Origin of the sequence: Methanobrevibacter sp. AbM4 (assembly GCF_000404165.1) — an archaeon.
Lineage (GTDB): Archaea > Methanobacteriota > Methanobacteria > Methanobacteriales > Methanobacteriaceae > Methanarmilla > Methanarmilla boviskoreani.
In genome coordinates, this window is sequence record NC_021355.1 from 1522229 (window position 1) to 1579899 (window position 57671).

A 57671-nucleotide genomic window follows, 5' to 3' on the forward strand; every position below is an offset into this window, starting at 1 on the left:
AGAACACTTGCTAAAAACGGTCTTGGAAGTTTATATGCAGAAGAAATCATGCTAAGGGCCAATAATATAAGGAAAGATATGAAAATTGAGGGAATCGATAAACAATCAAGCACCAATTCCCTTAGCAATGAGGACATCCATCATATCTATCAAGGCTTAAAATCAATCTTTGAACCTTTAAGTAAAGGTGAAATAAAACCAGAGATAATATCAGAAGGTAAAGATGATGTTGTACCAATAAAACTTGAAAAATATAATGATTTTAAACATGAATACTTCGAAACCTTCAATGAGGCATGTGATGAATTCTATTCAAAAGAAGTTAAAACCAGCATTACCTCAGAGCAAGAGAAAATCTGGAATAAGAAAGTCGGAAAATATTCAAAAAGACTTGAACTTCAAGAAGAAACACTTAAGGGATTCCATGACACTATAGAAAAATCCCATAAAAAAGGGGAATTAATCTATTCACATTATCAGGAAATTGAATCAGTTATTGGTGTAATCAATAATGCAAGAGACAAGGATTATTCCTATCAGGAAATAAATAAAATACTAAAAAAAGCAAGAAAAGAGGGAATGAAAGAGGCGCAGATAATTAAATCTATTGATAAGATGGGAAACATTACCCTAGATTTAGAAGGCATCTCAATTAACATCGATTCTAGAAAATCAATTCCTGAAAATGCTGATGTTTATTATGAAAAGGCTAAAAAAGCAAAACGTAAGATTTCCGGAGCCAATATTGCTATTGAAAATACTAAAAAACAACTAGAGGAAATGGAAAGGAAAAAGGATAAAGCAATGGCAAATATAATGGTTCCTAAAAAACGTGAAAAGAAGGAACTTAAATGGTTCGAGAAATTCAGATGGTTTGTAAGCTCCACAGGCAAACTTGTAATTGGTGGACGTGATGCGAATAGTAACGAGAATATTGTAAAGAAATATTTGGATAATAATGATATTTATATGCATGCGGATATACATGGTGCACCATCAATAGCCATTAAATTAAATGGTGAGGAATTTGATGATGACACCGTTAGGGAATCTGCAATATTTGCCGCATCATTTTCATCAGCATGGAGCGACGGTTATTCTACACAGGATGTTTACTGGGTCAATCCAGAACAAGTTTCAAAAACACCGGAATCCGGAGAATATGTGGCGAAAGGATCATTTATTATTAGGGGTCATAGGAATTATATTCGAAGTGCAAAACTAAGAATTGCAGTAGGAATTGTTGACTATGAAGGTAAAAGAGTTATGGCTGGTCCGGAATCTGCAGTTAAAAAATTAACAGATAACTATGTAGTTATTAAACCAGGATATACTAAAAAAGAGGCAATGGCTAAAAGTATATTATCAAAGATTAATCAAGATAACCTACTTGAGCTAGATGACATAGTAAGGATTTTGCCTACAGGCAAATGTGACTATGATAATAAAAGATAAACATAGTTTTATTAAGTTTATTAAGTTAAACTATTAAAAAAATAAAAGAACTTTTAAAATAAATAAAAAAATATTTTAAAATATTTAGATTTTTTAATTAAAATCTAAAAATTTTATTTTATATGAATCTAATTTTAAAAAACCTAAATTTTTAAATTAAAATCTAAAAACTCTACTCTTATATTAAAAACTAATTTTAAATTTTATTTTATATGAATCTAATTTTAAAAAACCTAAATTTTTAAATTAAAATCTAAAAACTCTACTCTTATATTAAAAGCTAATTTTAAATTTCATTAAATATGAATCTAATTTTAAAAAACCTAAATTTTTAAATTAAAATCTAAAAACTCTACTCTTATATTAAAAGCTAATTTTAAATTTTATTTTATATAAAATCTCTATAAAGATCAATCTTCTTCTTGATTGAATATTTCAGGCTTGTAAATTTCACCTGGATTCATTATTACCACATCAATTGAGGGATCCAATTGTTTTACAAAATTAGAAAACACGACCGGGTCCTGTCCAATAGCAGGAAATGTATTATAATGCATTGGAATAACAGCTTTTGGAGAAATCCAACGGGTTGCAAGTGCTCCCTCAAAAGGACCCATGGTGAATTTATCTCCAATTGGTACCATAAGAATATCTGGTTTATAGATATGTCCAATAATATTTTCCATATCACCATATAATGCAGTATCTCCAGCATGGTATATCTTCTTACCGTCAGGTAAAGTAAATAGGAAACCTGCCGCACTGCCTCCTGGAACTGCACCCTCTTCAACAAAGTCAATATCGGAAGAGTGTATAGCATCTAACATGGTAATCTTGATGTCATGAACAAAAACAGAACCACCGATATTCATACTTACAGCTTCAATACCCTGTCTTTGTAGGAATAAGGCAATCTCAGCATTAGAAATTACAATAGAATTATTCCTCATAGCAATCTCATATGCATCACCGAAATGATCTGAGTGACCATGGGTTATACAGATTATATCAGGTTCTAATTCCTCAACAGGTATGTTACATGCAGGATTATTACTGATAAATGGATCAATCAATATCTTTATCTCCTCATCAGTAGTAATCTCAAATGCAGAATGTCCTAACCATCTTATTTCCATAATTAACCTCCCTAAAAATATTAATTGTTAATAGATAATTTGTTTATAAAAAAATAAATATTTTTTCAAAATTTAAAAATAAATAGAATTAGATAAATGATCTTAAAAATCAATAGAAAAAAAGAAAAGCTAGAAGATGCTTTCAAATGAGAGCCTAGTAAAAATTGTTAAATGGATAATTAAAAAATCATGCATGAGCCAATACCTGGCTATTAACTGCCTGTGCAATATTCCAAGTTGAATCAAACATGTTTCTAATATCATCAATAGATGTTTTATCGGTATAAACCGCACCATATTGGAATCGTTTATCCTCCTCGGAATCAGAAACAATTAATGCATAATCATCGTCTATTATTAAATTGATAGTATCTAATTTCGGCATTGTTCTAATTTCCACATTCTTTTTAACAATTGAATTTAGAATCAAAGCCTCGGATAAATCAGCAGTATCAATATCTTCAATAATAATTTTAGTTGGAATATTTGAAATATTCTCTAAAAATTCATGGGACAAATCTTTAAGTGAACTTGTAATCAGACAGATTTCATTAACTGCATTTGCAGACAATTTATCAAATGCCTCCTGAGTAGAAATTCTTCCATTAGAACTAATTACATAACTTCTTAAAAGCTTTGGAATAGGAAGTGACTCGGGATTATTAGGATCTATTTCAATTTCATCTTCCTTAATAGGGGTAATCGTATCAGGAATAGTATTTGGACTAACAACCTTATCCTGATTTTCAGGTAAATCTGTAAGATTACTTAATTCAAATGGACTACCATAGATATTAGCCTCATTTAAAGGATTATCATTATAGAAACCATAATCCTCATCATTATTTGGCAACTCCCTAGAATGGTCTTCATTAACAAAATCCTCAAAATCAGTGTTATAAACTACAGAATTGGAATTGTGACCGTTTTCAGCTAAAACTTCTTCTATTTTTTCAGATTTTTTAGATTTAGGAATATTGGAAATATTCAATAATCCATTTGAACGACCTTCTTTTTTAGTAGGTTTACGAGTAATTTTTAAAGGTCTTTCATAGTTAGGTGTAAATTGATAAGTTTTATCTGTGAATTTAGATGTAGGATTTTGTACTTTTAAGACAAGTTTTGAATCATCTTCATCATCAGAATCTTCATAATCATCATAAGACCTGTAAGATCCGCTGTTTTCCAAATCTTCAAAATTAAGTGAGTCCATGTCTTCAATCTTAGTTTTTTCAAATTTAGGTCGTTTAAGATTAATGTTAATATTATCACTTAAACCTTCAACATCTAGATTTTTAATTCTATCTTTGGTGGAAGTTGTTTTACCTAATACCTGGTTTTCATTGCCAAAGGTAATAATTTGATTAGAGGTTGAAGTAATTATTAAATATAAACCGCATACACCTACAATTAGGCCTAAGATAACAATAAATTCCCTTAAATTATAAAACATATTTAATATTAATACTGCTATTGCCATAGCTAGCAATAGAAATCCTGAAAAAACTTTTACTAAATCCGCCAATCTTTACACCTACTAAAACTCAAATTAATTACTGAATTAACACAATTTAAATATTAAATATATGTTTAAATTTAAAAACATTTAAAGTTTATTATATTTTGTATAAAAATTAAAAAAGATTAATAGAAAGCTATTAGAAAAAATAAACAATTTAGAAAATAAATAAAAATAAAACCACATATTTTCCCAATTATTAAATAATTTTTTCCATATGAAAAAAATCAACTTTATTGAAAATTTTAAACACCATATAAATTTTTAAAAAAAAATAATCTGAAAAATTCCGATAAATATTAAAGATAAAGCAATAAATTCTTTTTAAAATCTAATTAAACTAAAGAATAATTTATATATTCCAAATATTATTAAGATTCTTATATATTTTAAGAAAAAAATAAGAAAAGATAATTATTAAACAAATTAAAAGGATATTCTGGTGATTAGATGAATCAGATAACATATAAAATAGATAGATTGTTTAAAGATGATGGTGGACAAGGTGCAGCGGAATATATCCTTTTATTGGGAGGAGTAGTAATAATTGCAATTATTGCACTTTTAATATATAGGTCATATATAAGCTCATCATCAAATCTTACAGCAGAATCCGATACCAATTCAATAAGACAGACTTTGAATAGCTCAATATAAGATGAAGATTCTAAGGGAAAATAATAGTCAGATAAGTGCCGAATTAATACTGCTTCTAGGTTCAACAATCATTATTGTAATTATTGTTGGAGAAATGGTTTTTAGAATAAATGAGGATATAAATTCATCACTTAAAAGACTAATTGAAACTGGAAGGAATAGTAGCTTGAACAATTTATAATTTTTTAGTTTAAAGGTTAATCTGGTTGATTAAACTGGATTAACCTATTAAATAACTAATAATTTAAATTATGATTGATTAAACTAAATAAATATTTTTAATAATTAGAATGTAACTACTAATTTTTTTAATTTAAACTTAAATAAAAAAGAGATATTGTTTTAAGGAGAATAACCAATTCAATGAAAATTTAAAATGATTTAATTAAAAATTAGAATCTATAGATAGACTAAAATTAAAAATCCAAAAAAAGTATAAAAAAAGAAAATTAATAATATCTACTCTACTAATTTACCAAGAATATCTTGCCAGGAAGTAGATTTAATATTATCAAGTTCCATACTTTCTCTTTTAATAGTAAGCAAGTTTTGTGGACAAGCTTTTGCACATGAACCACATAAATTACAGTGTTCAGGATCCATATGAGATTCATTATCAATGATCTCTACAGCATTACAAGGACATACATCTTTACATGCATGACATGTTTCACCCTTACATACTAATTCTGGATCTCTTAAGATTTCACCAATAAACGGTTTATTTACTTCAATAGCGTCTGCTGGACAGACGGATTTACACCATCCACAATCAATACATTTTCCTTCAATGAAGACAGTACCAGTAATTTGAGGTTTTTCAATTTCTTCATTGTGCATACAAGTACTACAAATAGCAGTAATTGCATTCTCAGGACAAGCTGCTTTACATACCTTACAATAAACACATTTGGAATCATCTACCTCAATAGTATCCGGAATTCCAAATTCATTATTTGATGTAACAGTAATTGCACTTGCTGGACACAATTCTGAACATATTCTACAATAGATACAATCCTCATCATTAATACTGATTTCACCTACAAGCAAATCATTACGGTCAGGTAAATCCCTTTTAAAGAAAATTGTATCTCTAGGACATGCCTCAACACATCTACCACAGAAGAGACAGTCTTCTTCATTGATTTTTGCATCATTATGCCAATTTGGATAGTCTTTTAATTGTGAGATTTCTTCCCCATCAATTTTAAGAGTTAAAGCACCGAAAGGACAAGAAGATGCACATAAACCACATAAAACACATTCATTTTTATTACATGAGATATAATCCATTTTTAAAAGTCCTCTTGCAATAGGTACAATTGGACCTAATCTTAATGCTTCAGTTGGACAAGTATCTGCACAAATTCCACAACCTACACATTTATCATTATCATGAATTAATTCCCTATTTTCTAAGCCTTCTCTTGCAAAAAGTGACATAGGAAATACCCCATTTATACTTTAGATATTGCTTGGTTAGGACAATTTTGAAGACATAAATCACAATCATCACAGTTTTCAGGAATGATTTTTACATCCCCATTATCCTCAACTAAAGCGCCTTGTTCACATAATTTTATACATAAACCTTCGCCTGGACAATTTTCAATATGTCCACACTTATCTACGTCTATTTGAATAGCCATTAAATCACCTATAAATTTTATATATACTATTTATCTCGATATGTATATATAAACATATCGTTTTGATTCTATTAATGAAAAGTTTTAAAAAGTAATTAAATCAATTTTCCTTTTTTATCAATTTCTCCTTTACGTATTCTAGTAGAAGAAATAGGAATACCATCATCTGCCAAAACAAAGCTTACCACTACAATATCAATAGGATGCATACCTTTATCCACCCTTATTTGATTTATTTCAAGGGCTGTAGGTTCTGTCTCCTCACTAACCACTATAGCGTCATAATCCTCTTCAAAAATTGTAGGTCCATATTTATCATCTAAACGGATCAAATGAAAGTTATCAAAATCCTTAAAAAAATTATTTAAGTTAGACATTCTAACTTCACAGGAATCAATATCCCCTTTTAATCCACCAAAAGCATCAGAAGTTACACCAATCTCAACAAACTCCCCTAATTGAAATGCAGTTTCCAATAATTTCCTATGCCCATAATGAAACTTATCAAAAGTTCCACCAACAACTACCTTTTTGTATTTTTTCTCACTCATAAAATCAATTGAAATATTTTTAATAGATAATATATCTATTAATTTATTTATACTTATCTTTATATTTTTAATATAAAAAATCATAAATAGAAATAAAGGCATAAAAGGACCTGAATTAAAAAATAAAAAATAAATAAACAATATTTAAAGGATATTAACTGATAAAATATCTAATAACAAATGAGATATTCAATAAAAATTATAAAAAAATTATAATTAGATTAAAATATAAATTAGGTATTAATAATAAACTAGTTATAATCAAACTAACTTTAAGGTAAAATTATGATTTATGAGGAAAACATAGTTCAAAAAAAGATTCAAAACATAGACATTAGGTTTGGATTAGTTTATCCGAATGTTTATAAAATAGCTATGTCTTCATTAGGTTATCAGATAATATATAATTTATTAAATGATAGAGACGACTGTTTCTGTGAGAGGATAATATTCCCGAATACAAGAAGCATTGAAACAAACAGTCCCTCATCCGACTTCAATATACTCAGTTTCACAATACAATTTGAGGAGGATTATTTTAATCTTGTAAAGATATTGAAAGAATCAAATATCCCCTTAAGAAGAGAGGATAGGACAGACAAAGATCCATTAATAATAGCTGGAGGACCTACGGTTACCGCTAATCCGATGCCTATTGCCGATTTTGTGGATATTTTTATTATTGGTGAAGGTGAAAATGTTTTAAGTGAATTTTTAGATCTTTACAGGGAAATTCCTAACCCCCATGAAAATCTTGATAAGTTTTTGGATATCGAAAGTCTATATATTCCAAAATTTAATAATAAAACCGAAATATCCCTTATTGAAGATATGGATAATGGATACCATATAACCTACCCAATAATTATTCATACAGACGATAAAGAATACACTCCTGTTTTTCAAAACGCCATAATGCTAAATGTTTCAAGAGGTTGTAGTAGAGGATGTAGATTCTGTATGTCCGGATATCTGTACAGACCTACAAGAGAAACCTCACTTGAAAAACTTATTGAAATAGCTGAGACCTCAAGAAAAAATAGTGGACTTAACAGAATCGCTTTAATTGGACCTGCGGTATCTGATTACTCAAGAATAGATGAATTAATAGAATCCCTTGAAGAAAGAGGTTTTGAAATATCAACACCCTCCATGAGAATTGAGACCATTACAAACAAATCCTTAGAATATCTTAAAAAGAGTGGCCTTAAAACTTTAACGATAGCTCCGGAATCCATATATCATCTTAGAAAACGTATCAACAAGGATATTCCAGACGAACTAATAGACAACCTAATCGACTCTGCATTAAACATTGGTTTTAATCTAAAATTTTACTTCATAATTGGTTTTCCAAATGAAACCAAAGAGGATATTATAGAACTTAAGGATTATATAAAAGATATTGATTCAAGAAAGGATAAAATAGACCATTCCCTATCAGTTAAGTTCAGCATAAATCCTTTAATTCCCAAGGCTCAAACACCCCTCCAATGGGATACCTATAATATGGCTTCAATTAAAAAAAAGATAAAGTATCTTAAGAAAGAACTTAATGGAATAAATCTTAAATTTGACAGTCCCAAACTAGGATTAAAACAATATATATTATCATGTGGCGGTAAAGACATCTCCAAGTTAATTGAAAAATCTGCAGATGAGAATATTGGTATTAAAGAATGGGAAAAACATGTCCCACAGTATAATACTGATGATAAACTACCATGGGACAATATAGATTTAGGATATAGGAAAGATTTTCTAAAAGAAGAAAGAGAAAAAATGGATTTGAATATTACAACCGAGTGGTGCCAGGAGAGCAAATGTTATAATTGTAAATATAATTGTTACTATTAATGATTTAATTAATTAGAATTATAACATTATTTTAATTTTTAGAATAAAACCGCATAATCGTTATAGTTAGTTTACAACATTATAAAAAAAGTCCCTTATTCGAAATTATAACGAATTATTGATTTAAAAAAAATCACATAAATCTTAAATTTAAAAAAAAAATTATTAAATTAAATAGGATTAACCTTTAAAATATTAAATAAAATTAACCACAGATATTATTATATCATATAAAAAAAGACAAATATATTTAATTTATTTTAAAAAATTCAAATTAATCATTTAAGAGGTTACAAGAATGGTTAAATCAACATATAGAACAAGTTTAATTGAATTATCACAGATTAGGAAAATGTTCGAGAATACGAATCCGGATGCTATTAACTTAGCTATTGGAGAACCTGATTTTGATGTTCCGGAAAACATTAAAAATGCGATGAAAAAAGGAATTGATGATAATTTTTCTCATTACACCCCCAACAGAGGTTATGAAGAGTTAAGGGAAGAAATTGTTAAAAAACTATCAAAAGACAACCACATTAAAACCAACGCTAACGACATAATTGTAACTTGTGGAGCTAGTGAGGCATTAAGTGATTGCTGTCAAGCATTATTTGAAAAGGGGGACGAGGTTTTAATTCCAAATCCCGGATTTTTATCTTATGAGGCAACTGTAAAATTAGCCGAGGCAAAGCCAGTGGGATATGAAACACCAATGGAGAGAGGATTCAAAGTTAAAACCGAGGATATTCAAGAAAAAATCACTGAAAATACAAAAGGAATTATCTTAAACAGTCCTTCAAACCCTACAGGAGCAGTGATAGATAAAGAGGACATCAAAGGTATTGCAGATCTTGCAACCGATAATGACATAATGATCATCTCAGACGAGATATATGAAAAGATCATTTACGACAATAAAAAACATTACTCCCCTGGAGCATACAGTGATAATGTTATTACAATTAACGGATTCTCAAAAGCATATGCAATGACAGGTTTAAGACTTGCATATATGAGTTCACCATCCTACTTTACAGAGGAGCTTCTTAAAGTTCACCAATATACTACTGCCTGTGCAAGTTCAATATCCCAAATAGGTGGAATTGAAGCATTAAGGGGGCCTCAGGAATCAGTAAGTAAAATGGCAAAAGAATTCGAGAAAAGAAGAGATTTAATTACAGATAGCTTAAACGATATGGGATATGAATGTGTTAAAGGTGAAGGTGCCTTTTATGTATTTCCAAAAGTACCTAATCCTGAGGAATTCGTTAGAAAAGCCATGGATGCAGGTGTACTCTGTGTACAAGGAATTGCATTTGGATCTGAAGGTAAAAACAATGTAAGAATGTCTTATGCAAATTCATATGAAAATATTGAAAAGGCCATGGACATTTTAAGAAAAATATAATTAAATATTTTAAATTTCTTAATATTTTTCCCGTATTACTTACATTTTATTTTAATAAAACTCCAATCTATAAACTTATTTTTTTAATATTAACTTTAATATATAAATTGATAATATGAAACTTCAATACAGACTTATTTTAATAGAAATAGCTAATCAATTGATTAACACTAAAAATTTTAAATAAATATGAAATAAAATTTCATTTAAATAAACATTATAAAATGAATAAATAAGATTAATCCCATTAAATTAAATATCCTTAATAATTAATACTTCAAACAATTTTATTTTTAAATTAAATAATGATTTATAGGACATCCTAATTTTAAAAATTAGATATTTGCCAATGATAAAAATAAATTAATAATTTTACAGTTACCTAAAAAGCATATTCTTTAAATAGGTATTAAAATAAATTAAAAGTTAATCGATAATTTTTAGTGAAAAAATATGAATGCTGATGACAGACATAAAGCTGGAAGAAATGCTGCTTTAACTGGTATAATTGGAAATACATTCCTTACAATATTCAACATTGTTGTTGGAATGATATCCGGAAGTTATGCACTTGTAGCTGAAGGTGCACATACATTCTCGGATGTTGCAACCTCAATAATTGCATATATAGGTTTTAGATTTGCAAATAAACCTGCAGATGAGGAACACCCATTAGGACATGGAAGGGCTGAGGCAATAAGCGGGCTTACAATAGTTGTTTTCCTTGCAATAATTGCATATGAAATTATAAGGGGAGCTGTTGACAAATTATTCTTCGCACAAGCCGTTACCGCTCCTTCAGAACTTGCAGGAGTAATGGCAATAATCGGAATGATAATTAATATAATCATGAGTCAGAATATCATTAGAATCGGCCAGAATATCCGCAGCCCTGCAATTGTGGCAGATGGAAAACATCAAAGGGTGGACCTATTATCATCACTTGCAATATTGATTGGGGTAATCATATCAAGATTAGGATATACAAAAGTAGACCCAGTTATTGGTCTTTTCATTGGTTTGATGATAGTTAAAATAGCTTTAGAAGTTGCAAAAGATAATATCGACAATATTATGGGAAAGGTTCCCTCAAAGGAGTTAATCGAGGATATCGAAAAAGAGGCACTTTCTATTGATGGAGTTTATGGAATTCATGATATCAGAATCAATTATTTAGGTTCATATGCAACTGTAACCTTCCATATTGAATTAGACCCTAAATTAAGCTTAATTGAATCACATGAGATTACCCATAAGGTACAAAATAAGGTAGAAAATAAAATTGACATTATCCATGGTGTTACTGCTCATGCTTGTCCTTATGGTGTAAAATATAATCATGAACAACAAATTGATGAAGAATACTGATTCTTCTTTTACTATTTTTTAAACTATAAAATAATTACCATTTCGAACTTGAAATCTAAATCAGTTAAAAAGAGCATTAAAAAATTATAGACCATAAATCCATTATAATAACAAATAACTTTAATGGATTTAAAGGAGATATAATAAAAAATTAATGAAAATCAATTTTTTAAAGTTTATGTGTAATAAAATATTAAACTAAAAAATCTATTCAAAAGATTCCTCATAGATTTTTACAACATCTTCTACAGTAAATTCATAACGGTCTACTGTAAATAGTATACCCATACTATCAAATGCAGTATGAGCCATATCCTCAAATTCATCAGGACTTACACCATAATCAGACATTTTATATCCGTCAACTTTAATATCTTTATGGAATTTGTCTAACGCAGTGATGAAATCCATAGGATCTTCAGCATCTTCAATACCCATTACTTTTGCTAATTTAATAAATCTATCATCACAGACATGTTTATTGATTAAAAATTTAAAGTATGCTTTACTAAGTAGAATTAAACCTAAACCATGTGGAAGATCATGGTGGTATGCAGATAATGCATGTTCAAGAGAGTGTAAACTACTGGTATTTCCAACACTCATTACAAGACCAGATAAATAACTTCCAAATGCTACCTTTTCCCTAGCCTCAAGATCATTTCCATTATTTACCGCTTTAGGCAAATAGTCATGAACATTACGTACAGCTTCTAAAGCATACATGTCAGAGTACATATTAACAATGCTATTAATATAACCTTCAAGACTGTGGGATATTGCATCGAATCCTTGGAAGGCAGTGTATTTTTCAGGAACAGATACCATTAATTCAGGATCTATAATTGAAAGAACAGGGAATAAATCTTGTCCGAAAATTGCAGTTTTTTCTTTAGTTTCATTGTTACTTACAACAGCACCCATATCTGCTTCTGAACCAGTTCCTGCAGTAGTTGGAATAGCAACTAAAGGCAATGCCTTATTTTGAGGAGTCTTTTTACCTCCCTTACCAAATTGAACATAATCCCATAGTTTTCCAGGATTATTTGCAACTAATGCAATTGCTTTAGAGGCATCCATTGCACTTCCACCACCAATTGCAATAATTATATCACATTTTTCTTCCTTAGCAACGTCTGCACCTTTATCAATTGTAGTGTTTAAAGGATTCGGTTCAATCTCATCAAATACCACATATTCGATACCTTTTTTATTTAAGTTTTCTATTAAAGTATCCAAGTAACCATTTCCTTTAACTGATTTTCCGTTAGTTGTAACAATTAAAGCTTTTTTAGCATCAGGTAAAAATTCATAAATTTGATTTAGTTTACCACTACCAAATTCAACATGAGTTGATACAGTATCAAAAAAACTATTATTAGTTTCTAAAAATTCATTTGACATAAATAATAACTCCCAAACTATTAAATTCTAATTTTATATTAAATTAAAAAAATGAGTGATTACTCATTTCTCACATATTATAATAATAAATTCACATATTTAAATCTATTGTTTTTAATAATTTTTTATAAATAAAATTTTTATAAAAATAATAAAGTCTAGGATTATATGGAAGAAGATATAATTGAATCTATAAAAACAAGGGATTACCATAAGATATAAAACATTCAGTTTTAAAAGGGAAATTAACCGGAATATTTACCTTGAAGTGCAATGGGAACATATTTTTTAAATCTTTCATCCTGTAATATATCGGTATTTCTAATAATGTACTCACTTGTCTTCTTATTATTCATGGATAAATTGATTTGACTTTCTATAAATCCATCTTTTTTAATTAACTTAAGAAGACGCTTACCATATGTTAATGAAGGATTAGAAAATCTCCTTTTAAGTGAGGTTAAAATAGGTTTAAAATAATCCATATTAAAAGTTTCTACAAGGTTTTCCATATCCTCAAAAATCTTTAATCCCCAATCCTGAAAACTTATTTCCTTTCCATCCTTTAGTAGTTTTAAGTCCGGAAGATAGCCATATTGTGCAACCTTCTCCTCATTTAAAATAGCCTCGTTTTGCCAATCCCCATAGTCAGACTCATCCATAATAAGCATATATATTAAAAATAGATGTAAAAAATCCATATCCTTCTGGATCAAACCACATTTATAGAAAGGATTAATATCCAATGATCTAATTTCAATATATTGAATACCATCTTCATTTAATGATTCAAGCATTTTACTTGGATTTTTAGGCTTTAATCTAATCTGTGTATATAATTCCTTAGCCTCTGATAATTTACCTTCATCTATATATCCTTGAACATCAGATGTGAACTCAGCCACATTGTTATAGCTAGGCCTTAACGGATCTAAATTTTTATAACCGCAGGAGGAATTTCTTAAGGATGGTCCTGATTCTGTATAGAAACTTCCTTTATTATCACTATACTGCATTAGATTAGTACATTCATCTGTAAAGGTTCTATGAGCCGCAACGGAACATCCCGTAAGATATATGATTAACCAGGAATGCCTAATATAATTTCTTGCAATCTTCAGATATAGTTTATCTTTAAAATCCCTATAACTAATATCAATAAATGTATCCTCAATAATATGTTTATAAAGCTCTTGAACCATCTCATCTTTAAATGAAAAATTAAAATGAATACCTGAGATTAATTGTTTTTGAAGACCATATTTTTTTGCAAGACCTTTTCTATAATCTGAAAATCTTTTAGCCAAATCCCCATCACCGGAAAATTTCGCAATGGGTATCTTATCTGGTTCTGGAAGTATACAAGGTAAAGATTGAAACCACATGAATTCCTCCTCACCTAAAGAAACATTAACTAAATCAGAAATAAATGAAAAGAATTGGAATGCCTTTTCAACACTGTCAAATGCAGGAGTGATGATTTCAAATTGACTCTCAGAAAAATCAGTAGTAATATAAGGATTATCCAACTTGTTTCCAAAAACTGTAGGATGTGGTTTTAAAGATAAATGACCATTTTTTAAGGTTCTTAGACCTTCCCACTCTATTCCAAATAAACCTTCCAATAACTGTTCACCAGTAAAATATTTTTCTATATTTGATAAACTAAAAATATCTTCCATAATAACCCCTACTTAGCTAAATTAACACGCTCGTTAAAATTTCTTTTATACAGATGTTCATTAGTTTAGATAATAATTTTTTAGAGATCAGTTTTCATATTTAATATTTTCATGTATTAGTTTAAAAGAGAATTCCTTTATCCTGTTCAATTAATATACTAAATCCGATGTTTACTACCATAAAAAATCTCCCTCAGATACTTTATCTAATGAATTTAAAAATTTTTTAATAAAGATTAACTGTTCAGGAGTTTCAATGTATTCATTATTATGAGTGTTGGATTTAAATATTAATTTACCGTTTTTAAAGCATAATAAAGTGTTTAATGGCACATCTTCCCAATGACCATCATTTAATGGGACTGTTGAAAACATGACACCATGATTAAATTTAAAGTAGTGTAAAGAGTCTCTACAATTCATATGAACATAAATATATTCACCATCATGAAGCAAGAAGTCTAATTTGTTATTAAAAGATAAGTTTGAAACTAGATTGCTTAATAAATCAAAACGTTCTTTAACATCCAAGCTTCTATTTTTTTGAGATTCGAGTTTATTAATGTTATCAATAATATAAAGTAAAACCCTCTCAGAATCGGTACCTCCCTCTTGAATCATGGAATATCTACATAAATCTGAACTATCAAATATTGTTCCATTATGAATTAATGTCCACATTCTGTTAGAATCATCTTTTTTATAGAAAGGATGACAGTTAGAGGGAATTAATTTACCTATTGTAGCTAGTCTAATATGTGCAAAAACATTTTTATTGATTATAGGCTTTTCTAAAAGATTTTTCAAATTTAAACTCATTCTTGCACAAACAGGCTCTTTATAAACAGAATAATTTGAAGAATCTAATAAAGCTAAACCCCATCCATGTGGATGACAATTACAATGAGAATAAAAGTCTTTTAAATATTCATTTATTTCTAAGGGATTATCTGAAGAATAAGCAAATAATTCACACATGTTTTACCTCACATTAATTTATATTAAAACAATAATTAAACTTATTTAATTTATTAACAAATAGAAAATAATTAAATTAAAAGAGAATAATTCTAATACAAAAATTATTAACCAATATTTAAACTAATTTATTAAAAATCTAAACATAACTATTGTTATATTTCTTATTATATATAAACTTTAATAAAAAACCATGATTTAAAATATAAAAAAATAAGCTAAATAAAAAATAAACGCCGGGAACGGGATTTGAACCCGTGTTATCCAAGGGATAATCGGATTAGCAGTCCGACGCCGTACCAGGCTGGGCCATCCCGACATTTGAAAAAAATTAAAAATTGCAGTTAAATAATCAACTAACTATTATTATTTTATTAACTATAATATAAAAGTTTTTCTATTTTACTAATAAAAAATCAGGAAGATAAGAAAACCTAAAATTTTAATAAAAAAATGGCACATCCGAAAGTGGACTAAATTCAACAATAAAGGTTATCTCAAAAACCGACTCCACTCCGCTACTCTACAAGCATTAATTGTTCATAGTAGAGCTGCTCCCTTCCGGGCCTAACACATTCCCACAATAAAGGTAATTAATTCCTACCCTCCAGTAAAAATCATACCACCATTAATCCTGCAGGACGAAGTTTCCATATCACTTTTTAAGGCCTTTATTATATCCAAAAGCCGCCTTTCGGATTTCGACCGCACCAAAGGGGATCTGTGCTTACAGAGGACCCCTAACCCTCCAGTCTAGCCATAAATATATATTATATTAATATTATATAAATGTTATGAAAAAAGTTAGATTAAAATATAAAATCGAAAAATAGATAAAAAAAATAGAATAGGTTAAAATGAAATAGGATTAACTAAACTCCTTTTTTAAAGCGGAAATAATATCCCCATCAGAAATAATTCCCACCAATTTACCATGGTCTAAAACAGGTAATTGATTAACTATTTCATTTCCTGGAGCATTATTGTCCATTTCAGAAACTGCTTCCATTACACTATCGTCAGGTCTGACAAAAGCAACTTGTTTAACCATAACATCCACTACTTTAGTACCTAATGTATATTTATCTAAAATGAGATTATGACCTAAATCAGTAGCAGTTACAATACCTACCATTTTATTATTATCTATTACCGGCATAGCACTAATTTTATGTTTCATTAATCTTTCGAAAGCAAAAACGACCTCCTCATCAGGGTCAACAGTAACCACATTAGTTGTCATTAAATCCCGTACTTTAATGTTCTCCATCATTGGCAATTCCTCCATAAGTTTTTGTAATAGATTTTATCATGAAATCTATAGTACCTGGAATTGTTACATTCTCTATAACAGGTACATTATATTTTTCAGATTGTGTGACAATATATCTTTGAATCTTTCTAATTGAGCCAAAATTCTCCAAATATTTTTTAAGTGGTCTTCTAGCCCACATTTGACTACTTCTTGAGTAAAACCTACTTTTATGCACCTCTTCATCACTTACTTGTAAAGTGAATAATATTACATTATCTTTATCCAATAATTCTTGTTTAATAAAACCTGGAACAATATGTACTCCTTCAATTACAATACTTATCCCTTCATCAATAGCCCTTTCGATTACTGCATCTACACCTACAGCTACAGTATCAACATGATCTTTATATCCAGCAATAACTTCATCAAATTCCGGAGGTGACGGAATCCTCATAGCTTTATATGCAGTATAACTAGATTCATGAATAACTGGAGATAAATCCTTTGAAACGATTTTACGCATTACCTCACGGATCATATCCGTACTAATCATATTACGGATACCTAATCTGTTAGCTATTTCAAAAGCAATAGACGAAGTTCCAACACCAGATGCCCCTGCAATTAAAATAATTAAAGGTTCTTGACATTTAGTGATTTTCCTCCAATTAATATACTTTTCGGCAATATCAGGATCAGTTTCTTCAAGCTGTTCAACTATCATTTCAGCCAATTGATCACTCGTTACAATATCTAGACCCAAATCGTTTATTTTAGTTTCAATACATGCGGCAACTTCATAAGCTTTGGTTAAATCCATTTCAGCCCTAGTTAAAGAACGTGACAAAACGCCTTTAGAAAAAGGTTCTGTATATTTCTTACCACTAACTTCTCCTTGTACCATAATCATTTTATCACAACATTCTAATTCTTTAACAAAAAATAAAATTATCAAACAATAATCAATAATATTTTTAATACAATCATTAATAAAATTTACTAAATAATTCTAAATTGATAAATCCAAATAAGAAATAAAATAAAAATAAATAGTACTTTGTTTAAAATAAATGAAAAAAATATACAGTAAATGATAAAAATACTTTTTTTAAATAAAAATAATAAAAAAATAAAAAATTAAAGAATAATTAAAAAACACAAGGTTAGAGAAAATAAGAAAAATAAAATTAGTAAATAATTAAAAAATACTGGATAAAAGAAAATAAGCAGGATAAGAGAAAATAAGAAAAAATAAAAAATTAATGAACAATTAAAAAATATGGGATAAAAGAAAATAAGCAGGATAAGAGAAAATAAGAAAAAAATAAAAAATTAATGAACAATTAAAAAATCATTCCAAAATAAATAAAAAATGCATTGTTGAAAATAAAGAAAAATAAAAATTAAAAAATAATTTTTATTCTTTAAATGAGATTAAATCTACATCATAGTTTAAAGTATCATCATCAATATTAATTAAACATCCATAGTTTTCTTTAAGCATACCTGGATTTACAACAATGGTATCTCCAATTTTATCTTTTGATCTTGCTTCATGTATATGTCCACATAAATTAATATCTGGTTTAAACTCTTCAATAACATCCCTTAATGCTTTACTTCCAACATGAGTTCCATCAGGTATTTTATCTGCCTCAGTGTTTAAAGGAGGTGCATGGGTAAGTAATATTTTTACTTTAGGTACTTTGTCATTTGCCATAAAATCATATTCAGCAAACAACTCTTTAACATTGTCATATAGATGCTGATCGTGGAATTCTCCAGGAGTGTCAAATGGTGTTTTATTAGAACCTCCAAATCCGAAGATGATTACATCACCATATGCAATAATCTGATTGTGAAGACATACAGCATCGGTATCCGTGATTGCATTACAGATTCCATTAGGATCACAATTTCCAGGAACTGCAAAAACATCAAAACCTAAATCTGAAATACTGCTTATAAATTCGTCTACAAAATCCAAAGGACCGAAATTAGTTATATCCCCATTAATTAAAACCAAATCTATATCCTGATTATTTTTCAAATAATTAATGAAATCATCATTTTTTTCACCATGAATATCACTAATTGATAAAATCTTCATCTAATTACCTCTTGATCTTTTAAGTATATGTAGGTATATTCAAAATATATAATATATTTATCTATATGAAAATAATTATAAAAATAGATTATAGTATTTTACCAAATGTTTATACCTAAATATTCGTTGACCCAATTTGTGTAGAATGAGGTTAAATCAACTATTTTATAGAATTCATCTTCAAATATTTTAATTAATTCGTTTAAATTTTTATACATTGATTTATACACTTTGGATTTAATTTTACGCCATACATCTTCGATTGGGTTTAAATCTGGGCAATATGGTTTTAGAAAAATTAAGTTTATGTTCAATATTTCACAGGCTTTTTCAACAATTTTGGCATGATGTATTCTTGCGTTATCTAAAATAATGTTTATTTTTTTTTCTTTTGAGTTTATTTCGGTTATTTTTGGATTTAATAGGTTATTTATTAATCTTAATCTTTTTTCATACCAGATTTTTCTTGAATTATTGTTGTCTTCTTTCCTGCAAATCTTTTGAATTTTTTCTATTGACTTCTGTTTGGAATTGTCATTATATAGTTCATTATTGATTTTATTTATCAGATCCATTTCGTTTAATGATTTGGAGGATAAATATTTTTTTATTTTTTCATCAGACAGGTTTTCATTCTTTATTGCTTCCTCGATTAATTGTTTACCTAATTTATTGGTCATGTTTTCAATACGGTAATGACATAATGTAATTACAAATTGAAATGCATTGTTTTTTGTATTTGCTTCCATGTAGGAGTTGCAATTGATTCCTTGAAATCCTGTTACGTTTATTCCAAATTTTACTGGATATTTTACTTGTATATTTTTTTCTCCAGGAGTATATAATATTCTTCTAACATTTGGAACATTTTGGCAAGACGTTTCGTCTAAAAAAGCAAAATATTCTGTTTTTATGTCTGTTGTTTTTAGTTTTTTTTAAGATCTTCTTCCGGATTCTCAGGACGGGTGTTGTATTTAATGAATGGTTTTCCATAGTTTAAATTTAGTTTTTGTCTTGTAATGACCCATACTTGCTTTTCACTATATGTTATACCGTATTTTTCTTTAATTAAGTTTTGTACATCTTTTAAATTATATTTTTCTTCGTTTCCAGTTATTATTTCTTTTAATTCTTTTAGTTGTTGATTATTTAAGTAAGATTTCCTTCCACAGTTAGAATAATTTGAAAATAAACCATCAACACCTTTTTCATTATATTGTTTGACCCAACGTTCGCCTGTTTTTCTTGAAATATTAATGTTTTTTGAGGCTTTAGCAATACTTTCACCGTTTGCAACCATGTGAATTAACAAAAGACGTCTGTAAACATTGTAATATTCCTTGTACTCTTTCAGCATATCTGCAATTTCTGAAAGTTCCAAATGTTTTTCAATTTTATTATTAAATTTTTCCATGAACATATCTTTATAATTCATTAGGTATAAACTTTTGGTAAAGAACTATAAATTACTTGAAAGGATATTTTAAGGAAAAACCAGTTAAATTTGAGGTATTATAAAAAAAGATAATAAAAAAATAGTAATTAAACTGAAATAAAATTAAAAATAATAAAAATAAGGATTAAACAGGATTTATTCTAAAAAGAAAGCACCCATCTCTTTAATTCCATCTTTAACATCATCCTTATCACCATATAATGTTAAAGTGAAATCATCCTCAAACTCAATGATTAAACCATGAGTTTCTGCAATAAACTGAATTCTTTCTTCACCCATCGGTTTTTTAAAAGTTATACGGCTTGTTGAGAAACCTGGTGGTGGATTTAAATTGAATTTAGAGTGAATATCTGGAACATCATATAGTTTTTCCCCTTTATTAACTCTTTTTATTTTATCCATCCATTTCTCAGTATATCTTTCAGAAACCTTATCATTCGCCAAATCGATAAGTTGATTTTGAATTTCTGATAAAGTTACACTAGCCTTTGCAACTTCATTAATCATATCTGGATGAGAGGTATCTTTCTTATAAAAATTAATCTGTGTTTTAGTAAAACCCATATTTTTATTAATTTCTGTTGGTATTTCAACATTTTGTTTCTTTAAATCAGTTAATAAATCTAAAAGAACTAACCATAATTGTTCAATAGGTAAAGAACTCATAAATGACCTTCTAATATTTTTAAAGTAGTAATGTTGACTTTAGCATCAGCTTCTTTTAACTCATCCCTGATTTGATCAACATTATCATATGAATCTAAGAATAAAACATGATGACTAGTGGTTCCAGTAATATCCAAGATTGCAATTTCATCATCATCTTTAACTTCTCTTTTTTCAATAGTTGCCTTAAATTGTACATAAGGTCCCATTTCTTCAGGAAGATCTTTATATTTAAATATTCCACCTAATGTAGCCATAAACATTAAAATCACCTACGCTATTTTATAAAAGAAATATGTTTTAATAACATATAAAACTTGTTCGTATATATTCATACTAAATATTATTTAAATAAAGTAGTATAAAAAATTTTTGTAAAATAAAAAAAAATGTTTTGAAACATTTTAACTAATCTTAATTTTTATTTAGTATTGAAGTTTATAAACTTATTGTTTAAAGAGAAAAATATTTAAAAAAATAAGACAATTAAAAATTCAAAAATAATATAATCATTAATAAAATAAAGAGGACCTGTTAGAAAACAAGTAAAAATTAAAAAAAGAAAAAATAGAGAAAAATCTCTAAATTTACATACCTAATTTTTTAAGAATAGGTTCAGCGCTTTGTTGTTGAGCAGAGAAAGTTAATTCGTCTGCATTTAATCCCATAGCTAAACCGTATAATTGAGCTAAGTGTAAAACAGGTATATGATAATCGGTACCATATTGTTCATTTACTTCATTTTGACCTACATCAAATTGTAAGTGACAGAATGGGCAAACATCCACAATACAGTCAACACCTGCTTTAGTCATATTATCAAGTTTTTCTTTAGTGAAACTGGTAGCTACAGATTTATCTCTAGCTCTTAATCCTCCACCAGCACCACAGCACATTTGTTTATCTTGATAATCAACAGATTTTGCACCGGTAATTTCAACTAATTCATCTAAAATACTAGGATTTTCAGAATCGTCAATTTGTTTTTCTGCAGATGGTTTTAAGAAGTGGCAACCGTAATGTACAGCAACATTTAAATCCAAAGGTTTTTCAAATAATTCTGCAATTTTATCTAAACCAACATCATTGTATAATACTTCTGCAAAGTGTCTTACATTTACTGAACCTTGGAATTGGTGGTCTCCGGTTTGTGCTAAGATAGCGTTAACTTCATCTTTTTTATCAGCATTATCTTTTAACATTTCATTTGCTTCAAATAAAGAACCGAAACATCCATTACATTCAGTTACAATGTCGTCTCCCATTTCCTCAGCAATAGCAATGTTACGTGCTGCAATAGTCATCCAAGTTTTTTGATCAAAAGAACCAAATACACCAGGAGCAGGACAACAGGAAGCACCTTCCATATCTTTAAGTTCAACACCTAATTTATCGAATAAAATTCTGGTAGCTTTTTCAACACCAGGGTAACGATTGTTTACAATACAACCTAAAAAGTATGCTATTTCCATTAAAATTCCTCCTATTCTTCATATCCTACTAATTTATCAAATTCACAAATTTTACAAATGTCTTGAATTTCTTTTAAAGCTTCAGGATATTTGTGAGTAGTTGGAGGTACTTCAGGAAGACCTATTTTTACTCTTAAAGCTTTAATTTTATCGTTAATAGGTACACCGTGACCAGATTGAATTACGAATTTACCAGTAGCTTTGTGAGCATCAGCCATGTAACCAGCATGAGCAGCTTCGTTACGTGCTAATTTAATAACTTCTACAATTTCTACTTTTCTAGGACATCTTTCTTGACAAGTGTAACAAGTAGTACACATCCATAAAGCAGGATCAGAAATTACTTCATCTCTTAATCCTAATAAACATTTTCTTACAATCCTTCTTACTCTGTATGGAGTTCTCCTACCAGAAGGACAACCTCCACCACAAGTACCACATTGGAAACAGTGGTTTACAGTTTCAAGACCTGCATCAATGAATTTTTGTTTAAAATCTTCATCAATATCAGCATTGGTATAAACATCGTTATCTTGTAATAAAGTCATATTATCTCTCTCATTATCAGTTTCGTTTTCATCTTCAGATTTTTCTTCAGATTCAACTGAAATTTTAACTTCATCAATTTCTTCAGAAGAGTCTTTAATATCTTCAGAAATTTCCTCATCATCAGAAGCTACAATGTCTTCAGATACTTCTTCAACAGCCTCTTCCACATCAGAAGATTCATCAGTAATTTGTTCTGTTTCTAAAGTATCATTTGATACATCATCAGAAACTTCCTCAGTTAAAGTATCTTCATCAGAAACGGTAGCTTCTTCGACAGAAGAATGAATATTTTCTTTAGGAGGTTCAACTTCTTCAGAATTCTTAATAGGTTCAGAAGATTCAATTCCAGAAACGCCATTTTCTTTAAATTTAATGTCGTTAGAAGATGTCTGTTCTTGTTTTGAGGTAACAGGTACTTTTACACTATTACTCTCAGTTTTTTCCTCTTGTTTATCGTCTTCTTTTTTTCCAGTGAAAAAAGATTTAAGACGTTTGAATACAGACATTGAAAAACACATCCTAGAATATCATCGGTACATTACCTCAATCCTTATACTAACATTTAACATGAAGAGTATATAAAGATTACTAAAAAAATCAAAAGTGTAACCTAAAAGGTGACACAAATTACCTATCAACAATTAAAAAAATTGACCATTATAAATAACATGATTATAATATAATATATTAATATAATAATAGAATTCAATTGTGATTTAAGAGATATTAATCTTTAAAATACAATAATAAATGTTAATAAATAATTCATAGAGGAATACAATGCCAATAAAGTTTGAAATAAAATCCCATGATGGACCTGGGAGATTTGGAAAATTAAATGGTGAAAAAACACCACTTCTAATTGACAGTGAAAAGTATCCTATTGCAGAAGATCAATCATGTCCATATAATGTTGATAGAGAACTTGCAGAGTGGAGTGTAAGAGAGACGATTAAAAAATCATCACAAAAAGAGATGACTGATAATTGTCCCATAGCAGTTATCCAAGGATCAAAATATTTGGATTTAAGATTGGAATGTTCCAAAAAATTAGAGGAATTAGGTTATAATGGATTTTTAATAGCAAATGGAGACGAATTATTACTCCATCCACAGGATTTAGTAGAGCTTATAGTTAATCTAAGAGAAAACTTAAACCCAAATAGTTATTTAATATTCCCATTTGCAGAATGTTCCTTTATGCCATTGTTATCCTATATGGGAATTGATGGATATTTAATCGATTCAAGTAAATATTATAGTTATTTAAATGTTTTGATGACTCCAACTAAAAATTATGATTTAAATACCTATAAAATTTATGAGGATATGGAACAGGATGAAATTGAAAAATATAACAAGAATACATTGGATTTAGTCATTAGAGAAATAAGATGGCACATGAAGAATAGAAGTTTAAGAAATTTAGTAGAGGAAAGGGCAAACACCAGTCCACAAAACAAATCAGCCCTTAAAATTCTAGACAAGAACTATATGGATTATTTACTTAAATACAGCCAACTATTCTAGATGGTATAATTTTTAAAAAATTTTAAATAGTTATAAATAAAATTTATAATATTCATATTTATAGGAATAAACATTTTATCAGATATTTCCAAAAATATCTTTATATTTATAAATGAAAAAATATATATGAATTTATAAATGAGACATAATTCAATAAAATAGAAACCTAATAATTTATATAATGAAGTGATTAAATGAAAATTACATTTATCAATCCCCCACAAACAGCATCAAAGTATAAATTCTTAGGAGTTATTGCTCCACCTTTAGGAATGTCATATATTGCTGCTGTTCTTGAAGAAAATGGATATGATGTGAGCATTATTGATGCAACAGCATTAGACTACGATTTTGACCAACTTGCAAATAGAGTTAAAAAAGAAAATCCTGATATCGTATCCATTACTGCGCTTACACCGACTATCGGTAGAGCACTTGAAAGTGCACAGGTTGTAAAAGAAGTACTTCCAGACACCATGGTAATTTTAGGTGGATACCATCCAACATTTAATGTTAAGGAAACTTTAAACGATGAGAATGTTGATTTAGTAATACGTGGTGAAGGAGAGTACACCATGCTAGAACTTGTTCAAACATTAGAAAAAGGGGAAAATATTTCCAATGTTAAAGGAATTGCATATGAAGAGAATAATGAAAATGGTGAAAAACTGTTAGTGTTAACTCCTGAAAGGGAACCAATCTGCAATCTAGACGAACTTCCTTTCCCAGCATTACACCTACTTCCAATGGATCATTACAAATTATTAAATATGGACACCCATATGTCCACAATGATTACCAGTAGAGGCTGCCCTATACAATGTTCCTTCTGTTCATCTGCAGCAATGCACGGTAGAAAAATCAGAAGACGAAGTATTGAAAATATTGTAGATGAAATGGAACACCTGGTATATGACTATGGAATTGAAACCATCGCATTTATGGATGACACATTTACAGTAAATAAGAAAAGAGTCAGAGATTTATGTGATGAAATTATGAGAAGAAACCTCAAAGTATTTTGGGGTTGTACTTCCAGAGTGGATACTTTAAATGAAGAGTTATTACAGAAGATGAAAGATTCCGGATGTATCGCTATATTTATGGGTGTTGAATCTGCAGATCAGCAACAATTAGACAGGATGGGTAAGAACACAAACATTACAAAAATCGAAAATGCATTTAGAATGGCTAGAGAGAAAAAGATCAGAACCATTGCATCTGTAGCGCTTGGAATGCCTCATGACACAAGAGAAACCATGGAAAAAACAATTAAGTTTGTTCGTCAATTGAAACCTAATTATGCTGTATTTAACCTAGCAACACCTTATCCAGGTACAAGATTCTACAAAGAAGCATTTGAGAAAAATTTAATACAGGTAAAAGACTGGTCCAAATATACATTAATCTCTCCAATATTAGAAACAATCGATTGTTCCAAGGAGGATTTAAGAAAAATACAGGCAAAAGCTTTTATTAGATTCTACTTGAGACCGACTTATTTAATTAGACAGTTTTTAATGGATGGTCCTATGTTAGTTAAAACCTTCTGGGGTGTAATTAAACAAGCATTCAGTAAAAGTGGAAATTCTAATTATAATAAAAGAAATCTTGATGAAGTTAGATTACAAAACTAAAACTTCATCTGCCTATTTTTATAAAATATATACTTTTTACTATTTTTATAACAATAAAACAATCCAATAGCTTTTTTTAACATTAAAATTTTAATTAAAGATCAACCAAATACATTAGTATCTTTATAAAAAAAAGATTTTAACCAATATTTACCAATTTACCATTATTTCTTATAAAAAAAAAATAAATATTTTAATTAAATATCAATCAACTCAGTATAATATGTACTTGAAACAATTAAAGATTCCCTAATAATTCAATAATATCAAACGTAAGATAAATCATCAAAAAAGTAATCAAGGATTTTGCTTAGTAAATACATATTACAAATTAAAAATAGTTTACTAATTAAAATTATTTAATAAGTTAATAGAAATTACTTAGTAAAAATATGTGAAGATAGTGAATTTCATAATTAAAATAAAAAATGAGATTATTAAAATATCTAAAAAAGAGTTATTTTAAAAAACAATAATAAATCCTTTAAAAAAAATCAAATCAAAAAAAGTAAAAAAAATAGAGTAGAAAATAAAGAATTACCTTTCTTTTTTAATTTCTTGTTTTATTCTCTCCCACATTGCTTGTTCCTCACCACAACCTGAGACAATTATATTCTTATATCCAGAATTAAGAATCAATTTTACAATACCTTTGATTCTCTTTTCCATTTCGCTATAAGGATAAGGATAGAAATCAGCATTAAATTCATCTTTAATCTGATTATAATATTCCCTAGCAATTTCCACAGATTCCCTTCCAGGTATCACAATTAAATGATCTGGATTGATTGCCCTTATAGCTTCAAGATGATCCTCAAATACCTCTTCCTCACCTACATCCGGTGTAGTATATATAAATTCTAATTTATTATCAATATACTGATTCATAAACAGTACATTAACCTTTAATGCATCACCATTATCACCCTGACCAAGACCTACCATTTTACCATCTTTTAGTTTTACAACCTCAAAACGTCCTGGAGGTAGAATCGCCATAGTAAGACCTTCAAAAACTTCACATGCAGTCTTTTCTATATTTTCTATCTTTGGAGTGAAACTTGCATATGCTGTTGTAGAGCATAAGGTATTATAGATATTGTGAATACCAAATGGTGGAACATCTGTATCAATCTTAAAAGACACATTAGTATCATTAGGGTAATTATAGACGTTACCCTCTATTGTAATAAACCATCTGCTAGGACTTGTTTGTAATTTAGTGATTTTAACATTTGGTTCAGGTCTTTTAAATCCGCATTCACATTGATAAATACCTCTATGATTTAAGAATCTTTTAGAATATTGGAGCTTCCTTCCACATACTGGACACTCAACATCTTTTTCGGGGAAAATATCATTATAATCTATATCAAGTCCGAAATAATTTACAGGAACATCCTTTTCTTTATTTTTACCAATGTAAACTGTTCTTGGATCATCAACATTTGCCACTATAACCCCCCTTTTCATATTTAAGGAAAGTTCCCTTTTAGCAGCCAAATATTTATCAAAAGGATTTTTGATACCGAGAACCTGTGTGTGTTCCCTTGAAATTGTAGTATAGACTACTCCAATAGGATCTACCAATCTTTGTACCTCACCAGGTATGCCGTGTTCAAAATCCCTAATACCATATTCAAATACACCAAGTTCAGATTTACCTTGAAGAAGACCTGTTGCAATAGCATTAACAGTATTGCTTTCAAAATTAGAGCAAATTTGTGCATCTTTTGATAAAAGTTTAATCAACATAGTAGTAGTGGTGGTTTTTCCATTAGTTCCAGTAACAATAACAGAACCTATTTCCGGCTCTTTAGCTAAATTGTTTAAAGCCTCATAAGATCCGACATGAAGGAATAACCATCCAGGAAAACTTTTACCCATTCCTCCATTGAGATGTACCAAAAAGTTACCTAGTTTGCCCATACATTTAGCAAACTTATACCTAAAATTTCCAACCATAAATTGATTCACCCTTAAATTAAAAAATTTAAAAAAATTTTATTAGTTAAGTATTACTTTTTTATAATATATAAAGTTTAATTTTTAAAAATATATTGGATTAAAACTCCTTTTTTTACAAAATATAAGTTTAAAAATCAATAAATAGGTTTATACCCCTTTATAAGCTATTAAAAAAGAAATAAAAACATTAAAAATAAAATTTAAAAAATAAAATTTAAAAAATATAACCAATATTATTAATTATCTACAGCATATTTCTGCAATCTATCAGCCAAATTGTTTAAATATCCTTTCATAGGCCCTGTTTTTTCTGCAGTTTTATATATTAATTTTAAATCATCTTTTTGTAATCCTTTAACCAGTACCAGAGCAAAAATATAAACAATTACTCCAACAACCAAACCTACAAAAATACCCCAATAAGTTTTAGGAACCAACATACATGCTGCCCCCATAATTAATGAGGCAGCCAATATTTTTAAAAACGCCATAGTTCTAAACTTAACGCCAGATACTTTATGGGTATAGATAATACATACAACCATAATAAATGCAGTACTTATGGAAGTTGCTAAAGCTGCACCATTAATATTGAATAATGGAACAAGTAAATAACTGAAGATAGTTTGGATAATAACCCCTAATATTAAAGATATCATAGGAATAATTGGTTTTCCAAGACCCTGAGTTATACTTGCAGATATAGTATAAACAGCAAAACATAACATACCCATTACAAGTATTTGTAATGCAACGGTACCTAAAGTGTATTCATGTCCAAATAAAAGACCTAAAATAGGACTAGCAAATACAGCTGTACCTACACATAACGGCAATACAATAAGTATTACATATCTATAAGATTGATGAATGTATCTTGTAAGTAATTCATGATTATTTAATGAAAATGCTTCTGAAGCTGCAGGAAGTGCAGATGTTGCAACAGACATAGATACAATTAAAGGCAATCTAGCTATTGCACTTGCATTAGTGTAATAACCTGCATAATTACTTGTTAAGTAAGCACCAATAAATAAGGTACCAATATCATATAACAATACTTCTGCAAGACCAGTTATAACAACGGGAATTGAGAATTTTAAAAGCATTACAATAATATCCCACTCTTCAGATCTTGAGATTTTCTTACGGCCTGTTTTAAACTTAGAAGTAACATCCCTTTTAAATAACCATATTGCAGAAAGAGATGCGAATAAAAATCCTAAAACTGTACCTAAAACAGCACCAGAAACTCTCCAACCAATCAATACAAATATTACAGCAAAACAAATCATACCCAGCTGTTCAAATGCCTTTGTAATAAGAATATCAGTCATTTGATAATATCCCTGAAATACTCCCCGATACAGTCCTACAATTACACTAAAAGGAGTGATTACAGCAACCAATTGTAATGGTAAAAGTGCAGCAGGCTTATGCCACCAGCCTATAGCAATAGGCTCTGCAATAAGATACATAATAGTGGCTCCAATAGCTGCCATGACAATTATTATTTTAAATGACGTTCGAATGACCTGTTGTTGCATCTGTTCATTATCCAAAGCAGAATATTCCGCAACATATTTAGCTATTGCTGAAGGAAGCCCTCCGGAAGCAGTGATATTTAAGAAATTTTGGAAAGGCAATGTAAGTCCCAATATACCATAATCAGCAGCAGTGAGCAACCATGTTAATATAAAACGGTACAAAAATCCCCCAATACGGAAGATAAAAGTACCAATAAGCATGATAAAACTACCCTTTGCAATTTTAGATTCATTATCTGACATAAAATTACCTAAAAATTCAATTTAATAAAAATAAGTTTTTAAATAGTATAATATAATCTTATCAAATATATTTTATAAATTTTTCCATGTATTTAAAAGTAAAAAATTAATTTCCATAGATTTAAAGTCAATTAAAATTTTTATAGAATAAAGATAAAAAAAAGCAAAACACAATACCAAAACACATAAAAGGGAAAAAAATAGAATTAAAGTTTAAATTAATAAAAATAAAAAAATATAATTTATCAAAAAATAAATAAGGATTCCTCTTTTCTTATTAAAAGAAAAGAAAAATTAAAAAGAAATTATAAAATTAATTTTATCTATTGATAATTGTCTGCTTTTTCATGGAAGTAAGCTTGTGGATGAGCACATACAGGACATTTTTCAGGTGGTTCAGGTCCAATAAATACATGTCCACAGTTAGAACAGATCCATACAATATCCTCTTCTTTTTTAAATACAGATCCATCTCTTACATTTTTAAGTAAGGTATTGTATCTTTCCTCATGTTCCTTTTCAATTGCTGCAACTTTTTCAAATAAAAATGCAATCTCGTCAAAGCCTTCCTCTTTAGCTTCCTCTGCGAAGTTTTTATACATTTCAGTCCATTCTTCATGTTCACCTGCAGCAGCTGCTACGAGGTTTTCTTCGGTACTTTTAATGTCTCCGCCTTCTAATATTTTAAACCAAATTTTAGCATGTTCTTTTTCATTACCTGCAGTTTCCTCAAAGATTTTAGAAATTTGTACATATCCATCCTTTTTAGCTTTACTTGCAAAGTAGGTGTATTTATTCCTTGCTTGAGATTCACCTGCAAATGCATATTCTAAATTTTTCTCAGTTTTACTACCTTTTAGTTCAGGCATAAATATCATCTCCAAAATTACTTATATAACATATATGTTTTATTAAATATTAATTTTTTACTATTTAAAAAAAATAATAAAAGATATAATAAAAGTAGTAGTTGATATTGTAAATATATAAAAAGTGGATTCGATTAATTAAAATAAAATCCAAACCCTAAAAAAAAGACATGATAAACAGCTAAAAATATGAAAAAACTTAATATATAAAACCTATTAAAGAAATTACTAAAAACAATAAACCATCTTAACGCAAAAGCATACACATAAATAAAAAATAATTAGATTCAAAAAATTACCAGAAAGATTGTATAAGATTTACTCGGATTTAGATCCTTTCTCAAGAATCTTATTAATCTTATCATTAGCTACAAAAACACTAAGACCAAACTGAATAATATAATATGTGAAAATAATATACTCCATATAATTAAATTTCAAATACCATAAAATAAACAACAGAACATAAACAATAAAGATGATTATGCCTTTCTTCCTCTCATCCATATACACATATCCTATCCCCGGAAGTACAAGGTTTATTAATTCAACATTTCTAGTATACATTGGATTATCAATAACCTTTTTTTCTTTATCATCTAAAAGACTATAGTCAATTTCATCATACAAGTTCCTATCTTCAATAATAACACAACCATAAAAAAAGATATTATATTAAGTTATGTAATTAACTTAAATAAATTTTTCACTGAAATTTTAAATGGTCTTAAATGAAAAAAAACAATGCAAAAAATTAAGTTTTAATATCTTATATAAAAAAAATTAAAACAGGACAATATTGATTAAAAAAAGAATATACAAATAACCAAATAATAACAAAAAAACTAAAAACAATATAATATTAATTCTAAAAAATCAAATGACAATATTTATAAGTAATGAAATACAATTTATTATACGATGTGCATAAATCTACACATCATTGGTGAATTTCTCAACCATTTTATAATCTATATAAAACATGAAATTCATTTAAAAAAAAAAGAGTATTTATTATAATATGATTAAGAGTTTATTCCTAAAAATTACTTACCCCTAAAAAAAATATTATCTAAAAAAAATTCTTAATTACCCTACCATATTTATAAGAAATACTCTTTCCTACTCTATATAATCTTATTTTCTTCAAATTATATTAAATTAAATAATATGATTGTTTTTATTAATAAAAGCTATTTAAACAAAGCTGTTTTATAAATTAATAATTATTTTAAAGGTTTTAATGATTTTTATTAAATGAACATTAAAATAAATCAATGGATAGTTTATAAAATATAATGTTTTTAAAATAAACAATAAAAAAATTAAAATAATATTTTTTTACAGATAGTTAATACAAATTCCTGATTTAAAATCAAATAGTAATAATTATAAAGTAAAAAGAACAATAATTAACTAGGGAAAAAGATATTTTTTGTCAAATGATAAAAAAGGAATTCTTAATCTCCATATTTAAGAGAAAAATATTTCATTAATCTTAAGGGCATGACTTTAAACATTGCTATTACGAATGTTTTAGCTTAAAGAAAAATTAGGAACTGACGTGTTATGTCCTTCACCCTGATTTACTTTTTTTAAAAGATTTATACAATATCATCTATTTCATATAAATTTAAGTAGAAATTAATATTTCACATAAAAATAATAAGAAATTAAAATAAGGAAGAATTAACATTTTTCCAAAATACTTTTATCTGCACCTGCAACATAAACAAGATATTCTGCTTCTACAATATGTAACTTAGATGGTATAACAATACAATGAAGAGGGCTTCCAAAATCATAATCAATCAATTCTGATATTTTACCTGCCTTGACAATACCCTCATCAGATCCAACCCTTGCAATACCAACGGCCAATGTATCCTCATTGATAACCTGCTCTTCTTCTGGTAAAGTGTCTTTAACCTTCATTAAATATTCGAGACCTTGATTAATACTCATATATCTATCTTTATGAGCCTGAATATCAAGAAGCACTAAGGTGTGTAGTTCCATATCCATATTTTCCTTAATAGCCATATATGGTGATTTAGGGAAGAAATTATGATCCTGAAATGGAATTGTTGTAACCTTTCCAAATTTATATCCCTGAAGACCACTTATTGCAGGAGCTGAGGATAAGATAGAAGAACCATGAATTACCCTATAATCGATACCTTTTCTAACACATTGAACTAAAAAATCAGAATGTGTTGTGGCAATCAGCGGATCACCACCAGTAATAAGTGCAACATCTTTGTTTTTAGCTTCAAGTATAAACGGACTATCCTCTTCAACTTCAGATCTATTTAATATATGAATCTTAGAACCGATTTTATCTTCAATAGCCTCTAAAGTAGAACCTATCAATTTTGAGGTAAAAAATTCCGCATAAATTACATCCACTTCTTTTAAAGCATTTAATGCTTTAATTGACATATCATTTATATCAAATAATCCTAATCCAATCAAATAAAACATGTTTTTAACCTTTAAATTTAAATTATAAAATCAAAGTTTCATAATAATTAATATAAAAAAATACTCAATATTAATTTATAACTTGAGATAAATATATTTTATAATAAGAAATTTAAACTTATTATTATTTAGGAATAATAAGCTATTTTTAGAAAATAGAAATCAATATTTTAAATTAAAAATACATATTATAATTTTAATTGAAAAAAAATATTTCTTTACATTTTATTTATTTAATCAATTTAAACAATGATATTATGCAATCTTTAAAAATTAGTTTACCTGCTGTAGATGAAGTACGTAAAATCATCATGGATATGGAAATTATGGATATGGACCATAGAATCAAGCCTGAGAAAGACTATGGGTATATTGGAATAACCTCCCCAGTCAGTGATGAGGAAATAGAGAAAATGAAAGAAGAGGTTATCAAGGTTAAAAAAGTGCGAAAACTTCTTAATGGAAGACCTCTTGAGATTGAAGTTGTGGACAAAGAGTTAGAACTTATTCCCAGATATCCCCATAGTGTTAGAGAAATGCTTCAAGGTAAATTAACAGATCAGGAGATTACAGATTTAAGAAACTCCTTTGATATCATAGGCAATATTGTAATTGTTGAGATTCCGGATAATCTTTTAGAACATAAAGAGTTAATCGGTGAAACCACATTAAAATTCACTAAACGTAAATCTGTTTATATGAAAAAAAGCCCCATTAAAGGAGTAACACGGGTCAGGGATATTGAATTTATTTGTGGAGTTAATAATCCGGTAACCATTCATAAAGAACAGAAGATACGCTTAAAACTAGATGTTAGTAAAGTATACTTTTCTCCACGCCTTACAAGTGAAAGGAAAAGAATTAGAGAGATTACTGATGATGGAGAAAAAATATTAGACATGTTCTGTGGTGTTGGTCCATTTTCAATAGTTATCGCAAGTAGAAACAAAGTTGACATAACTGCAGTAGACATCAATGATGTTGCAATAGATTACCTTAAAGAAAATATCAGGTTAAATAAATTACAGGGAAAAATACATCCCATATGCGGAGACATTAATAAAGTTGCATCCGAACAATTAGAAGGTGAAAAATTTGATAGATTAATAATGAACCTACCGGGAACTGCATATGAATTCTTGGATACCGCTTTTTCACTTGTTGCACAGGAAGGAATTATTCATTACTATGAATTTGCACATGACTGTAATGAAGGCCGTGAAAAATTAGAAAGAAAAGCTGCAGAACATGGTATGACTGTAACAATTGAAAGATGCCATAAGGTACGTTCCACAAGTCCGGGAATGTGGCAGATGGTATTTGATTGTAGAGTACATTATTAAGATAAAAAAAAGTATTTAAATAGAAAATTTAACTTATTAAAAATGAGTTTATTTAAAATAATAGAAGATCCATTTATAATGGATCTATAATACCTTTTTCAGTAATTATTCCAGTTATTAAATCATTAGGAACAATATCAAATGCAGGATTAATTACCTCTGTTCCTTTAGGGCAAATTCTACAAGATCCATAATGAATTACCTCATCAGGATCTCTTTCTTCAATAACTGTATCATTAATATTGATATCCATATCAAATGTAGAATATGGGGCAGCTACATAAAATGGAATATCAAATCTTTTAGCAGCTAAAGCAACCATAAAAGAACCAATTTTATTTACAATTCCTCCTTTTGCAACTCTATCTGCACCAATAACAACCTTATCAATCATTCCTTGACTCATCAAATATCCGCTTGCAACATCACAAATAAGTTTTACAGGAATATTTTCCTGTTGCATTTCCCACACACTTAACCTTGCACCTTGACCACGGGGGCGTGTCTCATCACAGATTACATTGATGTTTTTACCCTCATCATTTGCAGCTCTTATAACACCTAATGCAGTACCATAATCCACACATGCCAATGCTCCTGCATTACAATGTGTCAATATTGTATCACCATCATCAATAATTTCACGGCCATATTTACCAATGGCCCTGTTAATTTTCATATCCTCATCATAGATTTTAAGGGCTTCATGTAAAGGGTTTTCACTACCAAGAACTCTATCTACAGCCCAAAATAAATTTTTAGCCGTTGGACGTGCAGCTTTAATTTCATCAGCAGCTTTATTTAAATCAACACCACCAATATTAGCTAACGCCATTCCAAATGCCGCAGATACACCTATAGCAGGTGCACCTCTAACGGTCATATTTTTGATAGCAGTAATAACCTCCTGATAATTACTACAATAAACATATTCAAGTTCATCAGGTAATTTCCTCTGGTCAATTAATTTTAATTTATTATTTTCCCATTCTAAAGTTTTCATAATACTAATTATATTTAAAAATTAAAAAAAGTTTTGATAAGGATATATTAATAATATAAACTGTGAAATTAGAATACAAAATTTTAAAAAAAGCATGATAAAACTGGTCGTAAATTTTAGATAATTTCCAATTTAAAAAAAAGCGAATCAATATTAAAATAGTTATAAAGTTAAAAATAAAAAAATAGTTAAAAAATAAAGAATTAGAAATGACTACTTGGAGTTACGCCAAGATTATGGTCATGACTTTTCTTACCAGGAATTCCATAAGCATCTGCCCTACATTGGGTACATGCTCTGAAAACTGGAAGATATTCTTCAACTTTTTCCCTAGTGTTTTCAATTAATAGACAATCAGGACGCTCATAATTTTCCATTTTATTTAATGGTATGAGAGGAAGAACATTCATTAAAGAAGCACCACGTTTAGAAACCTCTTTTGCAATCTCTTCAATATGTTGATCATTTAATCCAGGAATAAGTACTGAATTGACCTTTACAATTACACCTAAATCATCAAGTAATTCAATACCTTCAAGTTGGTTTTTAATAAGTATTTTGGCACCTTCAACTCCCCTGTAAACTTTACCATGATAATGAACAAAGCCCACAATATCTTTAAGGATTTCAGGATCTATTGCATTTATTGTAACTGTTACAGTATTTATATTACAGTCTGCAATTTCTTGAGCCTTTTCAGGAAGTAAAAGCCCATTAGTACTCATACATTTAATAATTTCAGGATGAGTTTCATTTAATTTTCTAAAGAATTCAAATGTTTCTTCATTTGCTAAAGAATCCCCAGGTCCTGCTACACCTACAACAGATATAGGTTCTTCCTTTAATATTTTTTCAACATGCTCAATACCTTGTTCTGGATTTAATATACATGCTGAAACACCAGGTCTATCTTCATCAGGTTCATGGAATGACCTTACACAGAAATTACATCCAATATTACATTTTGGTGCAATAGGAATATGTGCCCTACCTACTTTATCATGTAATTTTTCATTAAAACATGGATGAGCTTTAGTAATATGAGCGAATCTTTCTGCTTTATGATTTCCTTTACCTATTTCAACTGAAAGTCCAGATTGATCTTGTTTACCTTTAATATCAGCCATATTATCTGCCTCGCCAAAATTTATTTGAATAAATTTAATTAACCCCTATATGAATTATTATTACGATTTTATAATAATTGTTATTATTCTTAATTATATTACTTATAAAGTTTACCCTAATAAAACAAAAAATAAACTAAAAAAAGAATAGAAAATTAAGATAAATTAATATAAATTTAGGATTAAAGAATATGATGATTAAAAATCAGGAATTTAATTCATCAATATACTCCTCTGCTTTTTCAACCCATTTATCTCTTATTAATTCATCAGTAGCAACAATAGCAATTATCCCATCACGGGAAACATCTTTAATTACTTTAAAACCTTCAGGAACAATCCTATAAATTCCATCATAAACTCTTTTTTGAAGATTAATTGAAGGGTTATCTACAACATACTCCTCAATAAACCTCTGATCACCGTCTAAGACAATTGTATATCTATCAGGCTGGTGAACATTTTCACGTCCATATTTATCCCATAATACTTTAAGAATATGTGGAAGGTAATTCTCATCATCAACAAATACATTAGTTTGATTATTATCTTTAAAGAATTTGGTATGTGCAACCTCTTTTAAATAGGTATTTGAACTAGTTTTTTTAGTCTTAATAGCCATGATGAAAACTACTTCTTTAGGATCTACAAAAGCTTTCATATCTGTAACAGAGGGTCCAAGTTGGAGATCTTGGAAAATCTGCCTAATAATCATATCATAAACTTCTGCTCCATCTTTATCATATGATTCAACTAACATATAAATCACTTATGCTTTTTTATCTTCTTGTCTTCTACCAAGTCCAGATACAAGTAATGCTGCCCCTACTGCACCAATATGTTGGGAATATTCTGGTACAATTATATCGATACCACCAAGAGTATCTTTAACAGCTTCAACCAAACCAGAAATTAATGAAGTACCACCTACTTGAATCAATGGTTCCCTTATATCGATTTCTTGGAGTTGTTGCTCATATACCTGTTGTGCTACAGAGTGACAAGCCGCATCTGCAACATCAGCCTTAGAACCACCTGCTGCCAAAGTTGTAACTAAATCCTGGATACCAAATACAATACAATAACTGTTTAAAACCGCATTTTTATAATTACCGGATACTGCAAGAGGACCCAATTCTGTAATATCAACATCTAAACGACGAGAGGTCATGTCTAAAAATCTTCCAGAAGCACCTGCACATATACCTCCCATAGTAAAGTTATCAGGAATTCCATTATTTACAGTAATTACCTTGTTATCCATACCACCAATATCCAATACAGTAGCTTCACCTTTCTGTTTACCTGCAAGATATACAGCACCTTTTGCATTAACAGAAAGTTCCTCCTGAATAAGTTCTGCATTTAACTGTTTTCCAATATTAATACGACCATATCCGGTAGTACCAATACCATCTAGATCATCCCAACCATAGTCAGTATCTGCAAATGCCTGATCTGCACCTTTGTAAACAGATTCCATAATATCCTTAGTAGGATTCCATCCAGTTCCAATTACTTTGTTGTTTTCCATTAAAACAACCTTGGTAGTAGTTGAACCTGAGTCGATACCAAGGGTTAAACCTTCCTGTTTTTCACGTGCCAAGATACTTCTTCTAGCTACGGTTGTAACTAAAGCTTCCATACGAATAAATAATTCATCTGCTTTGGTTTTTTCTGTAAATGAATAAGTTACAACAGGAATACGGGTATTTTGTTGAATAAATCTTCTAACTTCATTTCTTACCAATGCTGCCTCAGCACATCTGAAACATGAAGCCACAAATACTGCATCTGCTTTACAACGGCCTTCGACAATTGCCATTGCACGGGCAATCATCAATTTTAAACTTGAACTTTGAGCTGAGAAACCGAATTTAGTATATGCCTCTTCAATATAATCCAAATCTATCTCCGGAAGTATAATCTCTGCACCAAATGTTAAAGCTGCTTTTTCTATTTCTTTTTGAATACCACTGTATTCAGTACCACATGAAACTAAAGCTATCTTTACCATTTTAATTACCTCCCTCGGTTTCTACAAGTGAATCTAAAAACTCATTGATTTTATTTACAAAGTCAAAAGTTTCATCTCTGCTTTTTGGATAACTTAATTCTAATTTTGGTATATCTCTTTTACGTAAACAAAACATGGACAATTCATTTGTCCTAGCACAGCCAACACAACCAAATCCTATAGGAGCATCATCTACAATAATAGCAGCTTCTGCAGCATCAATAAGAGGTCCAATAATAGACATCCTACCTCTAACACCTGATGGAACTTCAATAGCTGCATATTTCAATCCATTTAATGGATCATTTTCTGTAATATTCATAGGAGGAGAATCAATTTCAACATCCCTAACTTTTTTAGACATAGCCTTTTGTAAAGCTAACACTTCATGCCCTTTTCTCTCAATTAAATCCCCTAAGACTAAAGAATTTGGAGGATAAATAGCTACTTTAACCATTTTTTCACCTTAATACCACATATTTTACTTTATTAATTCCATATAAAAAGAATTATTCTTTTTTAGAATCTTCCTCTTCTATAGATTCTTTAACAATTTCTACAAACTCATCAACATCGATTGGTTTAGGTCTTTCAACATAAACATCTCTAGGATGTTTTAAAGCATCACCGACATCACCTAAAATTTTATATTCACTTTCCATTTGGTGAAAACCTTCTCTAGGTCCATATCTATGACCTCTACAACGTCTTGGATCACCTGGTGGGAATCCTCTAGATTTTGTAAAAATATTATAAGGATCTAATTTTCTAACCTCTTTTATAGCTTTCTCAACATCTTCAGATTTACCTGCAACCATTGCACCATAACAGGTCCATTTAACGGTTAAAGGCAAATCCAATAAGTGTAAATGATTAACAATCTCATTTTCACCAACATTAGCTTTAGGACCTAATATAATCATTCGAATAACATAATCAGGATCTGTTTCTTCTTTTGATAAATCTGGACTAATCGCTAAGTTCGCGGACATATAAAATCTCCCCTTCTTTTAATTCACCAATTAATTCTAAATCAGTTACTATTTTACCAATTATATTAGTAGCTTCAAACGGCTCAGCAGTAGGACCAAAATCGGAATTTGACTCAAATCTTACTCCAACCAAACCTACATTTTTCTTAATCATATTGGTTACACCAACAACACCTGCCTCAAGGGTATCCACATTTGGAGTATTCTCTGGAATAAGACCTTTGGACATTTTTGAATCACCTTCAAAAATAGACATATTCATTCCAGGAAAGGCAAAATGAACTTTTAATTGACCAATAGGTTTTTCAATTAAACCTGTAAGTCTTCTAAAGTACCAAGCAGTTCTCGGAGCTTTATCAGTAACCTCAATAACCGTAATCTCATCATCAGGATAAGCAGTGGTAGTAACCTTACCTGCATTTAAAATTTCCACAGTGGTTTCTGGATTCTGGGCAACAACCACTGCATCATCATCTTTAAATCCTTCACGAATATGCTCGATTCCTGCAGCTTTAAGGAATCTCTCTGCTTCGGCATTAGTTTTATTTAAAGTCATAATCCTAGGAGGATTTGCCCTAACAGTAATTTTTTCATTTAGTTTGGCAGAGTCTACCAATTCCATTCCCTTAGATACCTTACCAATGATTGTATGAGAATTAGAAGTAACTCTATCTTCCCTATAAATAAATACTTTACCTATTCCAGTACCATCATTTCTCATAGTAACAGTACCACGGCGACGAGGACCATAATCCTCTAAAGGTCTCCCAATTCCTTGAAGTTGATAAAAACCAAGTAAAGAATTAGCCTCGTAACTTACTTCTATTGTTCCTTTATCAATTAATGAGAATAGATGTTCAACGGATTTTGGAGAATTGAAGTTTGGTTCTATTTCAATATATGTAAATAATTCATAACCCTCTTTTAACTCGGTATCCAAATTGGATACAGAAGCACTATCTGTAGTTGTTGTTCTTTCAATAACGGGTTCAATATCCAAAATGGTATCCCCTTCATCCAAAAGGTTTAATGTTTTTCTACCACCTATAACATTTGCGAATACTCCACGATTATTATCCGGAACTCCATATATGCTGAAATGTTTATCTTTCGAAAATATTATGTGAGTAGATTCATTACTAAAACCAGATAAACTTAAAATAACTTCTAAATCACGGTATTTATATTCATTATGGCTTGGTTCCAAATCAGTGACAATAGGACCCATAGCAGTTTCAGTTGATGAGGACCATCTTATAGGACAACCAATAAAATCTTTGTATTGCTTTTTCCAAACATCAACGATTGGTTTAGCTGCTAGTTCTTCTGCCATTTCAATTATAATACTGCCCTTAGGAGTTTTAATTTTAAATTTGTTAATATTCTTTTCGATCTCCTTTTCTCCTTTAATCAAACATAAAATGCATCCAGGAGTATAAGGAGCATTTGAAATTTGGATAGCATCTTTAATAGTAGAACCATCGGCAATTTCTATTTTTTCTCCATTAATTGTTATTAACATAAAATCTCCCTAATTATAATTAGTAAAATAAATTAAAAATTTTAATTAATTTGATTAAACTTTAAAACCGGATTTTCATCCTGTTTAAATACCACTACTTTTTGATTTTTATTTTCTAAATAAAGTATTTTTTCATTTATTACATCACCAACAACTTTTGTTGTTAGATTGTATTTTTCCAGATTATCAATAATCTCCTGACAATTTTCACTAGGAGCAGTCAAGACAAAACCAGCACCGGGATAAGCTTTAAGCCATACCTCCCAAGGAATATCCTCATTTTTTGGAATTTTCTCTAAATCAACAATAGCTCCAACATTGGAAGCTTCCAACAACATTTCCAAAGTACCAAGTATTCCAGGATTACTTATATCTTTACCTGCACTAGGTAGTTTTTCCTCTGCAATTTTATTCATAACTCTTATTTGGTCCCTTACAAGAATAGGATCCTTATCAAAGGTTGTATCCCAGTTTAATTTAGTCTCCTCATCATAAAACTTACCATCCAAATCAATAGAAACAAGTACCTTATCTCCAACATTAGCTCCAGATGAGCTAATAATTTTATCTTTATTAGCAATACCTACAATAGCCACATCAATAGAGGTATAATCCGCATCGGGATGGAAATGACCTCCAACCATTGGAACCTTAAATTTTTCACAACCACATTTAATTCCTTTAATCACTTCCTCACAGGTTTTCTCATTGTCAACTGCAAGTATATCAACCATTGCAATAGGTTTACCTCCCATTGCAGCAATATCATTTACATTAACTAGAACAGCACAATAACCTGCCCAAAAAGGATCAAATTGAAGTAATTGTCCCCAGATACCATCAGCAGCAAGCAATATTACTTGATTATTACCAATATCTATTGCGGATGCATCATCTCCAAAATCAAGACAAACATCCCCAGATATATTATAAACATCAGATAATAAATCTGTAACATTAGATATAGTTCCTTTTCTTGTTACACCTTTAAACTCTTGAATAGAATTAACCAAGCTAGTTAAATCCAAAGCTACACCTTCTAAAAATTTTCAAAAAAATCAACAATTTTTCTTATAAATAATTATTTAATATACATTATATTTTATTATTTCCCCTAGGAACATGAAATAAAATTTTATAAAAAATTGAAAAATAGAATGCCTAACTAAATTATTATTTTTTAGTGTATTCAATATCCATATCCTCAATAATATAGGTAATCTCATCGGATAACTCCTGAATTACATTTTTTAAATCATTAGAGTCCCGATTAATGATTAAATGATTAGATTTATTAAATAATTCCACATAAACCCTATGACCTACCTTATCATCATAACCGGAATTTACCTGGAATATTACAGAATCATTTGACTTATAACCGTCTTCTACAACCTTATCCAAATCCCCATCTGTAATACCTATAATAGGAATTTTAAACCTAAACAGAATATCAGAACCTAAGAGAGTTGTGTCATCACCAACAGTTACAATCAAGTCCATGCCCCTATAGGAATAAACATCCTCAGCAGCATGATCTAAAAAACCAATATTGTATACTTCCTTATCTGATTTATGATTTATAACTCTAGGCTTTACTTTGGAGCGCCTAAGTAAACCTGTCTTAACAATAGCCGTATTTAAATCAATTTTTCCAAGTTTATCTACACCATGTTGCTTAATTTCCCCACCAATTATATCAATAATAATACCATCTTTACTAACCAATGTTAAAGAAGAGGAATCTGACTTACCGATGACATTACCATTTACAAGAATGTTCTCACCGGGACTTACTCCATGAACTCTTCTCTTAACAATATCTGCATTGTTTTCATATTGATCTTCTTGAATTTTTACCGTATCATCAACACTAAAATGTTTCGTTTCAATATCTTTAGGACTAATCCTTTTTATATGGAAGGTATCTTCAATATTTAAAACTAGTTTATCTATAGAATCCTTTAAATTATCCGGACAATTCCAAATAACAACGGTACCATCCTCTTCACCAGGTCTTTCAATTTGAATTAAGGGAATATCTTTATGGAAATTCTTATCCATATAATGATGTACAACCTTATATCCGAAAACATGACCAGTAGTGGCTGATTTACCATAATTCAATAAAAAGATAAGAGAGACATCTTCATCTGCAAAAAGAGACAATGAATCACTTGGGACCAACCTTTTGGAAATATCTATTTTATCCTCCATTGCCGCATCAATTACTGCAGTTCTACCCATGGTTCCTCCTAAACGACAACGAACATCTGCAAAATTAGACAAAAATTCAATAATTTTAAGTGCATAACCTGAATCAATAATCATAGGACCATGCACTACAACACCTATTTCCATCATATCAACTTTTTTAAAAATTTTATAAATTTATGCAATGATTATCTATAAAAATCATGTTAAAATAAAATCAAAAAAACATATATACTAAAACTTTAATTAATTAATTTCTGATTCTACGCTTAAAAATCTTAGAACCGCATATTTCACAGACATCCTCAGGATAATCTGCGGGATACTCCTTTTTACATCCTTCACAGGTTTTAACCCAATTATAAACCTGATTAATGCCTTTTGTAATAATGGAATTAAATGGAATATTCAATATTTTTAAAACGTTTTGAATAGAATAGTCATCAGACAAAACGATAGCTGAGCCATTTAAATCATTGATTTCCAAAGCCAATGATAGAAGTTGTCTATCAGGATAGGACAACCTTAAATCATCACCAGATTCAGATATAATATTATCCAATTTATTGACATAAAATTCACTAGGAGATTTGATAATTAATTTACCATCAGAAATAATCTGATCTAAATGAATTTTAGACTTTAAATCTTTAACCTCATATGTAATCTCAGGAACAGTATAATTTAAATTATCATTTGGTTCAAAACCATTAATAAATGCAGAGGCATCCAAAATTTTATATGTTTTTTCCATGATTATACTATAATTTCTAAATTAATAAAGATTATCAATAGAATTAGAAATAATTAATTAAGATAATAAAGATATAAAAAGAATAATATTTTATTTGGTGAGTAATTATGAAAAGCAAATCCATGGAAGAACACAAAAAACATGTTCCAATAGACGTTAAATGTGGAGTAATTACATTAAGTGATAGTAAATATAAAGATTCAAAAGAAGGAATAAACTCAGATATCTCAGGAGAGGACATAATCAATGTTTTAAAAGAAAAAGGCAATGAAATCAAAGAATATACTATCATCCCCGATGATAAGGATATGCTTTTAGATACAGTTAAAAAAATGAATGAAGAAAAAATTGATGCAATATTTACAACAGGTGGTACAGGTCTTGAATCAAGGGACATTACGATTGAAACATTGAAACCACTATATGATAAGGAAATTAATGGTTTTGGAGAGATATTTAGATTAAAATCCTATGAAGAGTTAGGCTCAGGGGCACTACTTTCAAGGGCATCTGCAGGAATATATAATAAAACAATTATCTTCTCAATGCCAGGTTCACCAAATGCAGTTAAAACTGCTATGGACATAATATCCGATGAAATCGGCCATCTAGTAAAGCATTCAAGAAAATAGATATTTATTCAAATAAACTTTTTTTAATTCTTTAAATAACCATTAAGGAAAAATGAAAAATTAAAAAATAGTTAAAACATGACCTAAAATAGATATTTATTTAAATAAACTATTTTTAATTCTTTAAATATCATATAAAAACAACAAAAAATAAAATAAAATAAAATAAAATAAAATTAAAACTTGACAATAATAGAAATAGCCAAAACAATAAAAAAAAATATTTAATCAAATAGTTCATCAACAGAGATTAGAGGCTCTAAAGTTATACCTTCTTTTTCAAATGCCTCTTTTGCACCTTCTTGTCTGTCAACAACAACAAATGCCCTTTTAACAATACCTCCATTATCCTGTATAACTTTTATAGCCTTAAGTAAAGATCCACCAGTAGTAGTGACATCTTCAACAACAATTACATTATCCCCATTATTAAGTTCTCCCTCAATTTGTTTAGAGGTTCCATAACTTTTTTTCTCTTTGCGGATCATCAAAAGGGGAATTTTACTTTCTAAAGAAGCAGCAGTTGCAATAGGTACAGCACCTAATGCTGGTCCTGCAATTTTATCAATATTATCCTCTGAGATTTTTTCAGTGATTAAAACTGCAATAGTTTTAAGAATTTCAGGATTAGTAATTGCCCTTTTCATATTAACATAATAGTTACTTTCCTTTCCGGAAGCCAATACAAAATGTCCTTGTTCAAAAACTTTATTTTCTTTTAAAAGTTTAATTAAATATTCTTTTGAAGCCATAAATAAAACCTAACTTTAATAAATAGAAAAAAATTAAAAATAATTAAAAAATTTAAAAAATTATATATCATAAGTATCTTTAAGAATTATTTTATCCCCAATTGTTTTAACTAAATCAAATGGAACAATATCTTCACTTTTAGAAGCCCTGAGTGTATTAGAAATTCCTTTTCTTTTAAGAACCAAAGATAGGATTTCATTAGATTCTTTATCAAACTCAATATCATCAACAATACCCATATTGTTAACATCGGAATCCAATACCTCTTTTCCAATAAGGTCTTTAACTATCCTCATAAACATCACCTTATAAATTAATATTATATAGTTTGTGTATAATCCTATTAAAATATAATCGATACCAATACAATTTTCCATTTAAAGATTTATCATGAAAAACATATTTAAATGAGAATATGAAAAACATGGCTAAAAAAAGATAAATAAAGCTTATTTATAGATTTAAGTCTAATCAACTGTTAGAATCCGATCTAGTAAATAAAAATTACTGATTAAATAAATTTAGGGGTCTGAAATTTTTACATTTGGGAAAGTTTTTGTAGGGCTGTTTTTGACATATCGCATTGTTGTATGAGGAGTGTTCCTAACAATACATAAAGAAAATAGTGTTTTTTCTACAGATTTCGGTGTGAATTTGTGTATTTTTCTCATTTCTAATGAATTTTACAATACTTTAAACTAATCTTCTATTTTTCCACGTATTGGTTTATATTTCCTCCAATTGACAAGTTTATTTAATAATTCTTTTTTTAATCTTTTGAATATAGTTTTAGAGTTTTGTTTCTTCTTATTATTACAAAAACGTCTAATGGATAGCTTAATTTGTCGTCGAATTTTTGTTTTGTGAAAAATTTTTTTGGAAAAATGAAAGGAACTATTTTGTATTTGTTAATTCCTATTTGGTAGTTTTTAAAGCTGTAATAGCCTTTATCGAATATTAACACATCTCTTTTTCTTATTAATCTTCTTCTATGCAATTCTTCTAAAATTTCTTCAAAAAGTTTTGAATCATTCGGGGCACCAGAATGTAATAAAATTGCAACAGGAGTTAATGAATCGTAATCAAGTACAAATGTAGCTTTAAATCCAATATAATGGCCTTTTGAAGAAGAATAACTCCATTTTAAATTCATTTTTGCAAGTTTTTCTTTACTCTGTCTTCTACGATTGAAATTGAAATCTAAGTCTATTGGTGTGGCATCTACAATAAAAGTCTTTTTTCCCCTTCTTTTGTAGTTTCCAAAGTGTTTTAAAATGCTATTTACTGAATTGGCGTATTCCTTGATTGAAATTTTTTTGCAAGTAATCATAGATTTCTTGAGCTTCTAAAACTTGATCCATTTTGAAAAATTTTATGAGTTTATTTCTGCTTTTAAGATTTTTCACAACAAATTCTGTCGGTAAATCAAAAAACATACATATAAATTATGTTTTAATGACTGTTCTTAGTTTTTTAGTATTTTTAAATCCATTTGAGATGAATATTTGCTGTGATCTTCTAGAATCGATAATTTTAAACATTTTGTTTAACATAACATAATTCGGGTCGTTTTTATCTAAATTTAAATTGTGCATCATACATATCGTCAAATATATATTTATTGCACCTATTATTTAAATTTATTGATTTAAACGGCCTTTTTTTTATTTAAAACTAATTTTAAAAATGTATTATTAAAAATAAAAAATAAATCACACTTAAAATATAAAAAACAAGCAAAAATAAACCATAAAAAAAATAAAAAAAATTCAGGCCCCTAAATAAATTATATTAATTAAAAAAAGATCATGCTTTAATAAATATTTAAAAAAAAAAAATAAAAAAAATAGAGATAGTTCTCTTATTCTTCCCCTTTATTCCAATTTACAATCCCATATACAATACAAAGGATTGTAAAGAAGATTATAAGAACATAAACTCCCCAAATCATTGGGTCTTCAATTCCTAATACTGACATATTAACACCTAAGCTTTATCGAATCCTTTAAATGATTTATCAATTAATTCTTGATCTAATGGTTTTGTAATTAAACTTACAACAATTAAAAATATTGCAGATACTGGAACACCAAATAATAGAGGATCTACTACAGGCCATGGCATTGTTGTGATTAGAACAGGATTACCAGTTAAAAATTGACAAATACCTAAAGCGGCAGCTGTTTTCTTATACATAAATAATAAACAGAATAAACTAGTACAAAGACCTGAAACAACACCTGCTATAGCTCCTGCTTTTGTTGTACCTTTCCAATAGATAGATGCAATATATAATGGTAAAAATGCAGCTGCACAAATACCCATAAATAAAGATGTACCTAATGCAATAATACTTGAAGGCAAAATAAAGCTTAATATAAGGGACAACACCACTGCAATTAAGATACCCACCTTAGTAACATTCACCAAGTCGGTAGGTTTTTTATTTTTAATTGTACCTATAACATCACTTCCGAATGCTGTACCCTGAGTATGGTACAATGCAGACAAAGTACTCATTGAAGCTGCAAGTAATGTTAACAAGAATACATATACAAACCACTCCGGAAGTGCCATATTAATAAAAGTTGGAATAATCTTGTCAATGTTTCCACCTACAACCTCTACTGCAGTTTTACCTAATTTCTGATAGAAGTAAACATTGGAGAGTGAACCTACAACATATGCTGTAACAGGCATGACCGCAATAAATATACCACCAATTAAAACTGATCTATTTAATTCCCTATCAGATTTAACTGTCATAAAACGTACGATTAATTGTGGTTGAGCAATTGTACCAATACCTACTCCCATAATCAAGGTAGATACAAGATACCACCAGAAAGGACTTCCAAATTTAGGAAATGCCGTCCATCCAAGTCCTCCTTGAGCAATAGCTTCTTTGGAATATAATGGTGCCATGTTAGTTAATGCCATATTTGCATTCTGAATTCCTCCAAGTTTCCAAAATACAAAGAACAATAGAAAGATCATACCACAGAACATTATTGTTCCTTGAAGGGCATCGGTATACATGACCCCTTTAATACCACCATAAAATACATATGCCGCTATAATAATTGAAAATACAAATAACGCTATCTGGAAATTAATTCCCAAAGATGTTTCCATAAACCTTGCAGCCCCTATTAAAACAACAGAGGAATAAATAGGCATACCTAAAAATATGATTAAACCAGAGAAAATTTTAAGAAATTTACTATCAAATCTTCGTGCTAAAAAATCAGGAAATGTGACAGATTTTAAATTAGCTCCAATTCTACGGGTCCTTTTACCTAAGAATACAAATGCTATAAAAATTCCAACTACTAGATTTAATAAAGCTAGCCATAGAATACTCATTCCATATTGACCAGCTATACCTCCAAAACCTACAATTGCAGCCGTTGAGATAAAAGTCGCCCCATAACTTAAAGCCATTACATAAGGATGTGAATCTCTTCCTGCAATTAAGAAATCTTCAGAGGAATCTGTTCTTTTATATGCAATATAACCTACATACACAACCATAAATAAGTAGATTATAAAGACTAAACTCAATACTAAAAGATTCATAATTAACCTCTAACTTATTAAAATTGATTTATTAACCAATTTTCATAAAAAAAATACAATAAACTGAAAAATTATCTAAAAAACAGAATTTATAAAAAAAATTCTTTATAAATCTCAGTAAAATTTAAAAAATTTATACAGATATAGATTATATTTTATTAGATATATAAATTATTATTCAAAGATTAAAATAATTCAAAATAAACATGTAAACAGTTAAAATTTACTCTTAAAGATTAATAAAAATTGTATAATATACAATTTATATACTGAAGATTTGAAAAGTTTCATTAATTTTAAAACAAACTTTAAAAAATAAAATAGAACCTATAAAAAATTAAGCCACTATTGATTAAAAAAATCATATTCATATAATAGAAACTAGTTATAAATATTATAGATTATATAAAAAATTATTATTAAAAGAATATTATTAATTTTATTAATATTACAAAATTAAAAGTGATATAATGATTTGGAATGAAGAAATGGAATGTATGGGCCCGGAAGAAAGGAAAGAATTACAACTTAAAAGACTAAAAGAAGCTGTTAAAAGAGCGGAAGAAGTTCCTTTCTATAAAGAGCAATATGATAAACTAGGATTATCTGCAGATAGTATTGAAACCTTAGAGGATATTGAAAAATTTCCATTTACAACAAAAGATGATTTAAGAAGTTGTTATCCTTTCAAACTTGTTGCAGCAGATCCTGAAGACATTGTGGAAATTCATGCTTCATCAGGTACAACTGGAACTGCAACAGTTACATGTTATACTGAAAATGACTTGGACATCTGGGGAGAAATCACTGCAAGGGCTATTGGAATGGCAGATGGTGAGAAAAAAGACAAAATTCAAAACTGTTATGGATACGGATTATTTACCGGTGGTTTTGGAATAGATCATGGAGGTAAGAAATTTGGTGCAACCGTTATTCCAATGTCTGCTGGAAATACAAAAAGACAATTGGAAATTATGAGGGATTTTAAGAGTGATATCATAACCTGTACCCCATCATATGCTATGTATCTTGGAGAGGCCCTTGAAGAGGAAGGTTACGGTCCAGAGGACATTAATCTTAAAACAGGTATCTTTGGTGCGGAAATGTGGACCGAGGAAATCAGAAAAAGAATTGAGGAAAAACTAGGTATCAAAGCTTTAAACATTTATGGTCTTACCGAAGTAATGGGACCAGGTGTATCCTCAGAATGTTTGGAACAAGAGGGAATGCACATCCAAGAAGACCATTTCTATCCGGAAATTATTGATCCAAAGACCCATAAAACATTAGGAGATGGAGAAAGAGGAGAACTCGTTTTAACAAGCCTTACTAAAACTGGAATGCCTATAATCAGATTCAGAACTAAAGATATTACCTCATTAAATCATGAAAAATGTAAATGTGGAAGGACAACTGTTAGAATGAACCGTATTACCGGAAGAACTGATGACATGCTCAAAATCAGAGGAGTAATGGTATTCCCATCACAAATTGAAAGAGCATTACTCAGAGTTAGTAAAACCAGCCCTAACTACCAAATACATGTTACAAGACCTGATGCTTTAGATGAGCTTGAAGTTAAAGTTGAGGTAACTCCAGAGATGTTTTCAGATGAAATGAAACAGGTTGATGAAAAACGTAAAGAAATCGCAAAAAGTATTAGTAAGGAAATAGGTCTTAGGGTAAATGTAAGCTTTGTTGAACCTGGAACAATTCCAAGAAGTGAAGGAAAAGCTGTTAGAGTAATTGATGAAAGGAACTTTGAATAGGTGATAAAATGACAGTAAAACAAATTTCAGTTTTTATTGAAAACAATGCAGGAAAATTAAAAAAAGCAATCAATACAATTTCAAGCGAGGGAATAAACATCAGAGCACTTTCAATTGCAGATGGTGCGGAATTCGGTATATTAAGATTAATTCTTACAGATAATGACAAGGCTAAAGATGTATTGACAAAAGGCGGATTCATTGTAAGGGAAACAGAAGTTATTGTAATTGGAATTCCCGATGAACCTAATGGATTAAACACTTTATTAGATGTTTTGGAAGGGGAAAATATTAATCTTGAATATGTTTATGCTTTTGCAAACAATAAAACGGATGATGCGGTAGTTGTAATTAAGGTTGAAAATTACGACAAAGCATTAAAAGTCCTAAGAAATCATGAAGCAAAACTTTATGATGAAGGGGATATCGAAAATTTATAAATATTGAATTATTCAATATTTCTTCTACTTTTTTTTTAATTTTAAAACTTAAATTGAATCATTTATATCTATTTATATCTAATAAAAAAAACTATTTTTTACATATTTTATATTAATTAAAATAATTACTTTAATTAAATAGTTAAAACCCCAAACTAATTTTAAAAACTCATTTTAAACCAAGTAAAACAAAATTCAATTAAAAAAATTACTATCAATAAAATAAGCAACTATAAATTAAAAAATAGATGAAAAAATCAATAGAGAAATAAATAATTTCTTATATAAAAATTTTAGAAAAAATAGCCCAGACTAGAAAAAAATATATTTAGAGGAAATATAAGTTTCAGTCCTCTTCAGTAAGAACGACTTTTATATCTTCATCACTAAATATATATGAATCATCTACCTCTTTTAGATTTTTTAATTCTTCGATTAATTCACCAGATTCAAGTAAATGCATAAATCCATTAAAAAAGTTATTTAAATCTTCTTGTTCTTCCTCTTCACAAATAAATGTGGTATTTTCCCTTAAGTCAGCAGGATTATCTGACCAATCTGAACCTGTATAAAATTCTTGATTTTCTACTTCTCCATCATCATCATAATCAATAGCCATGATAATTTCACAATCAGTTCCACTAGCCTCATAAGTTAATTTAAATTCAGGCATATTGAATCACCTTATACTTTTAATGAAATAAATAAAAATTCAATCTAATAAAAATATCATATATTTATTATTTAAATTATTCTATTCTATTTTACCAATAGATAAATAGTTTTCAAATGTTTATAAAAGGATACGAATCATTAAAATAAAATAAATAGACTATAACTCTTTTAATAATGTTAAGAGATCTTCCCTGGTATAACCTAATTTAATAAACAGATTCTTAACAGATTCATTATCATTAATTTTAGTAATCTCGTTCCAAGCTTTAAAATCATTATTAATAATTCCATTAATTAATAATTGGATAGTAATTAAATCATCACTATCTATTCCAACTAAAACTTCCTTGTCACTAAACTTTCCATCTGGATCAACTAAATCAAATTGATTAGTACCTTCTCTTCTTTTAAGAATTGCATTATTAATTTTATATGACATTTTCAACACCATAATTAAAATCTTAAATTGAATTTTATTATTAATATTTTAAAACTATCTTATTTAAAAGTTTTACTCATTAAATTTAATAAACCTAAAAAAAAGGAATAAAACCGCTTATAAAAAATTTTAAAATAAAAATTTATAATCAAACTATAAAAATAAGTAGATAATGATAAAGATAGAAAAGTAAGATTGAAAATATTCAAAATAAATATCGGCATTTAAACAATAAAATAAAAAAAATATTAAAAAACCATCAAAATAAATATTACACATCCAAATATTAAATTAAAAAAATACTGTAAAAACAGTTAAAACATATATTATTCATTTAAACAATAAAATAAAAAAATATTGGAAAAGTAGTAAATAAATATATTCTTATCCCAATATAATCCAATTTTAGAATAATATTTAATGTTTAACAGCATCATAACCTAAATCAAAAGCTTTTAAATTCATTTTATGGAATTTTTCCTTAAGGTTATGCTTCATTGAATCAACAATAGCATCTTTTGAAATAGGGAAGGACTCTACAGCAACAGCTGAACCTAAAAGTACCATGTTTAAGGACAACATACTTCCTGCCTCTTTTGCAAAATCATTACCCTCAACAGGATAAACATGATTAAAGTTTTCCTTAAGACTATTTACAATGGAGCTTATACTAGGATAAGGTTGACCTGAACTTGAAAGTTGAGCCGGAATTACAGGAAATGTGTTGAATACCAAATAAGTTTCTTTGTTTGCCTTGTGTAATCCCCTTAAAACCTCGGAAGGTTCAAATCCAAGAATCATGTCAGCAGTATGGTTTTCCAATATGGAACTTTTAAAATTACCTATTTTCAACTCGGTAGAAACAGATCCCCCTCTTTGAGACATTCCATGAATTTCACTCATTACAACATTTAAACCTTCATTCATTGCAGCTTCACCAATAATGGTAGAGGTCTTAATAATCCCTTGACCTCCAACACCACAAACATAAATTGAATAATTATCTTGACTCATATTAATCCCTCTTTAATCGTTAATTGTTTCAAATGCATCATATTTACATACTTGAACACACATTGAACAACCATTACACATAGATGTATCAACTACAATCTTACCGTCTACCTTGCTAATTGCAGGACATGCTAACTCTTTAACACATGCATCACAGTTGTTACATTTATCATAATTTACCTTAACAGGATCCTTTTTAGGATATCCCTTAATTAAAGTACATGGAGATTTTGCAATAATTACAGAAACGCCATCATTGTTTAAAGCTTTCTGATAAGTTTCAACTGTTTGTTTAAGATTTAATGGATTAATAACTCTTACAAAACTTGCACCTGCAGCTTTTGCTAATTCACGAATAGAAATTTCAGGAGCATGATTTCCCATACCATCAACAGGTATACCTGGATTTGGTTGACCTCCAGTCATTGCAGTAATACGATTATCCAAAACGGTTACAATAAAATTCTGTCCATTGTGAACACCGTTAATTAAAGGTGATACACCACTATGGAAAAATGTTGAATCTCCAATAAAACTAATTACAGTTTGATTAGTTGCCATGGAAAATCCACAACCGTCACCGATACTTGAACTCATGGATAAAAGATAATCTGCAACATTGTAAGGAGGGTTGATTCCTAAAGTATAACAACCTATATCTGATGCAAAAATAACCTCGTCTTCAGGTATTTTCTCCTCTTCTAAAGCTTTTTTAACACCATAGTATGTTGCCCTATGAGAACAACCAGGACATAAAGTTGGAGCCCTAATAAATAGATTTTCCTTAAGTTTTTTAAGTGAACTTGTTTTCTCAAAACACCTGTTTTCTGTTTCGTATCCTAAAACTTTTGAAAATCCTTCCCTTACTATATCACAGTTAAATTCCTCAACCATAGGAAATGTTTTATCAAATTTACCGTGAACCGGAATATTTAATCCATGGGTTCCGATTGTAATTAAAACCTCTCTTTCTGTAATCGGATCTACCTCTTCAATTACAAATACCATATCCAAATCCTTAATAAAGTCATAGATCAAATCATGAGGACATGGATAGGACAAGCCTAATTTTAAGAATTTAACATCCAAATCATCCTCAACTGCAACGTCATATCCATAGTCAAAAGCACTACCAGATGCTATTACTCCTATTTTAGCATCTTCAGATAATTCAATAATAGGATTAAATTCAGATTTGCAGACGCTTTCCTCCAATTTTTCAATTTTTTTAGTTAATCTTTCATGCATTCCTGCAGCATTTGCCGGTACCGGAACATAAGCTGAGGGATTCTTTTTAAAATGACCTTTATTCCAATGTGTTGATTCGTTCTTAAGACCGTTATGTTCCTTAATGTCACCAAATTCAACAATTCCCCTCATATGAGATACACGAGTAGTTGTTCTTAATATTACCGGAAGTTCTAACTTTTCAGATAATTCAAATCCATAAACCATCATATCCTTGACTTCTTGAGGATTGGATGGTTCAAGAACAGGAATATTTGCAAGACGAGCATAATTTCTTGTATCCTGTTCATTCTGTGATGAGAATACAGAAGGATCGTCTGCAACCAATATAACCATTCCACCTTTAACACCGGAATAACCAGTTGTGACAAAGGAATCTGATGCTACGTTTAAACCTACATGTTTCATAAATGTAAATGATCTGAGACCACTTACTGCAGAAGTAGCTGCAACTTCCATAGCTACCTTCTCATTAGTAGAAAATTCGAAATATATACCTGAATCTTTTGCAACAACAGATAAAATATTTCCAATTTCTGATGAAGGGGTTCCAGGATAAGTAGCTGCAACAGATAAACCTGCCTCAATAGCACCCCTTACTGCAGCTTCATTACCTAGTAAAAAATGCTTTTCTCCTTTTTTACCATTAACTAATTGATCATAACCCATAATCATACCTCTTTTCTTAAAAGTAATAAATTTAATAAATTAAGATTAATATTATAATTTTAATTAATTTTTACAAAGAAAAATTATGTATTTTAATAAAAAAAGATAGTTTTATGTTTTAATATAAAAATAACCCATAATATCAATTTTTAGAAAAATATTTAAAAATGATATAATACTATTATATATCTATTAATCGATTTATTTAAAATATTTATCTAAAAAATACATGATAACAAAAAAGTAGATTTTAATAAATTTAAAAAGAATTTGAAAATATACTTAAAAAAAGTTTATCAATAGATAATAAAACCTATTGGTTTATATCAAATAATAATCATTATATTAAAAAAACAATAATATAATAATAATTACTATTTTACTTATCATTTTATAAAAAAATTTTAAAGGATGAAAAGGATGATTACAATTAAAGTATTAAGGTTTGATCCAGAAAAAGATGAAAAACCTTACTATAAAGAGTATGAAATCGAAAAAACCGAACAAATGAAGGTTTTAGATGCATTGACTGCTATTAACGATAAATATAACGAGAATATTAGTTTTAGAAGCTCATGTAGAGCCGGTCAATGTGGTTCCTGTAGTTTAAAGATTAATGGTTCTGGAGCACTTGCTTGTAAAAGTGAAATAAACGATGGAGACATTATTGAACCTTTAGACTTACCTATCATTAAAGATTTAATCGTTAACAGAGAAATATATGAGGATAAAGCTGCTTCAATGGATTTGGAACTTAATATTCCAGAATCAAACAGATTAAATCTTGATTTAAAACCTGAAGAACTCGAGGATACTAAAAAAGTTAGAACATGCATTGAGTGTTATTCCTGTCTTTCTAGCTGTCCTGTTGTAAAAGATTTTGGAGATGAATATGCAGGACCTTACTTTATGAGATATTTATCCAAATTCGAGTTTGATCCAAGAAACGACAATGAGCGTTTAAATCAGATAATAGAAGAGGGGGTTTATGACTGTACCAGTTGTAGAAAGTGTGAGGAGGTCTGTCCCAAGAATATCAAAATCTACGGAAAAGCAATTGAAAAATTACGTTCAATAATAACCAATAATGATCTTGGACCATTAGACGCTCATAAAAATATAAACAGGATGGTAAGGGAAACAAACAGATCTGTAAGCTATCCTAAGGAAGGATTGAGTTTTATCGAAGAGGTCAATAAAGACAAAGATCCATCAAAGAAAAGTAAATATGCATTATTTACCGGATGTATGGTGGATTATAGACTTCAAAAAGTAGGTCATGCACTTCTTGATGTCTTAAAAGCGAATGATATTGACATTGATGTACCTGAAGGCCAGGTATGTTGTGGTTCCCCACTTATAAGAACAGGACAGACAGATCTTATCCAAAATTTAGTTGACACCAATAAAGAGGTATTTAAGGATTATGACACTGTTGTTACAATCTGTGCGGGATGCGGAGCAACACTTAAAAATGACCATCCAGAATATGGCTCCAATTTAAATGTTCAGGACATTAGTGAATTCCTGGTGGATAAATTAGACGTATCCAAAATGAAAGAGCTTGACAAAACAGTGACCTGGCATGACCCATGCCATCTTGCAAGAGGACAGAACATACGGGAAGAACCTCGTAGAATATTAAATATGATTCCAGGGCTTAAATTTAATGAAATGGACAATCCTGCAAAATGCTGTGGTGCTGGTGGTGGAGTGAAATCTGCAAAACCAGAAATAGCTATGACCCTTGCAAAGGACAGGGTTAACGAGATTAAAGAAACTGATGCTGAGGCAGTAATAAGTATCTGTCCATTCTGTCAGAGGAATATTCAGGATGCATTAGATGAGGAAGGACTTGAAAATATACATGTAATCAATTTAATTGAATTGTTACAGGAAGCTTATGCAGAATAAGACAATAGTTAAAGCTGGAAGGTGTTTAAAATAGGAGATACTGCTACCGAAGAAGAGGTCATTGTAGAAAATACCTCTGTAATTAAAAGTACTGAAGAGAGTAAAACC

General features: G+C 29.1%; 54 protein-coding genes, 1 tRNA gene, 1 other RNA gene and 1 pseudogene (2 of these 57 running past the window's edge). 14 read left to right on the forward strand and 43 right to left on the reverse strand.

All coding sequences use genetic code 11. From position 1 onward, the window contains the following. On the forward strand, nt 1-1455 hold the 3' portion of the coding sequence (rqcH, locus tag ABM4_RS06405; RefSeq protein ID WP_016358868.1) for a ribosome rescue protein RqcH. 540 nt of this gene lie to the left of the window's left edge; 1455 of the gene's 1995 nt are visible here — the last part of the coding sequence; its start codon lies off the left edge, out of view; the stop codon is at nt 1453-1455. Between the two features lie 410 nt (nt 1456-1865). Here rqcH and ABM4_RS06410 read toward each other — a convergent pair whose 3' ends face one another. Together ABM4_RS06410 and ABM4_RS06415 are read right to left on the reverse strand one after the other, a co-directional pair. Beyond that, the gene (locus ABM4_RS06410) at nt 1866-2591 is read right to left on the reverse strand and encodes a metal-dependent hydrolase (RefSeq protein WP_016358869.1); all 726 of its coding nucleotides are present in this window, start codon (nt 2589-2591) and stop codon (nt 1866-1868) included. A gap of 187 nt (nt 2592-2778) precedes the next feature. After that, nucleotides 2779-4116, reverse strand: a complete 1338-nt coding sequence (locus ABM4_RS06415) for a hypothetical protein (protein ID WP_016358870.1) — start codon at nt 4114-4116, stop codon at nt 2779-2781. Nucleotides 4117-4560: 444 nt separating this feature from the next. Between ABM4_RS06415 and ABM4_RS06420 the strand changes: the two genes are divergently transcribed. Together ABM4_RS06420 and ABM4_RS06425 are read left to right on the forward strand one after the other, a co-directional pair. Continuing rightward, complete coding sequence (locus ABM4_RS06420) at nt 4561-4767, forward strand: class III signal peptide-containing protein (protein WP_016358871.1); 207 nt, start codon at nt 4561-4563, stop codon at nt 4765-4767. 1 nt (nt 4768) lies between these two features. After that, entirely contained in the window at nt 4769-4948 is a 180-nt protein-coding gene (locus ABM4_RS06425) for a class III signal peptide-containing protein (RefSeq protein WP_040681587.1), read from the forward strand. Nucleotides 4949-5226: 278 nt separating this feature from the next. Here ABM4_RS06425 and fwdF read toward each other — a convergent pair whose 3' ends face one another. The 3 genes from fwdF to ABM4_RS06440 all read right to left on the reverse strand — a co-directional run bounded on the left by fwdF (nt 5227) and on the right by ABM4_RS06440 (nt 6970). Then, complete coding sequence (gene fwdF / locus ABM4_RS06430) at nt 5227-6213, reverse strand: tungsten-dependent formylmethanofuran dehydrogenase subunit FwdF (RefSeq protein WP_016358872.1); 987 nt, start codon at nt 6211-6213, stop codon at nt 5227-5229. A 14-nt stretch (nt 6214-6227) separates the two neighbouring features. Further along, nucleotides 6228-6419 carry a 4Fe-4S binding protein gene (locus ABM4_RS06435; protein ID WP_016358873.1) on the reverse strand — a complete coding sequence of 64 codons (192 nt, stop codon included), beginning with the start codon at nt 6417-6419 and terminating at the stop codon, nt 6228-6230. Nucleotides 6420-6514: 95 nt separating this feature from the next. Further along, the gene (locus ABM4_RS06440; RefSeq protein ID WP_016358874.1) at nt 6515-6970 is read right to left on the reverse strand and encodes a phosphopantetheine adenylyltransferase; all 456 of its coding nucleotides are present in this window, start codon (nt 6968-6970) and stop codon (nt 6515-6517) included. Nucleotides 6971-7255: 285 nt separating this feature from the next. Here ABM4_RS06440 and ABM4_RS06445 point away from each other — a divergent pair, with 285 nt between their 5' ends. The 3 genes from ABM4_RS06445 to ABM4_RS06455 all read left to right on the forward strand — a co-directional run bounded on the left by ABM4_RS06445 (nt 7256) and on the right by ABM4_RS06455 (nt 11606). Beyond that, nucleotides 7256-8827, forward strand: coding sequence for a radical SAM protein (locus ABM4_RS06445; RefSeq protein ID WP_016358875.1), 1572 nt, complete (start codon nt 7256-7258; stop codon nt 8825-8827). 298 nt (nt 8828-9125) lie between these two features. After that, nucleotides 9126-10238, forward strand: coding sequence for a pyridoxal phosphate-dependent aminotransferase (locus ABM4_RS06450; protein WP_016358876.1), 1113 nt, complete (start codon nt 9126-9128; stop codon nt 10236-10238). Nucleotides 10239-10691: 453 nt separating this feature from the next. Further along, a complete protein-coding gene (locus ABM4_RS06455) occupies nt 10692-11606 on the forward strand; it encodes a cation diffusion facilitator family transporter (RefSeq protein WP_016358877.1) in 915 nt (304 codons plus the stop codon). A 207-nt stretch (nt 11607-11813) separates the two neighbouring features. Here the strand turns inward: ABM4_RS06455 and ABM4_RS06460 are convergent, their stop codons facing one another. The 14 genes from ABM4_RS06460 to hdrC all read right to left on the reverse strand — a co-directional run bounded on the left by ABM4_RS06460 (nt 11814) and on the right by hdrC (nt 23687). Further along, a complete protein-coding gene (locus tag ABM4_RS06460; RefSeq protein ID WP_016358878.1) occupies nt 11814-13010 on the reverse strand; it encodes an iron-containing alcohol dehydrogenase in 1197 nt (398 codons plus the stop codon). Nucleotides 13011-13255: 245 nt separating this feature from the next. Beyond that, nucleotides 13256-14692 carry a glutamate--cysteine ligase gene (locus tag ABM4_RS06465; RefSeq protein ID WP_016358879.1) on the reverse strand — a complete coding sequence of 479 codons (1437 nt, stop codon included), beginning with the start codon at nt 14690-14692 and terminating at the stop codon, nt 13256-13258. Nucleotides 14693-14866: 174 nt separating this feature from the next. After that, the gene (locus ABM4_RS06470; RefSeq protein ID WP_016358880.1) at nt 14867-15670 is read right to left on the reverse strand and encodes a class II glutamine amidotransferase; all 804 of its coding nucleotides are present in this window, start codon (nt 15668-15670) and stop codon (nt 14867-14869) included. A 234-nt stretch (nt 15671-15904) separates the two neighbouring features. Further along, nucleotides 15905-15989 (reverse strand) — tRNA-Ser (locus ABM4_RS06475). Between the two features lie 131 nt (nt 15990-16120). Beyond that, nucleotides 16121-16434: signal recognition particle sRNA (gene ffs / locus ABM4_RS08920), an RNA gene on the reverse strand. Between the two features lie 104 nt (nt 16435-16538). Next, nucleotides 16539-16943, reverse strand: a complete 405-nt coding sequence (locus tag ABM4_RS06480) for a CBS domain-containing protein (protein WP_016358881.1) — start codon at nt 16941-16943, stop codon at nt 16539-16541. Next, entirely contained in the window at nt 16927-17838 is a 912-nt protein-coding gene (locus tag ABM4_RS06485; protein WP_016358882.1) for a 2-phosphoglycerate kinase, read from the reverse strand. Before ABM4_RS06485 ends, ABM4_RS06480 begins: the two co-directional genes overlap by 17 nt. A 507-nt stretch (nt 17839-18345) precedes the next feature. Further along, nucleotides 18346-19038 carry a metallophosphoesterase gene (locus ABM4_RS06490; RefSeq protein WP_016358883.1) on the reverse strand — a complete coding sequence of 231 codons (693 nt, stop codon included), beginning with the start codon at nt 19036-19038 and terminating at the stop codon, nt 18346-18348. Between the two features lie 98 nt (nt 19039-19136). Beyond that, nucleotides 19137-19787 (reverse strand): transposase, encoded by a 651-nt coding sequence (locus ABM4_RS08800; RefSeq protein WP_016358884.1) that lies wholly within the window; start codon nt 19785-19787, stop codon nt 19137-19139. Nucleotides 19788-19963: 176 nt separating this feature from the next. Beyond that, nucleotides 19964-20473, reverse strand: a complete 510-nt coding sequence (locus tag ABM4_RS09145) for a helix-turn-helix domain-containing protein (RefSeq protein WP_016357795.1) — start codon at nt 20471-20473, stop codon at nt 19964-19966. 156 nt (nt 20474-20629) lie between these two features. After that, nucleotides 20630-21160, reverse strand: a complete 531-nt coding sequence (locus tag ABM4_RS06505) for a DUF2096 domain-containing protein (protein ID WP_016358885.1) — start codon at nt 21158-21160, stop codon at nt 20630-20632. Further along, a complete protein-coding gene (locus ABM4_RS06510; RefSeq protein WP_016358886.1) occupies nt 21157-21423 on the reverse strand; it encodes a DUF749 domain-containing protein in 267 nt (88 codons plus the stop codon). Before ABM4_RS06510 ends, ABM4_RS06505 begins: the two co-directional genes overlap by 4 nt. A 324-nt stretch (nt 21424-21747) precedes the next feature. After that, entirely contained in the window at nt 21748-22632 is an 885-nt protein-coding gene (gene hdrB / locus ABM4_RS06515) for a CoB--CoM heterodisulfide reductase subunit B (RefSeq protein WP_016358887.1), read from the reverse strand. An 11-nt stretch (nt 22633-22643) separates the two neighbouring features. Then, the gene (hdrC, locus tag ABM4_RS06520; RefSeq protein ID WP_016358888.1) at nt 22644-23687 is read right to left on the reverse strand and encodes a CoB--CoM heterodisulfide reductase subunit C; all 1044 of its coding nucleotides are present in this window, start codon (nt 23685-23687) and stop codon (nt 22644-22646) included. Between the two features lie 274 nt (nt 23688-23961). Here hdrC and ABM4_RS06525 point away from each other — a divergent pair, with 274 nt between their 5' ends. Together ABM4_RS06525 and ABM4_RS06530 are read left to right on the forward strand one after the other, a co-directional pair. After that, nucleotides 23962-24711 carry an archaeosine tRNA-ribosyltransferase gene (locus tag ABM4_RS06525; protein ID WP_016358889.1) on the forward strand — a complete coding sequence of 250 codons (750 nt, stop codon included), beginning with the start codon at nt 23962-23964 and terminating at the stop codon, nt 24709-24711. Nucleotides 24712-24905: 194 nt separating this feature from the next. Beyond that, nucleotides 24906-26348 carry a B12-binding domain-containing radical SAM protein gene (locus ABM4_RS06530; protein ID WP_016358890.1) on the forward strand — a complete coding sequence of 481 codons (1443 nt, stop codon included), beginning with the start codon at nt 24906-24908 and terminating at the stop codon, nt 26346-26348. A gap of 537 nt (nt 26349-26885) precedes the next feature. On the opposite strand, the gene ABM4_RS06535 is transcribed toward ABM4_RS06530, so the two are convergent. From ABM4_RS06535 to dph5, 5 genes are all read right to left on the reverse strand, one after another. After that, nucleotides 26886-28313 (reverse strand): Mur ligase family protein, encoded by a 1428-nt coding sequence (locus ABM4_RS06535; RefSeq protein ID WP_016358891.1) that lies wholly within the window; start codon nt 28311-28313, stop codon nt 26886-26888. A gap of 239 nt (nt 28314-28552) precedes the next feature. Then, complete coding sequence (locus ABM4_RS06540; protein WP_016358892.1) at nt 28553-30106, reverse strand: flippase; 1554 nt, start codon at nt 30104-30106, stop codon at nt 28553-28555. A gap of 323 nt (nt 30107-30429) precedes the next feature. After that, on the reverse strand, nt 30430-30975 hold the full coding sequence (gene rbr / locus ABM4_RS06545; RefSeq protein WP_016358893.1) for a rubrerythrin: 546 nt from the start codon (nt 30973-30975) through the stop codon (nt 30430-30432). A 318-nt stretch (nt 30976-31293) separates the two neighbouring features. Continuing rightward, the gene (locus ABM4_RS06550; protein ID WP_048200900.1) at nt 31294-31605 is read right to left on the reverse strand and encodes a hypothetical protein; all 312 of its coding nucleotides are present in this window, start codon (nt 31603-31605) and stop codon (nt 31294-31296) included. A 1059-nt stretch (nt 31606-32664) separates the two neighbouring features. Continuing rightward, nucleotides 32665-33459, reverse strand: a complete 795-nt coding sequence (gene dph5, locus ABM4_RS06555; protein ID WP_016358894.1) for a diphthine synthase — start codon at nt 33457-33459, stop codon at nt 32665-32667. Nucleotides 33460-33716: 257 nt separating this feature from the next. On the opposite strand from dph5, the gene ABM4_RS06560 reads away from it, so the two are divergent. Further along, nucleotides 33717-34802 (forward strand): class I SAM-dependent methyltransferase family protein, encoded by a 1086-nt coding sequence (locus ABM4_RS06560; RefSeq protein ID WP_016358895.1) that lies wholly within the window; start codon nt 33717-33719, stop codon nt 34800-34802. Nucleotides 34803-34875: 73 nt separating this feature from the next. On the opposite strand, the gene mtnA is transcribed toward ABM4_RS06560, so the two are convergent. The 10 genes from mtnA to ABM4_RS06610 all read right to left on the reverse strand — a co-directional run bounded on the left by mtnA (nt 34876) and on the right by ABM4_RS06610 (nt 44431). Then, on the reverse strand, nt 34876-35805 hold the full coding sequence (gene mtnA, locus ABM4_RS06565) for an S-methyl-5-thioribose-1-phosphate isomerase (RefSeq protein WP_016358896.1): 930 nt from the start codon (nt 35803-35805) through the stop codon (nt 34876-34878). 203 nt (nt 35806-36008) lie between these two features. Then, nucleotides 36009-36932: a radical SAM protein gene (locus ABM4_RS06570; protein WP_016358897.1), complete on the reverse strand. Its 924-nt coding sequence runs from the start codon at nt 36930-36932 to the stop codon at nt 36009-36011. 205 nt (nt 36933-37137) lie between these two features. Beyond that, on the reverse strand, nt 37138-37692 hold the full coding sequence (locus ABM4_RS06575) for a methanogenesis marker 17 protein (protein WP_016358898.1): 555 nt from the start codon (nt 37690-37692) through the stop codon (nt 37138-37140). A 9-nt stretch (nt 37693-37701) separates the two neighbouring features. Beyond that, nucleotides 37702-38949: a methanogenesis marker 15 protein gene (locus tag ABM4_RS06580; RefSeq protein WP_016358899.1), complete on the reverse strand. Its 1248-nt coding sequence runs from the start codon at nt 38947-38949 to the stop codon at nt 37702-37704. 1 nt (nt 38950) lies between these two features. After that, nucleotides 38951-39406 carry a methanogenesis marker 5 protein gene (locus tag ABM4_RS06585; RefSeq protein WP_016358900.1) on the reverse strand — a complete coding sequence of 152 codons (456 nt, stop codon included), beginning with the start codon at nt 39404-39406 and terminating at the stop codon, nt 38951-38953. 52 nt (nt 39407-39458) lie between these two features. After that, nucleotides 39459-39941, reverse strand: coding sequence for a methanogenesis marker 6 protein (locus ABM4_RS06590; protein ID WP_016358901.1), 483 nt, complete (start codon nt 39939-39941; stop codon nt 39459-39461). Next, complete coding sequence (locus ABM4_RS06595) at nt 39919-41463, reverse strand: methanogenesis marker 3 protein (RefSeq protein ID WP_016358902.1); 1545 nt, start codon at nt 41461-41463, stop codon at nt 39919-39921. Before ABM4_RS06595 ends, ABM4_RS06590 begins: the two co-directional genes overlap by 23 nt. Before the next feature lie 41 nt (nt 41464-41504). Beyond that, nucleotides 41505-42491, reverse strand: a complete 987-nt coding sequence (locus ABM4_RS06600; protein ID WP_016358903.1) for a methanogenesis marker 2 protein — start codon at nt 42489-42491, stop codon at nt 41505-41507. A gap of 145 nt (nt 42492-42636) precedes the next feature. After that, complete coding sequence (locus tag ABM4_RS06605) at nt 42637-43824, reverse strand: DUF2117 domain-containing protein (protein ID WP_048201051.1); 1188 nt, start codon at nt 43822-43824, stop codon at nt 42637-42639. A gap of 103 nt (nt 43825-43927) precedes the next feature. Next, the gene (locus ABM4_RS06610) at nt 43928-44431 is read right to left on the reverse strand and encodes a type II toxin-antitoxin system VapC family toxin (RefSeq protein ID WP_016358905.1); all 504 of its coding nucleotides are present in this window, start codon (nt 44429-44431) and stop codon (nt 43928-43930) included. Between the two features lie 107 nt (nt 44432-44538). Here ABM4_RS06610 and ABM4_RS06615 point away from each other — a divergent pair, with 107 nt between their 5' ends. Then, entirely contained in the window at nt 44539-45063 is a 525-nt protein-coding gene (locus ABM4_RS06615) for a molybdenum cofactor biosynthesis protein B (RefSeq protein ID WP_016358906.1), read from the forward strand. A 224-nt stretch (nt 45064-45287) separates the two neighbouring features. Here the strand turns inward: ABM4_RS06615 and pyrE are convergent, their stop codons facing one another. From pyrE to ABM4_RS06635, 5 genes and pseudogenes are all read right to left on the reverse strand, one after another. Then, entirely contained in the window at nt 45288-45815 is a 528-nt protein-coding gene (gene pyrE / locus ABM4_RS06620; RefSeq protein WP_016358907.1) for an orotate phosphoribosyltransferase, read from the reverse strand. Between the two features lie 60 nt (nt 45816-45875). After that, nucleotides 45876-46112 (reverse strand): PRC-barrel domain-containing protein, encoded by a 237-nt coding sequence (locus ABM4_RS06625; RefSeq protein WP_016358908.1) that lies wholly within the window; start codon nt 46110-46112, stop codon nt 45876-45878. A 242-nt stretch (nt 46113-46354) separates the two neighbouring features. Continuing rightward, nucleotides 46355-47414 (reverse strand): annotated as a pseudogene (locus tag ABM4_RS06630) (transposase). A gap of 263 nt (nt 47415-47677) precedes the next feature. Next, on the reverse strand, nt 47678-47794 hold the full coding sequence (locus ABM4_RS09180; RefSeq protein ID WP_016358909.1) for a symporter small accessory protein: 117 nt from the start codon (nt 47792-47794) through the stop codon (nt 47678-47680). An 8-nt stretch (nt 47795-47802) separates the two neighbouring features. Next, on the reverse strand, nt 47803-49395 hold the full coding sequence (locus ABM4_RS06635) for a sodium:solute symporter (protein ID WP_016358910.1): 1593 nt from the start codon (nt 49393-49395) through the stop codon (nt 47803-47805). Nucleotides 49396-49865: 470 nt separating this feature from the next. On the opposite strand from ABM4_RS06635, the gene ABM4_RS06640 reads away from it, so the two are divergent. Further along, nucleotides 49866-51164 carry a phenylacetate--CoA ligase family protein gene (locus tag ABM4_RS06640; protein WP_016358911.1) on the forward strand — a complete coding sequence of 433 codons (1299 nt, stop codon included), beginning with the start codon at nt 49866-49868 and terminating at the stop codon, nt 51162-51164. A gap of 8 nt (nt 51165-51172) precedes the next feature. After that, nucleotides 51173-51604 carry an ACT domain-containing protein gene (locus tag ABM4_RS06645; protein ID WP_016358912.1) on the forward strand — a complete coding sequence of 144 codons (432 nt, stop codon included), beginning with the start codon at nt 51173-51175 and terminating at the stop codon, nt 51602-51604. A 346-nt stretch (nt 51605-51950) separates the two neighbouring features. Here the strand turns inward: ABM4_RS06645 and ABM4_RS06650 are convergent, their stop codons facing one another. From ABM4_RS06650 to iorA, 4 genes are all read right to left on the reverse strand, one after another. Continuing rightward, entirely contained in the window at nt 51951-52277 is a 327-nt protein-coding gene (locus ABM4_RS06650; protein ID WP_016358913.1) for a hypothetical protein, read from the reverse strand. Nucleotides 52278-52436: 159 nt separating this feature from the next. Next, complete coding sequence (locus ABM4_RS06655) at nt 52437-52718, reverse strand: hypothetical protein (RefSeq protein WP_040681562.1); 282 nt, start codon at nt 52716-52718, stop codon at nt 52437-52439. Nucleotides 52719-53135: 417 nt separating this feature from the next. Then, the gene (locus ABM4_RS06660) at nt 53136-53732 is read right to left on the reverse strand and encodes an indolepyruvate oxidoreductase subunit beta (protein ID WP_016358915.1); all 597 of its coding nucleotides are present in this window, start codon (nt 53730-53732) and stop codon (nt 53136-53138) included. A 12-nt stretch (nt 53733-53744) separates the two neighbouring features. Further along, nucleotides 53745-55649, reverse strand: coding sequence for an indolepyruvate ferredoxin oxidoreductase subunit alpha (gene iorA / locus ABM4_RS06665; RefSeq protein ID WP_016358916.1), 1905 nt, complete (start codon nt 55647-55649; stop codon nt 53745-53747). 420 nt (nt 55650-56069) lie between these two features. On the opposite strand from iorA, the gene tfrB reads away from it, so the two are divergent. Both tfrB and ABM4_RS06675 read left to right on the forward strand, forming a co-directional pair. Next, a complete protein-coding gene (gene tfrB / locus ABM4_RS06670; protein WP_016358917.1) occupies nt 56070-57563 on the forward strand; it encodes a fumarate reductase (CoM/CoB) subunit TfrB in 1494 nt (497 codons plus the stop codon). A 21-nt stretch (nt 57564-57584) separates the two neighbouring features. Continuing rightward, nucleotides 57585-57671: the 5' end (the start) of a TrmJ/YjtD family RNA methyltransferase gene (locus ABM4_RS06675; protein ID WP_016358918.1), read on the forward strand. 825 nt of this gene lie beyond the right edge of the window; the window shows 87 of its 912 coding nt (coding positions 1-87); it begins with the start codon at nt 57585-57587; the stop codon falls past the right edge of the window.

Bases quoted from the DNA above. Each gene is read 5' to 3' on its own strand.
- ABM4_RS06505 (WP_016358885.1), bottom strand. From the start codon at position 21,160: ATGAGTTCTTTACCTATTGAACAATTATGGTTAGTTCTTTTAGATTTA.
- ABM4_RS09180 (WP_016358909.1), bottom strand. From the start codon at position 47,794: ATGTCAGTATTAGGAATTGAAGACCCAATGATTTGGGGAGTTTATGTT.
- ABM4_RS06650 (WP_016358913.1), bottom strand. From the start codon at position 52,277: ATGCCTGAATTTAAATTAACTTATGAGGCTAGTGGAACTGATTGTGAA.
- ABM4_RS06450 (WP_016358876.1), top strand. From the start codon at position 9,126: ATGGTTAAATCAACATATAGAACAAGTTTAATTGAATTATCACAGATT.
- ABM4_RS06460 (WP_016358878.1), bottom strand. From the start codon at position 13,010: ATGTCAAATGAATTTTTAGAAACTAATAATAGTTTTTTTGATACTGTA.
- ABM4_RS06445 (WP_016358875.1), top strand. From the start codon at position 7,256: ATGATTTATGAGGAAAACATAGTTCAAAAAAAGATTCAAAACATAGAC.
- tfrB (WP_016358917.1), top strand. From the start codon at position 56,070: ATGATTACAATTAAAGTATTAAGGTTTGATCCAGAAAAAGATGAAAAA.
- ABM4_RS06490 (WP_016358883.1), bottom strand. From the start codon at position 19,038: ATGAAGATTTTATCAATTAGTGATATTCATGGTGAAAAAAATGATGAT.
- ABM4_RS06590 (WP_016358901.1), bottom strand. From the start codon at position 39,941: ATGTCCGCGAACTTAGCGATTAGTCCAGATTTATCAAAAGAAGAAACA.
- ABM4_RS06610 (WP_016358905.1), bottom strand. From the start codon at position 44,431: ATGGAAAAAACATATAAAATTTTGGATGCCTCTGCATTTATTAATGGT.
- ABM4_RS06640 (WP_016358911.1), top strand. From the start codon at position 49,866: ATGATTTGGAATGAAGAAATGGAATGTATGGGCCCGGAAGAAAGGAAA.
- iorA (WP_016358916.1), bottom strand. From the start codon at position 55,649: ATGGGTTATGATCAATTAGTTAATGGTAAAAAAGGAGAAAAGCATTTT.
- mtnA (WP_016358896.1), bottom strand. From the start codon at position 35,805: ATGAAAACTTTAGAATGGGAAAATAATAAATTAAAATTAATTGACCAG.
- ABM4_RS09145 (WP_016357795.1), bottom strand. From the start codon at position 20,473: ATGAATTATAAAGATATGTTCATGGAAAAATTTAATAATAAAATTGAA.
- ABM4_RS06535 (WP_016358891.1), bottom strand. From the start codon at position 28,313: ATGGTTGGAAATTTTAGGTATAAGTTTGCTAAATGTATGGGCAAACTA.
- rbr (WP_016358893.1), bottom strand. From the start codon at position 30,975: ATGCCTGAACTAAAAGGTAGTAAAACTGAGAAAAATTTAGAATATGCA.
- ABM4_RS06410 (WP_016358869.1), bottom strand. From the start codon at position 2,591: ATGGAAATAAGATGGTTAGGACATTCTGCATTTGAGATTACTACTGAT.
- pyrE (WP_016358907.1), bottom strand. From the start codon at position 45,815: ATGGCTTCAAAAGAATATTTAATTAAACTTTTAAAAGAAAATAAAGTT.
- ABM4_RS06615 (WP_016358906.1), top strand. From the start codon at position 44,539: ATGAAAAGCAAATCCATGGAAGAACACAAAAAACATGTTCCAATAGAC.
- ABM4_RS06420 (WP_016358871.1), top strand. From the start codon at position 4,561: ATGAATCAGATAACATATAAAATAGATAGATTGTTTAAAGATGATGGT.
- hdrC (WP_016358888.1), bottom strand. From the start codon at position 23,687: ATGTCTGTATTCAAACGTCTTAAATCTTTTTTCACTGGAAAAAAAGAA.
- ABM4_RS06530 (WP_016358890.1), top strand. From the start codon at position 24,906: ATGAAAATTACATTTATCAATCCCCCACAAACAGCATCAAAGTATAAA.
- ABM4_RS06570 (WP_016358897.1), bottom strand. From the start codon at position 36,932: ATGGCTGATATTAAAGGTAAACAAGATCAATCTGGACTTTCAGTTGAA.
- ABM4_RS06465 (WP_016358879.1), bottom strand. From the start codon at position 14,692: ATGGAAGATATTTTTAGTTTATCAAATATAGAAAAATATTTTACTGGT.
- ABM4_RS06605 (WP_048201051.1), bottom strand. From the start codon at position 43,824: ATGGAAATAGGTGTTGTAGTGCATGGTCCTATGATTATTGATTCAGGT.
- ABM4_RS06435 (WP_016358873.1), bottom strand. From the start codon at position 6,419: ATGGCTATTCAAATAGACGTAGATAAGTGTGGACATATTGAAAATTGT.
- ABM4_RS06425 (WP_040681587.1), top strand. From the start codon at position 4,769: ATGAAGATTCTAAGGGAAAATAATAGTCAGATAAGTGCCGAATTAATA.
- ABM4_RS06580 (WP_016358899.1), bottom strand. From the start codon at position 38,949: ATGGTAAAGATAGCTTTAGTTTCATGTGGTACTGAATACAGTGGTATT.
- ABM4_RS06440 (WP_016358874.1), bottom strand. From the start codon at position 6,970: ATGAGTGAGAAAAAATACAAAAAGGTAGTTGTTGGTGGAACTTTTGAT.
- ABM4_RS06470 (WP_016358880.1), bottom strand. From the start codon at position 15,670: ATGTGTGAATTATTTGCTTATTCTTCAGATAATCCCTTAGAAATAAAT.
- ABM4_RS06645 (WP_016358912.1), top strand. From the start codon at position 51,173: ATGACAGTAAAACAAATTTCAGTTTTTATTGAAAACAATGCAGGAAAA.
- ABM4_RS06595 (WP_016358902.1), bottom strand. From the start codon at position 41,463: ATGTTAATAACAATTAATGGAGAAAAAATAGAAATTGCCGATGGTTCT.
- ABM4_RS06585 (WP_016358900.1), bottom strand. From the start codon at position 39,406: ATGGTTAAAGTAGCTATTTATCCTCCAAATTCTTTAGTCTTAGGGGAT.
- ABM4_RS06480 (WP_016358881.1), bottom strand. From the start codon at position 16,943: ATGATGGAGAACATTAAAGTACGGGATTTAATGACAACTAATGTGGTT.
- fwdF (WP_016358872.1), bottom strand. From the start codon at position 6,213: ATGTCACTTTTTGCAAGAGAAGGCTTAGAAAATAGGGAATTAATTCAT.
- ABM4_RS06540 (WP_016358892.1), bottom strand. From the start codon at position 30,106: ATGTCAGATAATGAATCTAAAATTGCAAAGGGTAGTTTTATCATGCTT.
- ABM4_RS06485 (WP_016358882.1), bottom strand. From the start codon at position 17,838: ATGATTATGGTACAAGGAGAAGTTAGTGGTAAGAAATATACAGAACCT.
- ABM4_RS06660 (WP_016358915.1), bottom strand. From the start codon at position 53,732: ATGAGTCAAGATAATTATTCAATTTATGTTTGTGGTGTTGGAGGTCAA.
- dph5 (WP_016358894.1), bottom strand. From the start codon at position 33,459: ATGTTTTATTTGATTGGATTAGGATTATTTGATATAAATGATATGTCA.
- ABM4_RS06560 (WP_016358895.1), top strand. From the start codon at position 33,717: ATGCAATCTTTAAAAATTAGTTTACCTGCTGTAGATGAAGTACGTAAA.
- ABM4_RS06655 (WP_040681562.1), bottom strand. From the start codon at position 52,718: ATGTCATATAAAATTAATAATGCAATTCTTAAAAGAAGAGAAGGTACT.
- hdrB (WP_016358887.1), bottom strand. From the start codon at position 22,632: ATGGAAATAGCATACTTTTTAGGTTGTATTGTAAACAATCGTTACCCT.
- ABM4_RS06575 (WP_016358898.1), bottom strand. From the start codon at position 37,692: ATGTTAGTTGAATCATATGATAAAGATGGAGCAGAAGTTTATGATATG.
- ABM4_RS06635 (WP_016358910.1), bottom strand. From the start codon at position 49,395: ATGAATCTTTTAGTATTGAGTTTAGTCTTTATAATCTACTTATTTATG.
- ABM4_RS06510 (WP_016358886.1), bottom strand. From the start codon at position 21,423: ATGTTTATGGCTACATTAGGTGGAATATTTAAATATAAAGATCTTCCT.
- ABM4_RS06525 (WP_016358889.1), top strand. From the start codon at position 23,962: ATGCCAATAAAGTTTGAAATAAAATCCCATGATGGACCTGGGAGATTT.
- ABM4_RS06455 (WP_016358877.1), top strand. From the start codon at position 10,692: ATGAATGCTGATGACAGACATAAAGCTGGAAGAAATGCTGCTTTAACT.
- ABM4_RS08800 (WP_016358884.1), bottom strand. From the start codon at position 19,787: ATGGAAGCAAATACAAAAAACAATGCATTTCAATTTGTAATTACATTA.
- ABM4_RS06625 (WP_016358908.1), bottom strand. From the start codon at position 46,112: ATGAGGATAGTTAAAGACCTTATTGGAAAAGAGGTATTGGATTCCGAT.